The sequence below is a fragment of the Curtobacterium sp. 314Chir4.1 genome (genome assembly GCF_900215175.1).
Classification (GTDB): domain Bacteria; phylum Actinomycetota; class Actinomycetes; order Actinomycetales; family Microbacteriaceae; genus Curtobacterium; species Curtobacterium pusillum_A.
In genome coordinates this window covers 345,301-402,971 of sequence record NZ_OCMI01000001.1, presented here as the reverse complement: position 1 = coordinate 402,971, position 57,671 = coordinate 345,301, and the positions used below count along the sequence as shown (strand labels likewise).

50 protein-coding genes and 1 pseudogene (2 of these 51 only partly in view) are annotated in these 57,671 nt (G+C 70.2%); 20 read left to right on the top strand and 31 right to left on the bottom strand.

Features of this window, described 5'->3' with window-relative positions; genetic code table 11:
• Positions 1–542 carry the 3' end of an AtzH-like domain-containing protein gene (locus tag CRP27_RS01800; RefSeq protein ID WP_097179052.1) on the top strand. Its footprint begins 1,018 nt before the window's first position, so the window shows 542 of its 1,560 coding nt (coding positions 1,019–1,560); its start codon lies off the left edge, out of view; its stop codon occupies positions 540–542.
• Here CRP27_RS01800 and CRP27_RS01795 read toward each other — a convergent pair.
• A complete protein-coding gene (locus CRP27_RS01795; RefSeq protein ID WP_097179051.1) occupies positions 539–1,354 on the bottom strand; it encodes an RNA methyltransferase in 816 nt (271 codons plus the stop codon). The genes CRP27_RS01800 and CRP27_RS01795 overlap by 4 nt on opposite strands.
• Positions 1,355–1,425: 71 nt before the next feature.
• On the opposite strand from CRP27_RS01795, the gene CRP27_RS01790 reads away from it, so the two are divergent.
• The 3 genes from CRP27_RS01790 to CRP27_RS01780 are packed head-to-tail and all read left to right on the top strand — an operon-like array spanning position 1,426 to position 3,734.
• Positions 1,426–2,307, top strand: coding sequence for a Sir2 family NAD-dependent protein deacetylase (locus CRP27_RS01790; RefSeq protein WP_097179050.1), 882 nt, complete (start codon positions 1,426–1,428; stop codon positions 2,305–2,307).
• Positions 2,304–2,945, top strand: coding sequence for a histidine phosphatase family protein (locus CRP27_RS01785; protein WP_097179049.1), 642 nt, complete (start codon positions 2,304–2,306; stop codon positions 2,943–2,945). Before CRP27_RS01790 ends, CRP27_RS01785 begins: the two co-directional genes overlap by 4 nt.
• A gap of 42 nt (positions 2,946–2,987) precedes the next feature.
• Positions 2,988–3,734, top strand: coding sequence for a hypothetical protein (locus CRP27_RS01780; RefSeq protein WP_141399651.1), 747 nt, complete (start codon positions 2,988–2,990; stop codon positions 3,732–3,734).
• A gap of 339 nt (positions 3,735–4,073) precedes the next feature.
• On the opposite strand, the gene CRP27_RS01775 is transcribed toward CRP27_RS01780, so the two are convergent.
• Together CRP27_RS01775 and CRP27_RS01770 are read right to left on the bottom strand one after the other, a co-directional pair.
• The gene (locus CRP27_RS01775) at positions 4,074–5,147 is read right to left on the bottom strand and encodes a glycosyltransferase family 1 protein (RefSeq protein WP_097179595.1); all 1,074 of its coding nucleotides are present in this window, start codon (positions 5,145–5,147) and stop codon (positions 4,074–4,076) included.
• Between the two features lie 5 nt (positions 5,148–5,152).
• Complete coding sequence (locus tag CRP27_RS01770; RefSeq protein WP_097179047.1) at positions 5,153–6,115, bottom strand: alpha/beta fold hydrolase; 963 nt, start codon at positions 6,113–6,115, stop codon at positions 5,153–5,155.
• 154 nt (positions 6,116–6,269) lie between these two features.
• On the opposite strand from CRP27_RS01770, the gene treS reads away from it, so the two are divergent.
• The gene (treS, locus tag CRP27_RS01765) at positions 6,270–7,979 is read left to right on the top strand and encodes a maltose alpha-D-glucosyltransferase (RefSeq protein ID WP_097179046.1); all 1,710 of its coding nucleotides are present in this window, start codon (positions 6,270–6,272) and stop codon (positions 7,977–7,979) included.
• Between the two features lie 247 nt (positions 7,980–8,226).
• Positions 8,227–8,973, top strand: a complete 747-nt coding sequence (locus CRP27_RS01760) for a 3'-5' exonuclease (RefSeq protein ID WP_217990676.1) — start codon at positions 8,227–8,229, stop codon at positions 8,971–8,973.
• Positions 8,974–9,296: 323 nt separating this feature from the next.
• Here CRP27_RS01760 and CRP27_RS01755 read toward each other — a convergent pair whose 3' ends face one another.
• The 3 genes from CRP27_RS01755 to glgA form a co-directional block, all read right to left on the bottom strand.
• Positions 9,297–9,545: a type B 50S ribosomal protein L31 gene (locus CRP27_RS01755; protein WP_022905887.1), complete on the bottom strand. Its 249-nt coding sequence runs from the start codon at positions 9,543–9,545 to the stop codon at positions 9,297–9,299.
• A gap of 125 nt (positions 9,546–9,670) precedes the next feature.
• On the bottom strand, positions 9,671–10,453 hold the full coding sequence (locus tag CRP27_RS01750; RefSeq protein WP_079236093.1) for an ABC transporter ATP-binding protein: 783 nt from the start codon (positions 10,451–10,453) through the stop codon (positions 9,671–9,673).
• A gap of 9 nt (positions 10,454–10,462) precedes the next feature.
• Positions 10,463–11,662, bottom strand: a complete 1,200-nt coding sequence (gene glgA, locus CRP27_RS01745) for a glycogen synthase (protein ID WP_097179045.1) — start codon at positions 11,660–11,662, stop codon at positions 10,463–10,465.
• Positions 11,663–11,709: 47 nt separating this feature from the next.
• Between glgA and CRP27_RS01740 the strand changes: the two genes are divergently transcribed.
• Both CRP27_RS01740 and serB read left to right on the top strand, forming a co-directional pair.
• On the top strand, positions 11,710–12,951 hold the full coding sequence (locus CRP27_RS01740) for a glucose-1-phosphate adenylyltransferase (protein WP_079236095.1): 1,242 nt from the start codon (positions 11,710–11,712) through the stop codon (positions 12,949–12,951).
• Positions 12,952–13,034: 83 nt separating this feature from the next.
• Positions 13,035–13,673 carry a phosphoserine phosphatase SerB gene (gene serB, locus CRP27_RS01735; RefSeq protein ID WP_097179044.1) on the top strand — a complete coding sequence of 213 codons (639 nt, stop codon included), beginning with the start codon at positions 13,035–13,037 and terminating at the stop codon, positions 13,671–13,673.
• Positions 13,674–13,809: 136 nt separating this feature from the next.
• On the opposite strand, the gene fabG is transcribed toward serB, so the two are convergent.
• Positions 13,810–14,523, bottom strand: a complete 714-nt coding sequence (fabG, locus tag CRP27_RS01730) for a 3-oxoacyl-ACP reductase FabG (protein WP_097179043.1) — start codon at positions 14,521–14,523, stop codon at positions 13,810–13,812.
• A 167-nt stretch (positions 14,524–14,690) separates the two neighbouring features.
• Between fabG and CRP27_RS01725 the strand changes: the two genes are divergently transcribed.
• The 3 genes and pseudogenes from CRP27_RS01725 to CRP27_RS01715 all read left to right on the top strand — a co-directional run bounded on the left by CRP27_RS01725 (position 14,691) and on the right by CRP27_RS01715 (position 16,389).
• Positions 14,691–15,110: a DUF3099 domain-containing protein gene (locus tag CRP27_RS01725; RefSeq protein WP_097179042.1), complete on the top strand. Its 420-nt coding sequence runs from the start codon at positions 14,691–14,693 to the stop codon at positions 15,108–15,110.
• Positions 15,110–15,316 (top strand): annotated as a pseudogene (locus CRP27_RS01720) (hypothetical protein); the annotation flags it as partial. The gene CRP27_RS01725 and the pseudogene CRP27_RS01720, both read left to right, overlap by 1 nt.
• Positions 15,317–15,414: 98 nt before the next feature.
• Positions 15,415–16,389, top strand: coding sequence for an SURF1 family protein (locus CRP27_RS01715; protein WP_097179041.1), 975 nt, complete (start codon positions 15,415–15,417; stop codon positions 16,387–16,389).
• Between the two features lie 462 nt (positions 16,390–16,851).
• Here the strand turns inward: CRP27_RS01715 and CRP27_RS01710 are convergent, their stop codons facing one another.
• Positions 16,852–18,450 carry an ABC-F family ATP-binding cassette domain-containing protein gene (locus CRP27_RS01710; protein ID WP_097179040.1) on the bottom strand — a complete coding sequence of 533 codons (1,599 nt, stop codon included), beginning with the start codon at positions 18,448–18,450 and terminating at the stop codon, positions 16,852–16,854.
• Positions 18,451–18,565: 115 nt separating this feature from the next.
• Here CRP27_RS01710 and CRP27_RS01705 point away from each other — a divergent pair, with 115 nt between their 5' ends.
• Positions 18,566–19,165: a biotin transporter BioY gene (locus CRP27_RS01705; RefSeq protein WP_097179039.1), complete on the top strand. Its 600-nt coding sequence runs from the start codon at positions 18,566–18,568 to the stop codon at positions 19,163–19,165.
• Positions 19,166–19,472: 307 nt separating this feature from the next.
• Here CRP27_RS01705 and CRP27_RS01700 read toward each other — a convergent pair whose 3' ends face one another.
• From CRP27_RS01700 to sufB, 5 genes are read right to left on the bottom strand one after another with little or no spacing between them, the layout of a single operon-like run.
• The gene (locus CRP27_RS01700) at positions 19,473–19,802 is read right to left on the bottom strand and encodes a metal-sulfur cluster assembly factor (RefSeq protein ID WP_079236104.1); all 330 of its coding nucleotides are present in this window, start codon (positions 19,800–19,802) and stop codon (positions 19,473–19,475) included.
• Positions 19,802–20,575, bottom strand: a complete 774-nt coding sequence (sufC, locus tag CRP27_RS01695; protein WP_097179038.1) for a Fe-S cluster assembly ATPase SufC — start codon at positions 20,573–20,575, stop codon at positions 19,802–19,804. The genes CRP27_RS01700 and sufC overlap by 1 nt, the downstream gene beginning before the upstream one ends.
• Positions 20,576–20,635: 60 nt before the next feature.
• On the bottom strand, positions 20,636–20,962 hold the full coding sequence (locus tag CRP27_RS01690; protein ID WP_079236105.1) for a non-heme iron oxygenase ferredoxin subunit: 327 nt from the start codon (positions 20,960–20,962) through the stop codon (positions 20,636–20,638).
• The gene (gene sufD, locus CRP27_RS01685) at positions 20,962–22,233 is read right to left on the bottom strand and encodes a Fe-S cluster assembly protein SufD (protein ID WP_217990675.1); all 1,272 of its coding nucleotides are present in this window, start codon (positions 22,231–22,233) and stop codon (positions 20,962–20,964) included. Before sufD ends, CRP27_RS01690 begins: the two co-directional genes overlap by 1 nt.
• Positions 22,234–23,652: a Fe-S cluster assembly protein SufB gene (gene sufB / locus CRP27_RS01680; RefSeq protein ID WP_070419047.1), complete on the bottom strand. Its 1,419-nt coding sequence runs from the start codon at positions 23,650–23,652 to the stop codon at positions 22,234–22,236.
• Positions 23,653–23,901: 249 nt separating this feature from the next.
• On the opposite strand from sufB, the gene CRP27_RS01675 reads away from it, so the two are divergent.
• A complete protein-coding gene (locus CRP27_RS01675; RefSeq protein WP_097179037.1) occupies positions 23,902–24,876 on the top strand; it encodes a heme A synthase in 975 nt (324 codons plus the stop codon).
• A gap of 301 nt (positions 24,877–25,177) precedes the next feature.
• Here the strand turns inward: CRP27_RS01675 and CRP27_RS01670 are convergent, their stop codons facing one another.
• Positions 25,178–26,104: a heme o synthase gene (locus CRP27_RS01670; RefSeq protein WP_097179036.1), complete on the bottom strand. Its 927-nt coding sequence runs from the start codon at positions 26,102–26,104 to the stop codon at positions 25,178–25,180.
• A 424-nt stretch (positions 26,105–26,528) separates the two neighbouring features.
• Here CRP27_RS01670 and tkt point away from each other — a divergent pair, with 424 nt between their 5' ends.
• The 6 genes from tkt (at position 26,529) to pgl (ending at position 34,861) form a co-directional block, all read left to right on the top strand.
• Positions 26,529–28,622, top strand: coding sequence for a transketolase (gene tkt, locus CRP27_RS01665; protein WP_097179035.1), 2,094 nt, complete (start codon positions 26,529–26,531; stop codon positions 28,620–28,622).
• A 156-nt stretch (positions 28,623–28,778) separates the two neighbouring features.
• Entirely contained in the window at positions 28,779–29,891 is a 1,113-nt protein-coding gene (gene tal / locus CRP27_RS01660) for a transaldolase (protein ID WP_097179034.1), read from the top strand.
• Positions 29,891–31,489, top strand: a complete 1,599-nt coding sequence (locus tag CRP27_RS01655) for a glucose-6-phosphate isomerase (RefSeq protein ID WP_097179033.1) — start codon at positions 29,891–29,893, stop codon at positions 31,487–31,489. Before tal ends, CRP27_RS01655 begins: the two co-directional genes overlap by 1 nt.
• Positions 31,490–31,512: 23 nt before the next feature.
• A complete protein-coding gene (gene zwf / locus CRP27_RS01650) occupies positions 31,513–33,051 on the top strand; it encodes a glucose-6-phosphate dehydrogenase (RefSeq protein ID WP_079236112.1) in 1,539 nt (512 codons plus the stop codon).
• Positions 33,048–33,992, top strand: coding sequence for a glucose-6-phosphate dehydrogenase assembly protein OpcA (locus CRP27_RS01645; protein ID WP_079236114.1), 945 nt, complete (start codon positions 33,048–33,050; stop codon positions 33,990–33,992). The genes zwf and CRP27_RS01645 overlap by 4 nt, the downstream gene beginning before the upstream one ends.
• Positions 33,993–34,090: 98 nt before the next feature.
• Positions 34,091–34,861 (top strand): 6-phosphogluconolactonase, encoded by a 771-nt coding sequence (gene pgl / locus CRP27_RS01640; protein ID WP_097179032.1) that lies wholly within the window; start codon positions 34,091–34,093, stop codon positions 34,859–34,861.
• 235 nt (positions 34,862–35,096) lie between these two features.
• Here the strand turns inward: pgl and CRP27_RS01635 are convergent, their stop codons facing one another.
• The 11 genes from CRP27_RS01635 to uvrB all read right to left on the bottom strand — a co-directional run bounded on the left by CRP27_RS01635 (position 35,097) and on the right by uvrB (position 49,289).
• Positions 35,097–35,462 (bottom strand): RNA polymerase-binding protein RbpA, encoded by a 366-nt coding sequence (locus CRP27_RS01635; protein ID WP_079236116.1) that lies wholly within the window; start codon positions 35,460–35,462, stop codon positions 35,097–35,099.
• Between the two features lie 3 nt (positions 35,463–35,465).
• Positions 35,466–35,717 (bottom strand): preprotein translocase subunit SecG, encoded by a 252-nt coding sequence (secG, locus tag CRP27_RS01630; RefSeq protein WP_058727797.1) that lies wholly within the window; start codon positions 35,715–35,717, stop codon positions 35,466–35,468.
• Between the two features lie 119 nt (positions 35,718–35,836).
• Entirely contained in the window at positions 35,837–36,616 is a 780-nt protein-coding gene (gene tpiA, locus CRP27_RS01625) for a triose-phosphate isomerase (protein WP_097179592.1), read from the bottom strand.
• Positions 36,613–37,830, bottom strand: a complete 1,218-nt coding sequence (gene pgk / locus CRP27_RS01620) for a phosphoglycerate kinase (protein ID WP_097179031.1) — start codon at positions 37,828–37,830, stop codon at positions 36,613–36,615. The genes tpiA and pgk overlap by 4 nt, the downstream gene beginning before the upstream one ends.
• Positions 37,831–37,832: 2 nt before the next feature.
• Positions 37,833–38,837 carry a type I glyceraldehyde-3-phosphate dehydrogenase gene (gap, locus tag CRP27_RS01615; RefSeq protein WP_070416209.1) on the bottom strand — a complete coding sequence of 335 codons (1,005 nt, stop codon included), beginning with the start codon at positions 38,835–38,837 and terminating at the stop codon, positions 37,833–37,835.
• A 256-nt stretch (positions 38,838–39,093) separates the two neighbouring features.
• Positions 39,094–40,074: a DNA-binding protein WhiA gene (whiA, locus tag CRP27_RS01610; protein WP_079236119.1), complete on the bottom strand. Its 981-nt coding sequence runs from the start codon at positions 40,072–40,074 to the stop codon at positions 39,094–39,096.
• 75 nt (positions 40,075–40,149) lie between these two features.
• Positions 40,150–41,052: an RNase adapter RapZ gene (gene rapZ, locus CRP27_RS01605; RefSeq protein WP_097179030.1), complete on the bottom strand. Its 903-nt coding sequence runs from the start codon at positions 41,050–41,052 to the stop codon at positions 40,150–40,152.
• A 112-nt stretch (positions 41,053–41,164) separates the two neighbouring features.
• On the bottom strand, positions 41,165–43,234 hold the full coding sequence (gene uvrC, locus CRP27_RS01600) for an excinuclease ABC subunit UvrC (protein ID WP_097179029.1): 2,070 nt from the start codon (positions 43,232–43,234) through the stop codon (positions 41,165–41,167).
• Positions 43,235–46,264: an excinuclease ABC subunit UvrA gene (uvrA, locus tag CRP27_RS01595; RefSeq protein ID WP_217990674.1), complete on the bottom strand. Its 3,030-nt coding sequence runs from the start codon at positions 46,262–46,264 to the stop codon at positions 43,235–43,237.
• A gap of 48 nt (positions 46,265–46,312) precedes the next feature.
• Positions 46,313–47,227 carry an SDR family NAD(P)-dependent oxidoreductase gene (locus tag CRP27_RS01590; protein WP_097179028.1) on the bottom strand — a complete coding sequence of 305 codons (915 nt, stop codon included), beginning with the start codon at positions 47,225–47,227 and terminating at the stop codon, positions 46,313–46,315.
• Positions 47,217–49,289 carry an excinuclease ABC subunit UvrB gene (gene uvrB / locus CRP27_RS01585; protein WP_097179590.1) on the bottom strand — a complete coding sequence of 691 codons (2,073 nt, stop codon included), beginning with the start codon at positions 49,287–49,289 and terminating at the stop codon, positions 47,217–47,219. Before uvrB ends, CRP27_RS01590 begins: the two co-directional genes overlap by 11 nt.
• Positions 49,290–49,458: 169 nt before the next feature.
• Here uvrB and CRP27_RS01580 point away from each other — a divergent pair, with 169 nt between their 5' ends.
• Entirely contained in the window at positions 49,459–50,787 is a 1,329-nt protein-coding gene (locus CRP27_RS01580; RefSeq protein WP_097179027.1) for an MFS transporter, read from the top strand.
• A gap of 334 nt (positions 50,788–51,121) precedes the next feature.
• Here CRP27_RS01580 and CRP27_RS01575 read toward each other — a convergent pair whose 3' ends face one another.
• The 6 genes from CRP27_RS01575 to CRP27_RS01550 all read right to left on the bottom strand — a co-directional run.
• Positions 51,122–52,429: an acyltransferase gene (locus tag CRP27_RS01575; RefSeq protein WP_097179026.1), complete on the bottom strand. Its 1,308-nt coding sequence runs from the start codon at positions 52,427–52,429 to the stop codon at positions 51,122–51,124.
• The gene (locus tag CRP27_RS01570; RefSeq protein WP_097179025.1) at positions 52,426–53,922 is read right to left on the bottom strand and encodes a class I adenylate-forming enzyme family protein; all 1,497 of its coding nucleotides are present in this window, start codon (positions 53,920–53,922) and stop codon (positions 52,426–52,428) included. Before CRP27_RS01570 ends, CRP27_RS01575 begins: the two co-directional genes overlap by 4 nt.
• Before the next feature lie 51 nt (positions 53,923–53,973).
• Positions 53,974–55,020, bottom strand: coding sequence for a hypothetical protein (locus CRP27_RS01565; protein WP_097179024.1), 1,047 nt, complete (start codon positions 55,018–55,020; stop codon positions 53,974–53,976).
• Entirely contained in the window at positions 55,017–55,619 is a 603-nt protein-coding gene (gene coaE / locus CRP27_RS01560) for a dephospho-CoA kinase (protein ID WP_097179023.1), read from the bottom strand. Before coaE ends, CRP27_RS01565 begins: the two co-directional genes overlap by 4 nt.
• Before the next feature lie 94 nt (positions 55,620–55,713).
• On the bottom strand, positions 55,714–57,177 hold the full coding sequence (gene rpsA / locus CRP27_RS01555) for a 30S ribosomal protein S1 (protein ID WP_097179022.1): 1,464 nt from the start codon (positions 57,175–57,177) through the stop codon (positions 55,714–55,716).
• A 202-nt stretch (positions 57,178–57,379) separates the two neighbouring features.
• On the bottom strand, positions 57,380–57,671 hold the 3' portion of the coding sequence (locus tag CRP27_RS01550; RefSeq protein ID WP_097179021.1) for a DUF885 domain-containing protein. Its footprint extends 1,388 nt past the window's final position; 292 of the gene's 1,680 nt are visible here — the last part of the coding sequence; its start codon lies off the right edge, out of view; the stop codon is at positions 57,380–57,382.

Here is a 57,671-nt window from a genome sequence, read left to right as displayed (position 1 = left end):
TCGTCGGCGAGGACCTCCCGGTGGTGACGCTCGCCGAGCTCGGGATCCCGCCCCTCGAGGACCTGCGCGAGACGATGCGCCTCGTGCAGGCCGCCGAGGCCACCGCCGCGCACGGCCCCTGGATCGCCGCGCACCCGGGAGCGCTCAGCACCGTCGTCGGCGACCGGTTCGCCGCAGCCGCCGCCAACCCGCCCGACCTCGTCGCCGATGCCGTCGACCGGCTCGACGCCCTGCGGCAGACCATCCGGCAGGCTCTCGACGGCCGCGTCCTGGTGTTCCCGACCGCGCCCGGCCCCGCTCCAGCGCTGACCGCCGACACCGCAGAACTCGAACGGACCCGGACCGCCACCACGGCGATGACGGCCCTCGCGAGCGTCGGTGGCCTCCCGGCGGTGAGTGCACCGGGACTCACCGTCGGCGGCGCCCCCGTCGGGATCAGCCTCGTCGGGGCACCGGGAACCGACCGTGCCCTGGTGCGCACCGCGGAACGGTTGCTGCGGGACGGAGCCGACCCGCGCCTCCCGACAGTCGCAGCCGACTAACGCGACCGCTGTGCGTGCGCGACCGCCCACAGCCCCACGGCGCTCGCCGCGGCCACGTTGAGCGAGTCGACGCCGTGCGACATCGGGATGCGGACCGTCGTGTCGGCGGACGCGACGGCCGCGTCGGTCAGCCCCTGCCCCTCGGTGCCCATCACCAGCGCGACCTTCCCGGGGACGTCCGCGACGAACGCGTCCAGGTCGACCGAGCGGTCGGTGAGCGCCATCGCGGCGAGGTGGAAGCCCTGCGCGCGGAGTTCCTCGCCCGCGGCCGGCCACTCGCCGATGCGCGTCCACGGGACCTGCAGGACGGTGCCCATGCTGACCCGGACACTCCGGCGGTACAGAGGGTCGGCGCAGCGCGGACTGACGAGGACGGCGTCGGCACCGAGCCCGGCGACGCTCCGGAAGACGGCCCCGACGTTGGTGTGGTCGACGATGTCCTCGAGCACGACGACGAGCGTCGCGTCCCGGACGACGTCGGCGACGTCCGGCAGCACGGGGCGCTGCATCGCCGCCAGGGCACCGCGGTGCATGCGGAAGCCCGTGAGCTCCTCGAGCAGGGCGTCCGGGCCGACGAACACCGGGCCGGCGTGGTCGGCGACGAGCGGCAGGACGCTGTCGAGCCACTTCTCCTGCACCAGGATGCTGCGGGGCACGTGACCGGCGCGCACCGCCCGCTCGATGACGGTGTTCGACTCGGCGATGTACAGCCCGCCCTCGACCTCGGAGACCCGGCGGAGTGCGACGTCCGTCAACCGGGCGAAGTCGTCGAGGCGGGCGTCGTCGAGGGAGTCGATGCGGACGGCGTGCACGGGGCTCGTTTCGGTGTGGAGCGGGTGGGAAGTGACCGGGACGGTCGGCTGTTGAGGGTACCGTGAACACGATGGTGACGAGCGAACCGACCAGCCCCGCGGCCTCCGACGCGGCCTCCAGCGCGGTCGACCTCGACCGCGCCGTCGAACTGCTCGCCGGCAAGCGCATCGCCGTGCTGTCCGGTGCTGGGCTGAGCACCGACTCCGGCATCCCCGACTACCGCGGCGAGGGGCGCGTGGTCCGGAAGCCGATGACCTTCCAGGAGTTCCGCGCAGACCCCGCGAAGCGTCAGCGCTACTGGGCCGGCTCGCACCTCGGCTGGCGGACCTTCGCCGCCGCCCGCCCGAACGCCGGCCACCGCGCGCTCGCCGCACTCGAGCGGGACGGCATCGTCACCGGGATCGTCACGCAGAACGTCGACGGCCTGCACCTGCGCTCCGGGTCGCGTCGGGTCGTCGAGATCCACGGGTCGATGGACCGCGCCGTGTGCCTCACGTGCGGGCAGGTGTTCTCCCGCGCCGACCTCGCCGCCGTGCTCGACCGCGACAACCCCTGGATCGACGAACCCGGCTCCGTGCAGCTCCAGCCGGACGGCGACGTCGAGATCACCGACGTCGAGCGCTTCCGGGTGCCCGACTGCTCGGTGTGCGGCGGCGTCCTCAAGCCCGACGTGGTGTTCTTCGGCGAGTTCGTGCCGGCCGAGAAGTTCCGCGAGGCCGTGTCCATCGTCGCCGAAGCCGAGGCACTCGTCGTCGTCGGCTCCTCGCTCACCGTGAACTCCGGCGTCCGACTCGTCGACCACGCCGCGCGCCGCAAGCACCCCGTCGTGATCATCAACCGCGGCGAGACGCGCAGCGACCGCCGGGCTGCGGTCAAGCTCGACGCCGGCACCACCGAGACGCTCGAGGCCCTGGCGGCGCGTCTCGACCCGTCTGCGATGATCGAGCGGTGACGACGCTCCTCTACCTGGTCCGGCACGGCGAGACCGACTGGAACGCCGAACGGCGCATCCAGGGCTCCACCGACATCCCGCTCAACGACACCGGACGACGGCAGGCGGCCTCGACCGCGACGCTGCTCGACCGACGGTCGTTCGACGCCGTCGTCGCCTCACCGCTGTCGCGTGCGTTCGAGACCGGGTCGATCATCGCCGAGCACCTCGGACTCGCCACGCCCGTCGCCTACCCGGGACTGGCGGAGCGCTCGTACGGCGAGGCCGAGGGCCTGACGAACGACGAGGTCCTGGCCCGCTACCCGCACGACGACGTCCCCGGTCGCGAGTCGCGGAGCGCCCTGCTCGCCCGGGTCACCGAGACCCTCGGCGAGATCGCCGTGCGGTACGACGCCGGCAGCGTGGTCGTCGCGACCCACGGCGCCGTGATCCGCAGCGTCGTGAACGCGGCTGCCCCCGGGACCGCCGACCGGCACAGCACCCCGATCCGCAACGGCTCCGTGCACTCGTTCCGGTGGGACCCCGAGCGGTTCCACGCCGAGCTCGTCCGGTTCGACGACCCCATCGACGGCGTGTCCGACGGGCCGGGCCGGTACACGTTCGAGTACCAGAACCCGCTCGAGCGCCGGGGGTACTAGGCTCCGATGCACTCGCAGACCTGAGCGCGTGAGGGGGCTGACATGACGTCCGACGGACCAGGCGGTGTGCGGCCGGGGTGGACGCAGTCCGACCCCACCGACGATGACGACGACCTCGACCGCGCGTTCGGCCACGGCACCGCGTCGATGGCCGTCCGGACCCCGCGGCAGCGTGTGCGTCGCAGTGCGCTCGTCGGTGTCGGCGTGGTCATCGCCGCCGGGGTGCTCGCCGTGGTGCTCATCACGATCATCAGCAGCGTCCAGAACGGCGTCGGTGGGGTCTTCCCCCGTCCGGACGCCGCCCTCGACCGCTTCGGCAGCGCAGCCCGCGACGTCAGCGGCGTCCAGCGCGTCACGGACGAGAAGCCGAAGAAGACCTCGTTCGCGAGCTACGACGTCGAGAGCACCGTCACGGTGTCGCCCGGCCTGCCCGAGGCCGAGCAGACCGCGGCCGTCGACGCCCTCGCCGCCGCGGCCGACGACGTCAGCGGGAACGGCGTGCGCGTGTTCGCGGTCGCCGACCTCGGCGAGGTGCAGGTCGGGGTCTCCGCCGACGTCGTCGTCACCGAGAAGCGCCTCGACCTCGCGCGGCAGCTGGCGGCGATCGGCGGGGTGTCGGGCGTCCGCTGCTCGTGGGGCGACGCCGGACCCTCGGACGACCCCGCGGACCAGACGATCACGGTGGTGACGCACGGCACCGGGAACGCCCTCGGGGCGATCGTGGCGAAGGCGACCCAGGAGACCCGCGCGGTGTTCCCCGGCGCGACGGTGGAGTCCGCGCTGCCCTGACGCCGGCAGCCGAGCCGTGCTGCCTGGTGCTGCTGCGGGTTCCGGCCCGTCCCTTCCGCTGAAGCGACAGTCTGGCGCCGTACTCCCGCGGCAGTCTGTCGCTCTGACGGACCAATCTCGAGCCCTTGACGGGCAGGAGTCACTTTCGCGCCGCGAAGCACTGATGGGGATGCTGAACTCGAAAGCGACAGTCTGGCGCCGTACTCCCGCGGCATTCTGTCGCTCCGGCGTGGCCGAGTCGAGCGCTCGGTGGCAGAAAGTCGCCTTCGCGCGAGAAACGGCGCTGCCAGTGGCGTCAGCGCACCAGAGACGTCAGCCCCCAAGCGACGTCAGGGGATGTCAGCGCGCCGCTCGGTCTGCGACCGCGCGCTCGACAGCCCGCACGACCTGCTCGGCGGACTCGTCCCACCGGAACCAGGCGGCCTGCGCGAGCGATGCCTGCGAGGCGGCGTCCCACCGGGCCTCGAGCCGACGCACCGCAGCGGCGACCGCCGACGGCGACGAGGGGTCGAAGTACTCCGCAGCGTCGCCGCCGATCTCCCGGAAGATCGGGACGTCACTGACGACGACCGGCGTGCCGACACCCATCGCCTCGACCAGCGGGATCCCGAAGCCCTCGTCGTACGAAGCCGTCGCCAGTGCGGTCGCCGATCGCAGCACCGACAGGTACTCGTCGTCGGAGGCCCCGTCGTGGAACACGATCGCACCATCGGGAGCGAGCCGCTCCAGCCGAGCTCGGTCGGTGTCGGACACCCGGGACATGCAGTGCAGCACCCAGTCGGCACCGAGCAGCGGGAGCGCGGCGGCCAGTGTCTCGACGTTCTTGTAGGGCATGAACGACCCCATGTAGACCAGGGTCTTCTCCCGCGCACCACCAGCTGGCCGGGGTGCAGCGGGGTCGGCGGCGTTGTAGGCCACGGTGACGGGGCGCTTCGTCAGGCGGTGGGCTTCGATCAGCCCGGCGGTGGTCTCCGACACGGTCACGACCCCGTCCGCGCCGTTCAGCAGGAACCGCTGTGGCGCCCAGCTCAGGTGGAACGCACGCCAGCCGAGGCGGATCGGCCACGAGAACTCTCGCGGGGGCGTGCGGTTCCGGTAGTAGATGAGGTCGTGCAGGGTCAGCACGAGGGCGTAGTCGCGCCCCCGGGAGCCCATCGTCTGCATCGGTGAGAACACCGCGTCGAGCCCGAGCCGGTTGACCTTCCGGGCGACGAGGGGTTCCCCGGCGTCGGTCGGCGCCGGCAGGAGCTCCCACGACAGCCCCTCGGGCAGGGACTCGAGCTGTCGTTCGTCGTTGACCAGCAGGACGTAGTCGTGCCGGTCGGGCAGGTTGGCGACCACACCGGCGGTGAACCGGCTGATGCCGTCGTGCCGTCCGATCCGGACGTAACGGCAGTCGATGCCGATGCGCAGGCGGCTCACGAGGCGGCTCCGGACGGCTTCGCAGCCTTCGACGCACGAGTGGCCTTCGCCTTCCCGCCACGCCCGACCGGCGTGTCCGCCATCCGGCGCAGGACCGCGGCGGCGGCGACGTCCGGGGTCTCGTAGTGCACGAGGTGCCCGACCTGCGGGATGACGACGAGTTCGGCGTCACGGAGCCGTGCGGCCAACGCCTGCTGCTCCGGGACGGCCGTGATGTCGTCGTGCTCCGCCGCGATCATGAGCACGGGCACCCCGATCCGGTCGGCGTACTCGGACACGTCGTGGGTGACCGAGGTCCGGAAGGCCTCGAGCACGCTCGTACGGTTCGCGAACGCCGAGAAGTACCGGTCGTGCTGGTCGTGCACCCACCGCCGGAGGTCACGGTCGTGCGACTTGAGCATCGCGACGCTCATCGCCCGGACGATGACCGGGTTCCGGAGCAGTCCGAGGCCGAGGGGCTTCGGCAGCAGCGCGCCGGCACGGTAGTACCCGATGGCGATCCCGGTGCCGACGGCGCGCGGGCCCTGCAGCGCGGGCGCGGCGATCGGGTTCACCAGGACGAGCAACCGGGTGTCGAGTCCGGCCGCGACGGTGGCGGCGACGACGATCGACCCGAAGGAGTGCCCCAGCACCACGGTGTCCCTGCCGAGGCCCAGCGCCGCGTGGAACCCGCGCAGCCACCCGACGTAGGAGTCGATGTCCGAGACCGGCAACGGGTCCGACACGCCAAACCCGGGCAGGTCGGGCACGATGACCCGGACGCCTCGCAGGTGCGCCGCGATCGTCTCGAGCCCGTGGTGGTCGCCGCGGAAACCGTGCACGGCCAGCACGGTCTGCTCGGCGTCGGCCGGCCCGTAGACCCAGTAGTGGGTGGTGCGGCCGTCGACCTGGACGGAGCGGTGCACCACCGGGGTGGCGGCCATCAGCGACTGGTACGGGGAGAGGACGGGTGGTTGCATCCCGGCCAGTCTACGAACGACCCCCGCGCACCCACGTCGCCGCACGGCGAAGGTGGAGGACCCGCCACGGCGACCCGCCTGTGGAGGACGACCCGCGCCTCCCGTCCGCCCTTTCTCCGGACAACCGGAGCACCGGCGGCCTAGCGTGTCCAGGGTGACGTTCACCGCCCCGATCCAGCTCCCAGGCCTGACACTGGACCCGCAGTGGTACAAGCGCTCGGTCTTCTACGAGTGCATGATCCGCTCGTTCGTCGACTCGAACGGTGACGGGATCGGTGACCTGCAAGGGGTCATCGGCAAGCTCGACTACCTGCAGTGGCTCGGGGTCGACGCGCTGTGGCTCCCGCCGTTCTTCAAGTCGCCGATGCGCGACGGCGGCTACGACATCGCCGACTACAAGGCGATCCTGCCCGAGTTCGGCACGCTCGACGACTTCCGCGAACTCGTCACCAAGTCGCACGAGCGCAACATGCGCATCGTCATCGACATGGTGATCAACCACACGAGCGACCAGCACGAGTGGTTCCAGCAGTCGCGCGAGGACCCGGACGGGCCCTACGGCGACTTCTACGTCTGGCGGGACACCGACGAGGACTACTCGAACATCCGCATCATCTTCGTCGACACCGAGGAGTCGAACTGGACGTTCGACCCGGTCCGCCGCCAGTTCTTCTTCCACCGCTTCTTCTCGCACCAGCCCGACCTGAACTTCGAGAACCCGGCCGTCGTCGAGGCCGTCTACGACGTCGTCCGACACTGGCTCGACCTCGGCGTGGACGGCCTCCGGCTCGACGCGATCCCGTACCTGTTCGAGTCCGAGGAGGGCAACGGCGAGGGCGAGCCGGAGACGCACGAGTTCATCAAGAAGCTCCGCGCGATGGTCGACGACGAGTACCCGGGGCGCGTCCTCCTCGCCGAGGCGAACCAGTGGCCGCGCGAGACCGCCGCGTTCTTCGGCACCGACGAGGAGCCCGAGTGCCACATGGCGTTCGACTTCCCGGTGATGCCCCGGATCTTCTACTCCCTCCGCGCGCAGCACGCCGCCGAGCTGAAGGCGATCCTGTCCGAGACCCTCGACGTGCCGGCGAGTGCCGCGTGGGGCGTCTTCCTCCGCAACCACGACGAGCTCACGCTCGAGATGGTCAGCGAGGAGTACCGGCAGGCCATGTACGGCTGGTACGGCTACGACCCGCGGATGCGGTCCAACATCGGCATCCGCCGACGGCTCGCCCCCCTGCTGGACAACTCCCGCGCGGAGCTCGAGCTCATCCACGCGCTGCTGTTCTCGCTGCCCGGATCCCCGTTCCTCTACTACGGGGACGAGATCGGGATGGGCGACAACATCTGGCTGCCGGACCGCGACTCGTCGCGCACGCCGATGCAGTGGACGCCGGACCGCAACGCCGGGTTCTCCACCGCCGACCCCGGCAAGCTGTACCTGCCCGTCGTGCAGTCGCTCGTCTACAACTACGCGCAGGTGAACGTCGAGGCGCAGCTCGCCCAGTCGCGATCCCTGCTGCACTGGGTCCGCAACGTCATCCACGTGCGGAAGGCGCACCCGGTGTTCGGCCTCGGGACGCTCGACGTGCAGGAGACCTCGAACGACTCGGTGCTCGCGTTCGTCCGCTCGTGGGAGGGTTCCGGCGCCCAGTTCGGTCCCTCGGCGGAGGACGTCCTCTGCGTGTTCTCGTTCGCGACGAACCCGACGTCGGTGACGGTGTCCGCCCCGGAGTTCGCGGGGCGGCCGCTGTACGACCTGTTCGGCGGCGGGACGTTCCCGTCGTTCGACGAGTCGGGGTCGGTCACGTTGACGATGGGGACGCAGTCGTTCTACTGGCTGCACGTCGGCGCGCCGGTCGCGTAGACGGCGGCACGGACGCGCGCGTCGGCTCGCGTCCGCGCGCGTCGGCTTGCTCACGCCTGTGTCGGCTTGCGTCGGCACGTGTCGGCTCGCGCCCGCCCGTGACGGCTCGCGTCGGCAAGTGTCGGCACGTGTCGGCACGTTTCGGCTCGCGCCCGCGCGTGTCGGCAGACACCGGCCTGGAGGCACGGCTCGGCCCCGCCAGGCGGGTCGCGGTGGTCGTGTCGGTGCGTCCGGTTAGCCTGTGGCCGTGACGATCCCCACAGCACAGCTCGACACGCCCGCCCCGGCGCAGGACCTCACCGGCCGCCCATGGTGGCACGCGCTCGGCGTGTTCGACCTCGAGACCACCGGTGTGGACGTCGAGACCGCCCGCATCGTCACCGCGCACGTCGGCCTGATCGACATGACCGGCCGGTCGATCGTCGAGGGTGCGTGGATCGCCGACCCCGGCATCGAGATCCCCGAGGGTGCCGCCGCCGTGCACGGCATCACCACCGAGCGTGCCCGGGCGGAGGGGCGTCCCGCCGGTGAGGTCGTCGCCGAGATCATCGCCGCGGTCGAGGCCGTGTTCGCGCGCGGCATCCCCCTCGTGATCTACAACGCTCCGTACGACCTCACCGTCCTCGACCGCGAGGCCAAGCGCCACGGCATCGCCTCCCCCGTCGTGGGCAACGTCGTGGACCCGCTCGTCATCGACAAGGCGCTGGACACCTACCGGAAGGGCAAGCGCACGCTCGAGGCCGCGTCGGAGCTCTACGGCGTGACCCTGGACGATGCGCACGACGCCGGCGCCGACGCCATCGCTGCCGGGCGTGTCGCGCAGGCCATCGCCGCCAGGTACCCGGAGGAGCTCGGTGTCTCCGCCGAAGAGCTCCACCGCAAGCAGGTCGGCTGGTGCGCCGAGCAGGCGACCTCGTTCCAGGACTACATGCGGAAGAAGCGCGACCCGTCCTTCACCGCCGACGGCCGCTGGCCCCACCGCAACGGCGACTGACCCGCGCCCCCGCGGTCCAGTTCTGCGCCCCGTGCCGAACACGGCGCCCCTGCACAACGGGGCGCACTGTCCGTCACGGGGCGCAGTCGCGAGCCGCGCCCGAGCCGGCGCGGGGCGGCCGCACAACCAAAGTCGTGCCGAACCGCGGCATCCCGCGGCGCGAACGCACTTGCGTTGTGCGCAGGCGCCCCGCACCGCCCCGCCCCGCCCCGCTCCGCCCCGCCCCACGCGCCCGCACCGGTCCCGGCGACCAGCACGCCCCCGGGCGCACGAAACGGGCGGCCCTCCCGAAGGAGAGCCGCCCGTCGGCGTGCAGCGCCTGCTTACTTGCCGAAGCCCTTGAAGCGCTGGTTGAACTTCTCGACGCGACCGGCCGAGTCGAGGATGCGCTGCTTGCCCGTGTAGAACGGGTGCGACGCGGAGGAGATCTCGACGTCGATGACCGGGTAGGTCGCACCGTCGAGCTCGATGGTCTTGTCGCTGTTCGCGGTCGAACGCGTCAGGAACGTCTCACCGGAGGCCAGGTCACGGAAGACGATGGCGCGGTACTCGGGGTGGATGTCGGTCTTCATGGAGATTCCTCGGATAGCGGTGATGGGTCGGACTGCGCGAATGCTCGAACAAGCACCACGCCGGAAGTCGTCGGCTTGCGCCAGCCGTCTACGTTACCAGACGATGGGCGGGATGTGGAGCAGGATCAGGCCGCGCGTGCCGTGTACCGGCCGGCGTCCTTCGACACCGTGAGCTCGATGCCGAACGCCTCGGTGAGCGTCGCCGCCGTGAGCACCTCGTCGATGGGACCGGCTGCCTGCACGTGGCCGTCGGACAGCACCAGCGCGTGGGTGAACCCGGCCGGGATCTCCTCGACGTGGTGGGTGACGATGACGATCGCAGGCGAGTCCTCGCTCTGGGCGTAGCCGCCGAGGGTGCGCACGAGGCTCTCGCGGGCGCCGAGGTCGAGTGACGCCGCGGGCTCGTCCAGGAACAGGATCTCGGGGTCCGTCATCACGGCGCGGGCGATCTGGACGCGCTTCTGCTCGCCGTCACTCAGCTCGCCGAACGTGCGGTCGGTGAAGGCGCCGAGGCCCCACTCCTCGAGCACGCGCTGGGCCCGGCGGACGTCGAGCTCCTCGTACTCCTCGTTCCAGCGGCCGGTGACCGAGTACGCCGCCGTGAGCACCACGTCGATGACCTTCTCGGTCACCGGGATGCGTCGGGCGAGGGCGGTCGACGCGAAGCCGATGCGGGGCCGCAGCTCGAAGAGGTCGGCACCGCCGAGTTCCGTGCCGAGCACCTCGACGTCACCCGAGGTCGGGAAGGTCTGCGCACCCGCGACCTGCAGCAGCGTGGTCTTGCCGGCACCGTTGGCACCGAGCACGACCCAGCGTTCGTCGTCCTGCACCTCCCACGAGATCCCGTCGAGGATGGTGGCCCCGTTGCGGACCACGGAGACGTCTGACAAGCGCACGACCGAGGGCATGCGACCAGCCTAGAGGTTCCGGCCGAGCACCTCGTCGTAGACCTGCCGTGTCCGCTCCGCGATCGCGCCCCAGGTGAACTCCGTCTCGACGCGGAGCCGTCCGGCGCGGCCCATCAGCTTCGCCAGCCCCTCGTCCGCGAGCACCTCGTTGAGCGTCGCCGCGAGGTCGGCCACGTAGCGATCGGGATCCGTCGGGGTGCCGGTGCCGTCCTGTGCCTGGTCGATCGGCACGATGCGACCGGTCAGCCCGTCCGCGACGACCTCGGGGATGCCCCCGGTGCCGGTGCCGACGACGGGGATGCCACAGGCCATGGCCTCGAGGTTGACGATCCCGAGCGGCTCGTAGATGGACGGGCACACGAACACGGTGCCCGAGGACAGCACGTTGACGATCTCCTGGTGGGCGAGCATCCTGTCGATCCAGACGACGCCGTCACGATCGGCGCGCAACGCGTCGACGAGACCCGTGACCTCGGCCATGATCTCCGGCGTGTCCGGGGCGCCCGCGCAGAGCACGATCTGGACCTCCGGCGGCAGCGACGCCACGGCACGGAGCAGGTAGGGCAGGCCCTTCTGCCGGGTGATCCGCCCGACGAACACCACGCTGGGCCGGGACGGGTCGATCCCGAGGGCCCGGACGGCGTCCTCGTCGACGGTGGGCTTCCACTCGTCGATGTCGATGCCGTTGTAGACGACGTGCACCTTCGCCGGGTCGATCGACGGGTACGAGCGGAGGATGTCCGCGCGCATGGCCTTCGACACCGCGATGACGCCGTCGGCGTGCTCGAACGCCTCGCGCTCCATCCAGCTCGACAGCCGGTAGCCGCCGCCGAGCTGCTCGGCCTTCCACGGCCGCAGCGGCTCGAGGCTGTGCGCCGTGACGACGTGCGGGATCCCGTAGGTCAACTGCGCGATCCGGCCCGCCGAGTTCGCGTACCAGGTGTGCGAGTGCACGACGTCTGCACCCTCGACGTCAGCCGCGATGGCGACGTCGGTCCCGAGCGCCTGGAGCGCGCCGTTCGCCTGCTCGAGGCCGTCGGGCGTGCGGTACGCCCACACGTCGGCCTCGTCGCGGAACGCACCGAAGGCGCGGACGCGCACCTCGGTGTCGGTCCCGGAGCGGAGCGCCGCGGTCAGTTCGGCCACGTGGACACCCGCACCGCCGTAGACCTCCGGCGGATACTCCCTGGTCAGCAGATCGACTCGCACGCGTTCACGGTAACCGGTTCCCAGTGCTGACGCCTACTGTGAACGGCATGGCTCCAAAGAAGGTCTTCGGCATCGTGCTCGCCGGCGGTGAGGGCAAACGGCTCATGCCGCTCACGGCCGACCGGGCGAAGCCCGCTGTCCCGTTCGGCGGGAACTTCCGTCTCATCGACTTCGCGCTCTCGAACCTGGTGAACTCCGGGCTGCAGAAGATCGTCGTCCTGACGCAGTACAAGTCGCACAGTCTCGACCGTCACGTCGCGGAGACCTGGCGCATGGAGGGGCTGCTCGGCTCCTACGTCGCGTCCGTGCCCGCGCAGCAGCGACTCGGCAAGCGCTGGTTCGCCGGGTCGGCCGACGCGATCCTGCAGTCGCTCAACCTGCTCCGCGACGAGCGCCCCGACATCGTCGTCGTGGTCGGCGCGGACCACGTGTACCGGATGGACTTCCACCAGATGGTCGAGGCGCACATCGCCTCCGGCCGCAGCGCGACCGTCGCAGCGATCCGGCAGCCGATCGGCCTGGCCGACCAGTTCGGCGTGATCCAGGTCGCCGACGACGACCCGACGAAGATCGAGGCGTTCCTCGAGAAGCCGACGGACGCCGTGGGCCTGTCCGACTCCCCCGGCGAGATCCTCGCGTCGATGGGCAACTACGTCTTCGACGCCGATGCCCTCGTCGACGCGGTCCTCCGCGACGGCCAGATCGAGACGTCGAACCACGACATGGGCGGCGACATCGTCCCGGACTTCGTGAACCGCGGCGACGCCGGCGTCTACGACCTCAAGCGCAACGAGGTCCCCGGCTCGAACGAGCGCGACCGGTACTACTGGCGCGACGTGGGGACGATCGACTCGTTCTTCGACGCCCACATGGACCTCATCGCGCCCGTGCCGGTGTTCAACCTGTACAACCAGGACTGGCCGATCTTCAACCAGCAGACGAACCTGCCGCCGGCGAAGTTCGTGCGCGACGCCAACGGGAACACCGGCTCGACGGTCGACTCGCTCGTGTCGCTCGGCTGCCTGGTCTCGGGTGCGCAGGTCGAACGCAGCATGATCGGCCCGTGGTGCGGGATCGACTCCGGCGCGAAGGTCCTGGACTCGATCGTCTTCGAGCGCGCGTCGATCGGCGCGGGCGCGATCGTGAACCGCGCGATCCTCGACAAGGACGTCGTGATCGCTCCTGGTGCGCAGGTCGGCGTCGACCGGGAGGCGGACGAGGCACGCGGCTTCACGGTCACCGAGTCCGGCATCACCGTGGTCGGCAAGGGCGTCCGCGTCGACGCGTAGACGCGAACCACCAGGACCGGCCTGGAGGCGCGGCTGACGTAACGCACGTCAGCCGCGCCTCCGACAGTCGGTACCGTTGGTGCGTGCCACGCTTCCTCGTCGTCCTCGATGCCGATTCCACGCTCCTCGAGGACGAGGTCATCGAACTCCTGGCGGACACCGCCGGGACCCGGCCACAGGTCGCGGCGATCACGGAGCGCGCCATGCGCGGCGAGATCGACTTCGCCGAGAGCCTCCGGGAGCGTGTCGCGACCTTGGCGGGCCTCCAGGTCGACGTCTTCCGTCGTGCACAGGACGCGGTCCGCGTGACGCGGGGCGCCGACCAGCTGGTCCGCGGCGTGCACGCCGCCGGCGGCACGGTCGGTGTGGTCTCCGGAGGCTTCCACGAGGTCCTCGACCCGTTCGCGGAGCGCCTCGGACTCGACCACTGCCGCGCCAACCGGCTCGAGGTGACCGACGGCGTCCTGACCGGGCGGGTGCTCGGCGACGTCGTCGACGCGCACGCCAAGGCCGTCGCGCTCCGGGAGTGGGCCGGCGCCGACGGCGTGGACCTCGTCCGGACGGTCGCGGTCGGCGACGGCGCGAACGACCTCGAGATGATGCGCGTCGCCGCCCTGTCGGTGGCATTCGACGCGAAGCCGCGCGTGCGCGAGCAGGCGGACGTCGCCGTCGTCGACCGCGACCTGTCGAGCGTGCTCGCGACGCTGGGCCTGCGCGGCTGAGTCGCACTCGCCGACCCACGTCGGTGCCGTGCCGAGTCTCGGCCTCAGCGACGTTTCTCGCGCACCAGGCCGCGAATTCTGTCGCGCAGGCCGAGTCTCGGGCCCGGCGAGACGAGACTCGCGCCGGTTTCGCGCCCTAGTGGCCCATCCCGAGGCCGCCGTCGACCGGGACGACCGCGCCGGAGATGTAGCCCGCGCCGTCGCCCGCGAGGAACAGCGTGGCGTCCGCGACGTCGTCGACGGTGCCGTAGCGCGCCGCCGGGATCTGCTTCTTGAACTCGGCCTGCAGCTCCTCGGGAAGCGCCGCCGTCATGTCGGTCTGGATGAAGCCGGGCGCGACGACGTTCGCCGTGATGCCGCGGGACCCGAGCTCGCGCGTGATCGACCGGGCCATCCCGACGAGGGCGGCCTTCGACGACGCGTAGTTGACCTGGCCGACCTGGCCGTAGGCGCCGACGACGCTCGACATGAGCACGATGCGGCCGAACTTCGCCTTCATCATGCCCTTGGTGGCGCGCTTGACGACGCGGAAGGTCCCGGTGAGGTTCGTGTCGATGACGCTCGTGAAGTCCTCCTCGGACATCCGGAGCAGCAGCTGGTCGTTGGTGATCCCGGCGTTCGCGACGAGGACCTCGACCGGGCCGAGCTCCGCCTCGACCTGCGTGTAGGCGGCATCGACCGACGCGGTGTCGGTGATGTCGGCCTGCACCGTCAGCGCACCCTCGGGGCCGCCCTGACCGCTGCGCGACGTGACCGCGACGCGGTGGCCGGCGGTGACGAAGCGCTCCGCGAGGGCACGGCCGATGCCGCGGTTGCCGCCGGTGATGAGGACGGTACGGGGGGTGCTCATGGTCGCTCCGTTCGGTGTGGGGTGCTCGGCGCGCCGGTCCGGTCACGGCTCGGACACGCCCGGACGAGCGTACCCGAGCAGAAACCCGACATCCGGCACCCGCGCGCTGCACCCATGTCCGGCCATACGGGCTTAGGCTTGACCGTGGGCAGAGGAAAGAACACCGTATGAAGACGACGCACAGCATCACCACCCTTCCGGACTCTCCGGAGCAGGACCGTGCGCACCGCCTGTCCCGCTACGTGTGGCAGATGGCACTGCGCGTCGTGTTCTTCATCGGTGCCGTGCTCGTCTGGTCGATCTGGCACACCTGGCTCGCGGTCATCCCGATCGTCCTCGCCGGCGTCATCCCCTGGGTCGCGGTCATCATCGCGAACGCGGGCAGCCGCGCCGAGAGCGACATCGTGCGCCCGGCCGGAGCGATCGAGCTCTACGACGCCGTCGACCCGCGACTCCGCGAACAGCAGGAGGACGCCCGGGCCGAGGCCTACCGCGCCGAGCAGGACCGTCTGCGTGAGGAAGCCCACCACGCGCAGGAGGAATGGCAGCGCCACGGCGACCGCTCCAAGGTGTGGGGCCGTCGCTGATGGGCGCCACGTTCGACCTCTTCACGGAGCCCGGCTCGACGCCCGTGTGCTCCCGCGCCGGCTGCAGCTCCACCGCAGCGTGGCGCGTCAACTGGCGCAACCCGCGCATCCACGCGACCGACCGGGTGAAGATCTGGGCCGCGTGCGAAGAACACCGTGACTTCCTCGCCGACTACCTGCGCTCCCGGTCCTTCCCGGTGCGCGTGACCGGCATGCACGAGGACGTGGACCGCCTCGACGACGAGCGCGACCCGGCCGACGCCCCGAAGAACGACGTCGGAGCGCGCGCAGCCGGGGAGCGTCGGTGAGCGACCGCTTCGACCCGAGTTCGCGCTACGGCCGACGGCACGCGCAGAAGATCGCGCGCGCCGCAGCGGCAGCCGACACGAGCGCGGCGACCGTCGAACGCGACCCGGACGAGCCCTTCGTCGGCTGGCGCTTCGTGCAGAGCCGCCGCTGGCTCGGGTACTTCGCGATCGCCGTCGCCTTCGCGATCGTCTGCGCCCTGTTCGGCATGTGGCAGTGGGACCGCCGGAACGAGGCCGTCCGCCAGAACGAGCAGGTCGCGCAGAACTACGAGCACACCCCGGTGCCGCTCGAGCAGGCGCTCCCGAAGGCCTCCAGCTGGGACGACTCGCAGACCTGGCTCCGGGTGAGCGTCACCGGACGGTACGACACCGACGACCAGTTGCTCGTCCGGAACCGCGTGCACAACGGTCAACCCGGGTTCGAGGTCCTCACCCCCCTCGTCACCAGCGACGGCCGCGCGTTCGTCGTCGACCGCGGCTGGGTCCCCACCGGCAACGCGCAGGACGCCCCCGACCACGTCCCCGCTCCCCCGTCCGGCGAGGTCACGGCGATCGTCCGACTGCAGGAGAGCGAGCCGCGTATCCCCGGCCGAACGGACCCGGCACACACCGACCAGGTGCAGTCCGTCACGCTCTCCGACGTCGCGAAGAAGGTCGACACGCCGATCTACACCGGCGCCTACGGCCAGCTCGCGTCCGAGTCGCCAGCCCCGACCGAGGCCCGTCCGCTCGGGTGGGAACGCCCGACCGCCGACACCGGGCTGCACCTGAGCTACTTCATCCAGTGGTTCATGTTCGCGGCCGGCGGGTTCGGGTTCCTGGCGTACCTCATGGTGCAGGAGTACCGGAACCTCAACCAGGACGACCCGGAAGAGCGCGAGCGCGCCCAGGAGCGGCAGCGCCGTAAGGACGCCCGGCCGAAGACCGACGCCGAGATCGAGGACGAGCTGCTCGCCTCCCGTCGCAGCTGACGACGCCGCCGCGGCATCCTGTCTCGCGTCGTCGCGTCGCGTCTCGTCTCAGCGAGACGAGACGCCGTCCCGGCCGCGAGACGCCGTCTCCCCCGCGAGACGCCGCCGGATCGGGCCGCGTCTCGCGACACACGCGGCGTCTCGAGACGCACGCGGCGTCTGGGACGCGCGACACGGTCTGACACCCGACCGACGCGGCCTGGAGGTGCGTGGCGGGGCCGCCCCGCGCCTCCAGGCCGCCTGTGGCGCACCATCTCGGGCCCGACGAGCGACGTACTCCGGCTCACGAGCGAGACACCGCGCCAGGCGCGAGACGCCGCCCGATTCGGCGGCGCCTCGCGACGAGCGCAGCGTCTCGCGACGAGCGCGGCGTCTCGCGACGAGCGCGGCGTCTCGCGACGAGCGCGGCGTCTCGCGACGAGCGCGGCGCCTCGCCGACGCGAGACGCCGCGCCAGCGCGCGCTACGCGAGCTCGATGAGCTCCGCGTAGTCCTTGTTCCAGTGGTCCTCGGTGCCGTCCGGCAGGAGCAGCACGCGCTCGGGGTTGAGCGCCTCGACCGCACCGGCGTCGTGCGACACGAGCACGACCGCGCCCTCGTACCCGGCCAGGGCGCCGAGGATCTCCTCACGCGACGCCGGGTCGAGGTTGTTCGTCGGCTCGTCGAGGAGCAGCACGTTCGCGCCCGAGACCACGATCATCGCGAGTGACAGTCGGGTCTTCTCACCGCCTGACAGCACGCCGGCCTTCTTGTAGCCGTCGTCGCCCGTGAAGAGGAACGATCCGAGGACACGACGGGCCTCGGTCTCGTTGAGCTCCGTCGACGCCGACACCATGTTCTCGATGACGGTGCGGTTGACGTCGATGTTCTCGTGCTCCTGGGCGTAGTAGCCGATGCGCAGGCCGTGCCCGGGCAGGATCTCGCCCGTGTCCGGCTTGTCGGCGCCCGCGAGGATGCGGAGCAGTGTCGTCTTGCCGGCACCGTTGAAGCCGAGGATGACCACACGCGAACCGCGGTCGATCGCCAGGTCCACACCCGCGAAGATCTCGAGCGACCCGTACGACTTGGAGAGCCCCTCGGCCATGAGCGGCGTGCGACCGCAGGACACCGGGGTCGGGAACCGGAGCTTGGCGACGCGGTCGGCGACGCGCTCGTCCTCGAGGCCGGCGAGCAGCTTGTCCGCACGCGCCACCATCTGGTGCGCCGCGGCGGCCTTCGAGGCCTTCGCACCGAAACGGGCGGCCTGGTCCTTGAGCGTGGCGGCCTTCTTCTCGGCGTTCGCGCGCTCCTTGCGGCGGCGCTCCTCGTCAGCTGCACGCTGGCGCTGGTAGAGCTTCCAGCCCATGTTGTAGACGTCGATGCTCTGCCGGTTGGCGTCGAGGTAGAAGACGCGGTTGACGACCTCGTCCACGAGCTCGACGTCGTGGGAGATGATGATGACGCCGCCGGAGTACGTCTTGAGGTGCTCGCGCAGCCAGACGACCGAGTCGGCGTCGAGGTGGTTCGTCGGCTCGTCGAGGATCATCGTCTCGGCGTCCGAGAACAGGATGCGCGCGAGCTCGATGCGGCGGCGCTGACCACCCGACAGCGTCTTGAGCTGCTGGTCGAGGATGCGGTCCGGCAGCTTGAGGTTCGAGGCGATCGACGCCGCCTCGGCCTCGGCCGCGTACCCGCCGAGCGCGTTGAACTGGTCGTCGAGCCGGCTGTACCGACGCATCGCCTTCTCGGCGACGGCGGGGTCGTCGCTGGCCATGTCGAGCGTCGCGAGGCGGATGCCCTCGACGAGCTCGCCGAGGCCGCGGGCGTCCAGGATGCGCTTGCGCGCGGTCTCCTCCGGGTCGCCCGAACGCGGGTCCTGCGGCAGGTAGCCGATCTCGCCGCCGCGCTCGATCTTGCCGCCGGTCGGCTGCGTCTCCCCCGCGAGGGCCTTCGTCATCGTCGTCTTGCCCGCGCCGTTGCGGCCGACGAGTCCGATCTTGTCGCCCTTCTCGACACGGAAGGACACGTCCTCCATGAGGAGGCGAGCTCCGACGCGGATCTCGAGTTCGTGCACGGCAAGCACAGAGGACGTCCAATCAGTTGGTGGTTTTGCACAACGACGTGTGCGGGAGGTGCACCGCTACGCTGACGGGACCGATGGTTCCGAACGGGACCAGCAGTCCATTCTAGGAGAATCCATGACGAACGCCACCGGGTTCGCTCCCCGCGCAGTCCTCGCAGACCGTCTGCGCACCCAGGGAGTGGCCACCGACGCCGCGCTGATCGCCGGCGGCGCGCTGTTCACCGCCGCCATGGCCCAGCTCGAGGTGCCGATGTGGCCGGTGCCGATCACGGGGCAGACCCTGGCGGTCGTGCTCGTCGGCGCGACGCTCGGAGCCCGCCGCGGCATGCTCTCGCTGCTGGTCTACGCGGTCGCCGGGCTCGCCGGTGCGCCGTTCTTCGCCGGCTTCACGGGTGGCCTGCACGCCCTCGCCGTCCCGAGCTTCGGCTACGTCATCGGCTTCATCCCGGCGGCCGGCGTCATCGGCTGGCTCGCTCGCCGCAACTGGGACCGCCAGGTGGGCCGTGCCGCCGCAGCCATGCTCCTCGCGAGTGCGATCCCGTTCGTGACGGGCCTGCCCTACCTGGCGGTCGCGCTCGGGACGCTCGGCGCCCCGAACGACCTGCAGTCGGTGCTCGCCGCCGGCCTCTACCCGTTCATCGTGGGCGGCATCGCCAAGGCGCTCATCGCCGCGGGCATCGTGCCGCTGGCGTGGAAGCTGCTCGGCCGCCGCTGACGCGCGCCTGCACGGAGAGGGGCCCCGCACCGACCGGTGCGGGGCCCCTCGTCGTCGCGGCGTGCGCGCGGGGTCCAGCGGCAGCCCGGCCGCGGCCGCCGAGGTCGCACGACATGCCGCGCGCGTGACGCCGTGGTCGCACGACGTGTCGCCCCGCGGCGCCGAAGGCGACATCTTCTGCGACTTGGCCGGGCCGGACCGGACCGAGCCAGGCCCGACGGGGCGCACCGCGCACTGCCCGACCCACAGACGGACGGGAGGCGCGGTGCCAGCTGGCACCGCGCCTCCCGTCCGGGTGTGGTCGCGACTAGATCGAGAAGCCGAGCGCGCGCATCATCTCGCGCCCGTCATCGGTGATCCGCTCCGGACCCCACGGCGGCATCCAGACCCAGTTGATCCGGAACGCGTCGACGATGCCGTCGAGCGCGTTGGCGGTGTCACCCTCGATGACGTCGGTCAGCGGGCAGCCCGCGCTCGTCAGCGTCATGCTGATCACGAGCGCGTTCGCCTCATCGTCCATGGCGAGGTCGTAGATGAGCCCGAGGTCGACGATGTTCACGCCGAGTTCCGGGTCCTGGACCTCCTTGAGGCCCTCGACGACCTCGTCGAACTTCTCCGGTGCGAGTGCGGTGATCATCAGTTCCCCGCCGCTGCGGCTGCGGCCTGCACGTAACGGTCGTAGCCCTCGTTCTCGAGGCGCTCGGCGAGCTCCGGGCCGCCCTGCTCGGCGACCTTGCCCGCGACGAACACGTGCACGAAGTTCGGCTTGATGTAGCGGAGAATGCGCGTGTAGTGGGTGATGAGCAGCACACCGAGGCCGGTGGCGGCCTTCGCGCGGTTGACGCCCTCGGACACGATCTTCAGCGCGTCGACGTCGAGGCCGGAGTCGGTCTCGTCGAGCACGGCGAACTTCGGCTTGAGGAGCTCGAGCTGCATGATCTCGTGGCGCTTCTTCTCGCCACCGGAGAAGCCCTCGTTGACGTTGCGCTCGGCGAAGGCCGAGTCCATCTTGAGGTCGGCCATCGACTGGCGGAGGTCCTTCACCCAGCTGCGGAGCGCCGGGGCCTCGCCGTCGATCGCGGTCTTCGCGGTGCGGAGGAAGTTCGAGACGGTCACGCCGGGGATCTCCACCGGGTACTGCATGGCGAGGAACATGCCGGCGCGGGCACGCTCGTCGACGCTCATCGCGAGGACGTCTTCGCCGTCGAGGGTGATCGAGCCACCGACGACGTTGTAGCGCGGGTGACCGGCGATCGTGTAGGCGAGGGTGGACTTGCCCGAGCCGTTCGGCCCCATGATCGCGTGGATCTCGCCCTCGTTGATGGTGAGGTCGACGCCCTTGAGGATCTCCTTGACACCCTGGTCGGTGTCGATCGAGACCTGGAGGTCACGGATTTCGAGAGTGGACATTGCGTTCCTTCGGTTGCAGCTGGTGTGCGGCGTCAGCCGCGGGAAGAGTGGGAGGCGGTCTCAGTCGACCGGGACGGGGTCGTGCACGTCGACGTAGACCTCGCCGTCGCGGACCTCGACCCGGAAGACCGGGACGGGTTCGTACGCCGGGAAGTTCTGCGGCTTGCCGGTGGCCAGCGAGAACCGGGACCCGTGGGCCCAGCACTCGAGCGTGTCACCCTCGACGAACCCCTCCGCCAGGGAGATGTCCCCGTGGGTGCAGGTGTCGCCGATGGCGTGCACGGTCCCGGCGGAGTCCTTCACGATGGCGACCGCGGTGCCGTCGACCACGGCGCGCATCGGGCTGTCCACCGCGATGTCCGCCTCGGCACAGACCTTTGTCGACATCAGGCGTCGGCTGCTTCCGTCTCGGGCGCGACCAGCACGGTCCGCCCTTCCTGGAGCTCCTGCTCGACCGCGGCGATGAGGCGTTCCTCGAGCTCGGGGGCACCGATCTTCTGGATGACCTCGACGAGGAAGCCGAGCACGACGAGGCGACGTGCTTCCTCTTCCGGGATGCCACGGGACTGCAGGTAGAACAGTTGCTCGTCGTCGAAGCGGCCGGTCGCACTCGCGTGGCCGGCACCCTCGATGTTGCCCGTCTCGATCTCGAGGTTCGGGATGCTGTCCGCGCGCGTGCCGTCCGTGAGGACGAGGTTGCGGTTCTGCTCGTAGGAGTCCGTGCCGTCGCCGGCGCGCCCGATGAGCACGTCGCCGATCCACACCGTGTGCGCGCCCTTGCCCTGCAGCGCGCCCTTGTAGTTGACCCGACCGCGCGTGTTCGGCGCGTCGTGGTTCACGTAGACCTGCTGCTCGATGTACTGCCCGGCGTCGGCGAAGTACACGCCGTACATCTCGGTGTCGGCACCCTGCGCACCGAGGTGCGTCGAGGGGTTGACCCGGATGACGTCGCCGCCGAGCGAGACCACGACGTGCTTCAGGAAGGCGTCGCGGCCGACCTCGGCGAAGTGCGTCGACACGTGTACGGCGTCGTCGTCCCAGTCCTGCAGGCTGACCACCGTGAGGCGGGCGCCGTCCTGGACGACGATCTCGACGTTCTCGCTGAGGAGTGCCGAGCCGCGGTTGTCGAGCACGACGATGCCCTGGGCGTGCGCCTCGGCCGTGATGACCGTGTGCGCCGCGCGGGGCTGGGTGCCGAAGTCGGACCGGGTGATCGTGATGAACTCGTGCGCCTCGGTTGCCTTCACCGTGACGGCCAGCACGGCGTCACGGGCAGTCCACGCCGCGGCGGCGGCGCGGTCCTCGGGGAGCCCGGCGGAGCCGACGCGGGGGTCGTCGCTGCGACCCCACTCGACGTCGGCGCCGTCCGACTGGCGGGCGAGGAACGGGTAGGCGGATCCGTCGAGGCCGCCGTCGAGCAGCGGCTGGAGCTTCGCGAGGGGCGCGAACTTCCAGTTGACCTCGCGCCCCGTGACGGTCGGGAACGCCTCGACGTCACCCGACTGGAACCGCTCGGAGCGGGTCTGGACCGGGATGGACTTGTCGGGGGCGTCCCAGCCGCCGTCGGAGTGCGCCTTCGCGCCGTGCTGTGCCGTGCCCGTCGCGGCGGTGGCCGGCTCGATCGGCTGGTCGATGTGGGGAGGGGTGGAGCTGGACATCTAGCCGACGGATCCTTCCATGCTCATCTCGATGAGCTTGTTGAGTTCGAGTGCGTACTCCATCGGGAGCTCGCGGGCGATCGGCTCGATGAAGCCGCGGACGATCATCGCCATCGCCTCGTCCTCGGGCATGCCGCGGGACATCAAGTAGAACAGCTGCTCCTCGCTCACGCGGGAGACCGTGGCCTCGTGCCCGAGCTGGACGTCGTCGACACGGATGTCGATCGCCGGGTACGTGTCCGAACGGCTGATCGTGTCCACCAACAGCGCGTCGCACCGCACGGTGTTCGCCGCGTGGTGGGCTGCCGGATCCACCCGGACCTCACCGCGGTACCCGGCACGACCGCCGCCACGGGCGATCGACTTCGAGACGATCGAGGACGTCGTGTACGGCGCCATGTGGATCATCTTCGCGCCGGCGTCCTGGTGCTGACCCGGACCGGCGAAGGCCACGGAGAGCGTCTCGCCCTTGGCGTGCTCACCGGCGAGGTAGATCGACGGGTACTTCATCGTCACCTTCGAGCCGATGTTGCCGTCGATCCACTCCATCGTCGCGCCCTCGTGCGCGATCGCACGCTTGGTGACGAGGTTGTAGACGTTGTTCGACCAGTTCTGGATCGTCGTGTACCGGACGCGGGCGTTCTTCTTCACGATGATCTCGACGACGGCCGAGTGCAGCGAGTCCGACTTGTAGATCGGCGCGGTGCAGCCCTCGATGTAGTGGACGTAGGAGTCCTCGTCCGCGATGATCAGCGTCCGCTCGAACTGGCCCATGTTCTCGGTGTTGATGCGGAAGTAGGCCTGCAGCGGGATCTCGACGTGGACGCCCTTCGGGACGTAGACGAACGAGCCGCCGGACCACACGGCCGTGTTCAGCGCGGCGAACTTGTTGTCGCCGGCCGGGATCACGGTGCCGAAGTACTCCTCGAAGATCTCGGGGTGCTCGCGGAGCGCGGTGTCGGTGTCCATGAAGATGACGCCCTGCTGCTCCAGGTCCTCACGGATCTGGTGGTACACGACCTCGGACTCGTACTGGGCGGCGACGCCGGCGACGAGGCGCTGGCGCTCGGCCTCGGGGATGCCGAGCTTCTCGTAGGTCGCGCGGATGTCCTCGGGGAGGTCCTCCCACGACTGCGCCTGCTTCTCGGTGGAGCGGACGAAGTACTTGATGTTGTCGAAGTCGATGCCGGTCAGGTCGGCGCCCCACGTCGGCATGGGCTTGCGGCCGAAGAGCTGGAGGCCCTTGAGGCGGTTCTTGAGCATCCACTCGGGCTCGGACTTGAGGTTCGAGATGTCGGTCACGACCTCTTCCGAGATGCCGCGGCGCGCAGAGGCGCCGGCGGAGTCGGAGTCGGACCAGCCGAACTCGTATTGGCCGAGCCCTTCGAGCTCGGGACGGTCGATGAGCACGTCGGACATGGTCTCCTCGTTTCCTTCTCGCGGCAGCGTTCTGGGTGTCAACCCGTGGCGTCTGGACGCCATTCCACCGCACACCGCCGACAGGCGGACACGGTGTTGCTCCCTCGCAACGTCGATGGTTCCACGCAGTCCTGGGCGTGAGCGGCGATCTCGGACCTTTCGGAGCCGGCGCCTGCCTAGACTTGACTGCTGCTGAACCCTCGAATCCTACAGGTTCGCTGCACGGAACAACAGGAAGGCACCACCCTCGTGACTCGCGTCGGATCCCCCGTCGACCAGGACGTCCGCTCCCAGCCCTGGTGGTCGCTCCCCCGCGTCGTCGACCAGCGCGTCGTCGTGCTGGCCTGGGCGTCCTTCGTGGTCGAGGTCGTCCTCATCGGCACCGGCGGCCTCGTGCGCCTCACGGCGTCGGGGCTCGGGTGCCCGACCTGGCCCAAGTGCACCGCCGATTCACTGGTCTCGACGCCGGAGATGGGCATCCACGGCGTCATCGAGTTCGGCAACCGACTGCTCACCTTCGTGCTCGTCGTCGTGGCGATCGCGATGTTCCTGCTCGTCGTCCGGATGCGCCGGACCCGCCCCGAGCTGTTCTGGCTGGCGTTCGCCCAGGGCGCAGCGATCCCGGTGCAGGCCGTCATCGGCGGCATGAGCGTCTGGACGAACCTGAACCCCTTCGTCGTCGGGCTGCACTTCGTCGTCTCCGCTGCGCTCACGTCGGTGACCGCGGCACTCGTCTACCGGGCGATGCGCGGCCCGCGCACGGCGGACAGGACCGTCCCCCGCTGGTACCGCGGCGTCGTCGGCGGCACCATCGCCGCGGTCGTCGTGACCGTCCTCGTCGGCATCCTCACCACCGGGAGCGGCCCGCACGCCGGCGCGGACGAGGCCGTCGACGGCGGACGCCTGCACCGCACCGGGTTCGACCCGGCCGTCATGGAGCACCTGCACGCCGTGCCCGCCTACGTCCTCTTCGCGCTGACCCTGGTGCTCGTCGTCGGTGCGGTCCGCCTGCGCCTGTCGAGCAAGTGGGCGCTGCTGCTCCTGGTCGTCGAGTTCGTCCAGATCGCGGTCGGCCTCACGCAGGCGCGCACCGGGTTGCCGGTCGGACTGGTCGGCACCCACATGGTCCTGGCCGGACTCCTGGTCGGCGCGACGACCGTGGTGGCGCTCTCCACGCGCGGTACGGCCGGCCGCCAGGCCGTCCGTGAGCCGATCGCGGGCTGACGCCCCGCTCCGCACGCGGTCTCCGACGTCCCACCTGTCGATCGACAGGTGGGACGTCGTTCTTCGTGCGCGACGCGACCAGACGGCGGCCTGGAGGCACGGTGCGGGCCCGCCACGTGCCTCCAGGCCGGTGGGTGGTCGCGTCGAGACCCCGCGGACCGCACGAGACGCCGCCGCACGCGCGAGGCCCCGCCGCGCGCACGAGACGCCGCCGCACGCGCGAGACGCCGCCGGATCCGGCGGCGTCTCGTCGAGGAGGCGGTGTCCCGCCCGGAGGGCGGTGTCCCGCCCCGGGGGCCGACTAGAAGGTGAAGACCTGCGGCAGCAGCGGGTCGATGCCCACGGCGATGAACAGCAGCGTCAGGTACGTGATCGAGCTGTGGAAGACGCGCATCGGCTGCACGTGCTCCACGTGCTGGATCGCCCGCGAGTACAGGCGGTGCGACTCGACGACGAACCAGATGCCGCCGGCCAGCGCGACGACCGTGTAGAGCGGGCCCATGTGGGCGACGGGGATGAGCAGCAGCGAGCAGACGAGCGTCGCCCACGCGTAGAGGACGACCTGCAGGCCGACGACCGTGCGACCGCGGACCACGGCGAGCATCGGGACGTCGGCGGCGTCGTAGTCGTCGCGGTACTTCATCGACAGCGGCCAGTAGTGCGGCGGCGTCCAGAGGAAGATCACCATGAAGAGGATGACCGGTGCCCAGGACAGCGAGCCGGTGACACCGGCCCAGCCGATGAGCACGGGCATGCAGCCGGCAGACCCGCCCCAGACGATGTTCTGCGGCGTGCGGCGCTTGAGCCACAGCGTGTAGACGAACACGTAGATGAGGATCGCGATGACGCTCAGGGCCGCGGCGAGCCAGTTCACGAGGAAGCCGAGCACCGCGGTGGACGCGACCCCGAGGACCCACGAGAACACCAGGGCCTCGCGGTCGGACAGCTCGCCGGTGACCAGCGGACGCGTGCTCGTGCGCTTCATCAGCCGGTCGATGTCGCGGTCGATGTAGCAGTTGAACGCCGAGGCGGACCCGGCCGACATCGCGCCGCCGAGCATCGTCCAGAAGACCAGCCACAGGTCCGGCACCCCGCGCTCGGCGAGGAACATCGTCGGCGCCGTGGTGACGAGCAGCAGCTCCATGACCCGCGGCTTCGTCAGCGAGACGTAGGCACGCACCTTGCGCGACAGCGTCGAGCGGGGTCGATCGGTGTCGGGCCGGGTCACGGTGGCAGTCGGCAAGGGAACCTCAGTCTGTTCGCGTCAGCTCACACGCTCGGTGGACGGCTCCGTCGTCGTCGGGGCGTGCGTCGACCCGGAATGCTCACGGGTCCCGGACAGTTTACGTGATGGAGGCGCTGCGATGATGCCCCGCCCCGCCATCCGGACCGAAGTCACCCACCGACACGCCCGGCCGACGGCGGGTCCTCCTGACGACGAGTGAACAACCGGCGTCACCTGAACACCCTCTGAGTGCATGGTCACTATGCTGGAGTCGCCCTCCCGCAGTGCGTGCCCCGATGACGTCGGCCGCGAAGAGCCGGTCGGCCGCCGCGAGACGGCGACCCGACGAAGGCCCCGGGATGGCGATCATGTCCGTGCGATGGCACGAGCCCTCGCACATGTCGCATCAAGAAGGGTCAACATCCAAGTGGCTGAATTCACCTGGGACGCCATCGACAGGAAGGCCGTCGACACGGCCCGCGTACTCGCCGCCGACTCGGTCGAGGCCGCCGGCAACGGTCACCCCGGCACCGCGATGAGCCTCGCGCCGGTCGCCCACCTGCTCTTCCAGAAGGTGATGCGTCGCGACCCCAGCGACTCCACCTGGATCGGCCGCGACCGCTTCATCCTCTCCGCCGGTCACGCCTCGATCCTCCAGTACGTGCAGTTCTACCTGCACGGCTACGGCCTCGAGCTCGAGGACCTCCAGCACCTCCGCAAGTGGGGCTCGAAGACCCCGGGTCACCCGGAGTACGGCCACACCGACGGTGTCGAGATCACCACGGGCCCGCTCGGCCAGGGCCTCGCCTCGGCCGTGGGCTTCGGTTACGCGCAGCGCTTCGAGCGCGGCCTGTTCGACCCGGAGACCGCCGACGGCGAATCGCCGTTCGACCACTTCACCTACGTGATCGCCGGTGACGGCGACATGCAGGAGGGCGTCACGAACGAGGCCGCGAGCCTCGCCGGCCGCCAGCAGCTCGGTCGCCTGGTCGTCTTCTACGACTCGAACCAGATCTCGATCGAGGACGACACCGACATCTCCTTTTCGGAGAGCGTCCCGGACCGCTACGAGGCGCTCGGCTGGCACGTCCAGACCGTCGACTGGAAGAAGACGGGCGAGTACTCGGAGGACGTCGAGTCCCTCTTCGCCGCGGTCGAGGCCGCCAAGGCCGTCACCGACAAGCCGTCGCTCATCGTCCTCAAGACGATCATCGGTTGGCCGTCGCCGACCAAGCAGAACTCCGGCAAGATCCACGGCTCCGCCCTCGGCGGCGAGGAACTGAAGGGCCTCAAGGAGGTCCTCGGCTTCGACCCCGAGCAGACCTTCCACGTCGACCCCGAGGTGCTCGAGTACACCCGTGGCGCCGTCGCCAAGGGCCAGGCGGAGCACGCCGAGTGGCAGAAGACCTTCGACGCGTGGGCCGCGGCCAACCCCGAGAAGAAGACGCTCCTCGACCGCATCAACGCCGGCGAGCTGCCCGAGGGCCTCGAGGAAGCGCTCCCGGTCTTCCCGACCGAGAAGGCCGTCTCGACCCGTGCCGCCTCCGGCAAGGTCATCAACGCCATCGCGCCGCTCATGCCCGAGTTCTGGGGCGGTTCGGCCGACCTCGCTGAGTCGAATCTCACCACGATCGAGGGCGCCAAGTCCTTCGGTCCGGTCGAGGCCTCGACCAAGGCGTGGAGCACCGACCCGTACGGCCGCGTGCTGCACTTCGGCATCCGCGAGCACGCGATGGGCTCGATCCTCTCCGGCATCGTCCTGCACGGGAACACCCGCCCCTTCGGCGGCACGTTCCTCATCTTCAGCGACTACATGCGCCCGGCGGTCCGTCTCGCCGCGCTCATGCAGGCGCCGGCGATCTACGTCTGGACGCACGACTCCGTCGCCCTCGGCGAGGACGGCCCGACGCACCAGCCGATCGAGCAGCTCAGTGCCCTCCGCGCGATCCCGGGTCTGGACGTCGTCCGCCCCGCCGACGCCAATGAGGTCGCGTACGCCTGGCTCGAGATGCTCAAGCACAAGGACCGCCCGGCCGGCATCGCGCTGAGCCGCCAGAACCTCCCCGTCTTCGAGCGCGGCGAGGGCGACGCCTCTGGTGAGGTCCTCGCCTCGGCGAAGAACGTCGCCAAGGGTGCGTACATCCTGGCCGAGGCGCCGAACGGCACCCCGGACGTGATCCTCATCGCGACCGGTTCCGAGGTCCAGATCGCCGTCGAGGCCCGCGAGCAGCTCAAGGCCGAGGGCATCAACGCCCGCGTCGTGAGCGCCCCGTCCCTTGAGTGGTTCCGCGCCCAGTCCGAGAACTACCAGGACCAGGTGCTCCCGAAGGACGTCACCGCCCGCGTGTCGGTCGAGGCCGGCATCGCCATGAGCTGGCGCGACATCGTCGGCGACAAGGGCCGCAGCGTCTCGATCGAGCACTTCGGTGCCTCGGCCGACTACCAGACGCTGTTCAAGGAGTTCGGTTTCACGACGGAGCACGTCGTGGCCGCCGCGAAGGAATCCCTCGCGGCTTCCTGACCCACCGAGGGCCGGGTCCGGTTCGCCGGATCCGGCCCTTCCTCCGGGAGGCGCGGCTCGGCCCCGCCACGCGTCTCCCGGTCCCCCAGACCCCGACTTCACGGCCTCCGTCACCTCCACGACGTCGGCCAGTCGATGAAAGAAGAAGAGAAACACATGGCTGAGAACACCCCCACCGCCGCCCTCTCCGCGGTCGGCGTGAGCATCTGGCTCGACGACCTCTCGCGCGAACTGCTCGAGACGGGCAAGCTCGAGCAGCTCATCGCCGAGAAGAACGTCGTTGGCGTCACGACCAACCCGACGATCTTCGCGTCGGCCCTCGCCAAGGGCGAGCGCTACGACGCGCAGGTCAAGGAGCTGGCCGCCGCCGGCACCGACGTGACCGACGCGATCTTCGAGATCACGACGCAGGACGTCGCGAACGCCTCCGACGTGTTCGCCGGCATCTACGCCGACACCAAGGGCTTCGACGGCCGCGTGTCGATCGAGGTCGAGCCGGGCCTCGCGCACGACACCGCCAAGACCATCGAGCAGGCCAAGTTCCTGTTCGACAAGGTCGGCAAGGAGAACGTCCTCATCAAGATCCCGGCGACGCTCGAGGGCCTCGAGGCCATCACCGAGGTCATCGGTGCCGGCATCTCGGTCAACGTCACCCTGATCTTCTCGCTCGAGCGCTACCGCGCCGTGATCGACGCCTACCTCGGTGGGCTCGAGAAGGCGAAGGCCGCGGGCCACGACCTCTCGAAGATCCACTCCGTCGCGTCCTTCTTCGTGTCGCGCGTCGACTCCGAGATCGACAAGCGTCTCGACGCCGTCGGCACCGACGAGGCCAAGGCCCTCAAGTCGAAGGCCGGCATCGCCAACGCGCAGCTCGCCTACCAGGTCTGGACCGAGGCGTTCGCCTCCGAGCGCGCCCTCGGCCTGCTCGAGGCCGGCGCGAACACGCAGCGTCCGCTCTGGGCTTCGACCGGTGTCAAGGACCCGTCCCTCCCCGACACGCTCTACGTGACCGAGCTGGCCGCGCCGAGCACCGTCAACACCATGCCGGGCAAGACGCTCGACGCCACGTTCGACCACGGTGAGATCCACGGCGACGCGATCGCCGGGTCGTTCGACGCCGCGCAGCAGGTCCTCGACCAGATCGCCGCCCAGGGCATCAGCTACGACGACGTCGTGGCGCTGCTCGAGAAGGAGGGCGTGGACAAGTTCAACGTCTCGTGGGGCGAGCTCGTCGACACCGTCAAGACGGCACTCGAGGGCGCCAAGTAGTGACGGTCTCCATCGCCGCCAGCGGTGACGCGGCGCGGGCCATCGACACGGTGGTCCCGCGCCTCGTCGCTGACCTGGTGGCCTCGGGCATCACCGCCCAGGACCCGGAGCTGTGGGGCCCGGACGCCGAGGCCGAGGCATCGAAGCGCCTCGGCTGGGTGGAGGCCGTCTCGGTCTCCCGCCCGCTCGTCGCCGAGGTCGTCGCCCTGCGCGAGTCGCTCCACGCCGACGGGATCGACCACGTCGTCCTCGCCGGCATGGGCGGCTCGTCGCTCGCACCAGAGGTCATCACCCGCACTGCCGGCGTCCCGCTGACCGTGCTCGACTCGACCGACCCGGCGCAGGTCCGTGCGGCGCTCGCGCACCAGCTCGACCGCACCGTGCTCGTCGTGTCCTCGAAGTCGGGTTCGACCCTCGAGACCGACTCGCAGCGCCGTGCGTACGAGCAGGCCTTCCGCGACGCCGGCATCGACCCGGCGCAGCGCATCGTCGTCGTCACCGACCCGGGCTCCCCGCTCGAGGCCGAGGCGACCGACGCCGGCTACCGGGTCTTCACCGCCGACCCGAACGTCGGCGGCCGCTACTCCGCGCTGACCGCCTTCGGCCTCGTGCCGTCCGGTCTGGCCGGTGCGGACATCGAGGAGCTCCTCGACGAGGCCGACGCAATCTCCGCACTGCTGTCGGTCGACATCGACGAGAACCCGGGCCTCGTGCTCGGCGCCGTCCTCGGTGGCACCGACCCGCTGCGCGACAAGATCGCGATCGTCCCGGACGGCACGCACATCGTGGGGTTCGGCGACTGGGTGGAGCAGCTGATCGCCGAGTCCACGGGCAAGAGCGGCCGCGGCCTGCTCCCCGTCGTGCTCGGCGTCGACTCCCCCGAGGTCACCGCGGGCCTGCCCGACGTGCAGGTCATCCGCCTCGTCGGATCCCGTGACGACGAGCGGCACGTCGCCGATGGCGAGGTCGAGATCACCGGCACGCTCGGTGGCCAGCTCCTCGTCTGGGAGTACGCCGTCGCGGTCGCCGGGCGTCTGCTCGGCATCGACCCGTTCGACCAGCCCGACGTCGAGGCCGCCAAGGTCGCGGCCCGCGCGCTGCTCGACGACCGCCCTGCGCCGACCGAACCCGCGTTCACCGAGGGCGGCATCGCCGTCCGCGCAACGCCGGACCTGACGGTCGGGACGACACTCGCCGACGCCGTGACGAGCCTCCTGGCCCGGATCGACGGCACCCGCTACCTGGCCGTGCAGGCCTACGTGGACCGCACCGCGAACCGCGACCTCGAGTCGCTGCGCGACGCCCTGGCGGCGCGCACCGGCCGCCCGGTCACGTTCGGCTACGGTCCGCGCTTCCTGCACTCCACCGGCCAGTACCACAAGGGCGGCCCGGCGAACGGCGTCTTCCTGCAGATCGTGGCCGCCGAGACGGACGACCTGGCGATCCCCGGTCGGCCGTTCACGTTCGGCCAGCTCATCCAGGCCCAGGCCTCCGGCGACGCGAGCGTCCTCGCGCAGCACGGCCGCCCGGTCCTGACCCTCACGACGACGGACGTCGCCGCTGCCACAGCAGCACTGGCATCCGCCGTCACCCTCTGACTCTCGAAGGAGTTCACCGACTCATGTCACCGGTGGCAATCACCCCGGAGCACAACCCGCTCCGGCTGCCGACGGATCGTCGACTGAACCGGATCGCGGGACCCAGCACCCTCATCATCTTCGGCGTGACGGGCGACCTGTCCCGCAAGAAGCTGATGCCCGCGGTCTACGACCTGGCGAACCGAGGGCTGCTGCCCCCGGGGTTCGCCCTCGTCGGGTTCGCTCGGCGTGACTGGGAGGACCAAGACTTCTCCCAGCTCGTCCACGACGCGGTCAAGGAGCACTCGCGCACCCCGTTCGACGAGGACGTCTGGCGTCAGCTCGAACAGGGCATCCGCTTCGTCCAGGGGTCGTTCGACGACCCGGAGGCGTTCCGCGAGCTCAAGCGCACCGTCGACACGCTGGACGCGGAGCGCGGGACGCTCGGCAACCACGCGTTCTACCTGTCCATCCCGCCGAAGATGTTCCCGGTCGTCACCGAGCAGCTCAAGCTGTCCGGGCTGACCGAGAAGCAGGACGGGTCGTGGAGCCGTGTGGTCGTCGAGAAGCCGTTCGGCTCCGACCTCCGCACCGCGCGCGAGCTGAACGCGATCGTGGAGAGCGTCTTCGCTCCCGACGACGTGTTCCGCATCGACCACTACCTCGGAAAGGAGACCGTCCAGAACCTGCTGACGCTGCGGTTCGCGAACCAGATGTACGAACCCATCTGGAACTCGAACTACGTGGACCACGTGCAGATCACGATGGCCGAGGACATCGGCGTCGCCGGACGTGCCGCGTACTACGACGGCATCGGTGCGGCGCGCGACGTCATCCAGAACCACCTGCTGCAGCTCCTCGCGCTCACCGCGATGGAGGAACCCGTCTCGTTCAAGGCCGCGGACCTCCGCGCCGAGAAGGAGAAGGTGCTCTCCGCGGTGCGGCTGCCCGAGGACCTGTCGACCTCCACGGCCCGCGGGCAGTACGCCGGCGGCTGGCAGGGCGGCGAGAAGGTGCTCGGCTTCCTCGAGGAAGCCGGCATGGACCCCGAGTCCGGCACCGAGACCTACGCCGCGATCAAGCTCGACATCGCGACCCGTCGCTGGCAGGGCGTCCCGTTCTACCTCCGCGCCGGCAAGCGTCTCGGTCGCCGTGTGACCGAGATCGCGATCGTGTTCAAGCGCGTCCCCGAGGACGTCTACGGCAACTCGCAGTCGCCGCTCGGTCAGAACGCGCTCGTCATCCGCGTGCAGCCGGACGAGGGCGTCACGCTCCGTTTCGGCTCGAAGGTCCCCGGCGTCGGCACCCAGGTGCGCGACGTGACGATGGACTTCGGCTACGGGCACGCGTTCACCGAGGCCTCGCCCGAGGCGTACGAGCGACTCATCCTCGACGTGCTCCTCGGCGACCCGCCCCTGTTCCCCCGTCACCAAGAGGTGGAACTGTCGTGGAAGATCCTCGACCCGATCGAGGAGTTCTGGGCCACGCAGGGCCAGCCCGAGCAGTACCGTCCCGGCACGTGGGGTCCGGCGTCCGCCGACGCCCTGCTCGCCCGCGACGGCCGGACCTGGAGGCGTCCATGAAGATCGACCTGCCGAACACCACGGTCTCGAAGATCCAGAAGAAGCTCGTCCACATCCGCGAGGAGGGCGGCGCCGTCGCCCTCGGTCGTGTCCTGACCCTCATCATCTCGACGGCCCTCGGCCACGAGGAAGAGGCGATCGAGGCCGCGAACGAGGCCTCGCGCGAGCACCCGATGCGCGTCATCATCGTGTCGAAGAACGACGGCGACACGAAGTCGCCTGGGCGCCTCGACGCGCAGATCCGCGTCGGGAGCGACGCGGGTGCGAGTGAGGTGATCGTCCTCCGTGCCTACGGCGAGACCGCGACCGACGAGGAGAGCCTGGTCACGGGCCTCCTGCTGCCGGACGCCCCCGTCGTGGCCTGGTGGCCGCAGACCGCTCCCGAGCGGCCGTCGGCCTCGGCACTGGGCCGCATCGCCCAGCGCCGCATCACCGACGCGGCCGCGCAGAAGGACCCGAACGGTGCGATCGAGGCCCTCGGCGCCTCGTACGTCCCGGGCGACACGGACTTCGCGTGGACCCGGCTCACCCTCTGGCGGAACCAGCTCGCCGCGGCGCTCGACCAGCCGCCGTACGAGCCGATCACCGCCGTCGAGGTCTCCGGCGCGTACGACAGCCCGTCGACGATCCTCCTCGCCGCGTGGCTGCAGCTGCAGCTCGAGGTGCCGGTGGCCGTCGTCACGTCGCCCCGTGCGACCGGGTCGAGCGGCATCCACGGCGTGAAGCTCGTGCGCGAGTCCGGCACCATCGAGCTCGAGCGGTCCCTGGTGGACGTCGCGACGCTCTCGATGCCCGGACAGCCGACGCACGACCTGTCGCTGCCGCGCCGCAACCTGCGCGACTGCCTGGCCGAGGAACTCCGTAGACTCGACCCGGACGTCCTCTTCGGAGACGTCGTCAAGCACGGGGTCCCCCAGCTGCGCGAGTCCATCGCCGGCTGAGCAAGCCCCACACGGCCGGGCCCCCTGCATCCGCACGGGGCCCGGTCGGACCGAAGGCGGTCGTACGACCGGTCGACCGCCACGAACACGGGAGTCACGTGACCAACGAACGGCGGGTGCTGGTGCACCCGGACAAGCAGGCCCTCGGCGCTTCGGTCGCCGCACGCTTCATCACGAAGATCATCGACGTGCTCGACGAGCAGGAGCGCGCGGACATCGCGATCAGTGGTGGCTCCGTGTCGTCCCTCGTCCTCGCCGCGATCGGCCAGTCGCCGGCGCGCGAGAGCGTCGACTGGTCGAAGGTGCACGTGTGGTGGGTCGACGAGCGCTGGGTGCCCGCGGGCGACGCCGATCGCAACATCACCGGCACGCAGACGGACTTCTTCGACCACGTCGACATCCCCGAGTCGAACATCCACCCGATCGCCGCGTCCGACGAGGGCATCTCCATCGAGGACGCCGCGACCCGCTACGAGCAGGAGCTGCACGCCGCCGCACCGGACGACGCCATCGCGCCCCGGTTCGACATCACGCTCCTCGGCGTCGGCCCGGACGGTCACACCGCCTCGCTCTTCCCCGAGTTCCCGCAGCTGTCCGTCACCGACCGCGTGGTCCTCGCGGTGGACGACTCCCCCAAGCCGCCGCCGCAGCGCCTGACGCTCACGTACCCGGCCATCAACGCCTCGCAGCGGGTCTGGGTCATCTTGTCCGGTGCCGAGAAGGCGTCGGTCCTCGGGCTCGCCCTCGCCGGTGCCTCCGTGGACGAGGTCCCCGTCGGTGGCGTCCAGGGCCGCAAGCGCACGGTGTTCTTCGTGGACCAGGACGCCGCGCGCGACGTCCCCGAGAACCTGATCGCGTCGACGTACTAGACGCGACCCCCTGACGGACGGGAGGCACGGTGCCAGCTGGCACCGCGCCTCCCGTCCGTTCGTGGTCCCGTCCAGGACCCGAGGTTCCGAAATCTCGGCATCCCGGCGCGCGAACGGGCCCGGATCGGAACCGCGGCGTCCCGCAGACGGCGAGTCGCGGAACCTCGCGACCGCTCCCGCGGACCACGAAGGCCCCCGCACCTGACGGTGCGGGGGCCTTCGGGCGCTTGGAGCGCTAGTCCTTCTTCGCGGTACCGCGACGCTCGCGCAGCTGCTGCAGCGCGTCCTCGAGGAGCTGCGCTGCCTCTTCCTCGGTGCGGCGCTCCTTCACGTACGCGAGGTGCGTCTTGTACGGCTCCGTCTTGGAGACCACGGGCGGGTTCTCCTTGTCGCGGCCGGCCGGGAGCCCGGTCGACGGCGAGTCCACCGTCTCGGGGATCTCCTCGTCCGGGAGACCGGCGGCGAAGTACCGCACGACCTCGTTGCCGAGGGCGTCCCAGTACGAGATCGCCACACGCTCGGCCTGGACCCCGCGGTCCTGCTCCCCCATCGGGCCCGCGCCGACGCGAGACCCTCGGATTGCACTGCCTCCGCTTGCCATGGATCAGCTCCCCGCCGTGAACTTGTTGATGAGACCGAGCACGATGATGGACACGATCCAGACCAGACCGAGGATCACCGTGATGCGGTTGAGGTTGCGCTCGGCGACGCCGGACGCCCCGAGGTTGCTCGTCACGCCGCCGCCGAACATGTCGGAGAGGCCGCCACCGCGGCCCTTGTGCAGCAGGATGAGGAGCGTGAGCAGGAGGCTCGTGATAGCGAGCAGGACCTGCAGCACGACGGAGAGAATCGCCACGACGTACCTTTCGTGTCAGTCAGCCATGCGAGTATACCGGCCCGGCGGACCGGACCGGGCCCGCAGGCCGGGCGTGGCTCAGGCCGGCCGTGCGGACACGGCCGGCCAGAGCGCGGTTGTCAGAGTCCGACGTGCTGCCGGAAGCGCGCGATCGCCGCGAACTCCTGCACGTCGAGCGAAGCGCCACCGACGAGCGCGCCGTCGATGTCGGGCTCGCGGAGGAAGCCGGCGATGTTGCCGGACTTCACCGAACCGCCGTAGAGCACACGGGTCTCGGCGGCAGACTCGTCGCCCCAGGCCGCAGCGATCCCGCGACGCAGTGCGGCGCAGTCCTCCTGGGCCTGCTCGGCGGTCGCGGCCTGGCCGGAACCGATCGCCCACACGGGCTCGTACGCGACGACGATCTCGGACGGCTTCACGGCGTCGAGGACGACCTTGAGCTGCTCGACCGGCACGACACCGGCGCCGCGCTCCTCGCGCTGCTCGCCCGTCTCGCCGACGCAGACGACCGGCACGAGTCCGTGCTTGACGGCCGCAGCAGTCTTCGCCGCGACGACCTCGTCGGTCTCCCCGTGCAGCGTGCGCCGCTCGGAGTGCCCGACGATGACGTACTGCGCGTCGAGGGCCGACAGGAACGCACCCGACACGTCACCCGTGAAGGCACCAGAGTCGTGCTGCGACAGGTCCTGCGCGCCGAAGCGGATCGGGAGCTTGTCGGCCGAGATGAGCGTCTGCACGCTCCGGAGGTCGGTGAAGGGCGGGAACACCGCGACCTCGACGTCGTCGAAGTCGTGGCGCGCGTCCTTCAGCGTCCACGCGAGCTTCTGCACCGTGGCGATGGCCTGGAGGTGGTCCAGGTTCATCTTCCAATTGCCGGCGATCAGCGGCGTACGGGTCATCGGGTCCACCCCAGGGCTTCGAGACCGGGGAGCGACTTGCCCTCGAGGAACTCGAGGCTCGCCCCGCCGCCGGTCGAGATGTGTCCGAACTGGTCGTCCGAGAACCCGAGGGACCGGACGGCGGCAGCGGAGTCGCCACCGCCGACGACACCGAGGCCGTCGACCTCGGTGAGCGCCTGCGCGACGGTCTTCGTGCCGGCGGCGAACGCCGGGAACTCGAACACGCCCATCGGGCCGTTCCAGAACACCGTCTTCGAACCGGACACGGCCGAGGCGAAGCGCGCCGCCGTCTCCGGGCCGATGTCGAGACCGATGCCGTCGGTGCCGAACGAGGACGACTCGATGGCGTCCGCGGAGACCGTCTCGTGCTGTGCGTCGGCCGCGAACCCGGAGGCCACCACGACGTCGGTCGGCAGGTCGATGGTGACACCGAGCTCCTCCGCCCGCGAGAGGTACTCGCGGACCACGTCGAGCTGATCGGCCTCGAGCAGCGACTTCGCGACCCCGTGGCCCTGGGCCGCGAGGAACGTGAAGAGCATCCCGCCGCCGATGCACAGGGTGTCCACCTGCGGCAGGAGGTAGTCGATGACGCCGAGCTTGTCGCTGACCTTCGACCCGCCGAGCACGACCGTGTACGGCCGTTCCGGGGTCGTCGTCAGTCGCTCGAGCACGCCGAGCTCGGTCTCGATGAGCGACCCCGCTGCACTGGGCAGCGCGGACGCGAGCTCGTAGACCGAGGCCTGCTTGCGGTGCACGACACCGAAGCCGTCCGACACGAAGGCGTCCCCGAGGGCCGCGATGCGGTCCGCGAAGCCGCCGCGCACGGCGGCGTCCTTCGAGGTCTCCTCCGGGTTGAAGCGGAGGTTCTCGAGCAGCAGGACGTCGCCGTCCTCGAGGGCCCCGGCGGCCGCGGTCGCCTCGTCACCGACGGTCTCGCCGACGAACGTGACCTCCTTCCCGAGCAGCTCGGAGAGCCGCTGACCGACCGGCGCGAGCGAGAACTCCGGCTTGGGCTCACCGTCGGGGCGGCCCAGGTGGGAGATCACGATGACGCGCGCGCCGGCGGTGATGAGGGTGTTCAGGGTGCCCAGCGACGCCCGGACACGCCCGTCGTCCGTGATCACGCCGTCCTTGAGCGGGACGTTGAGATCGCAACGGACGACGACGCGCTTGCCGGAGAGGTCGCCGAGGTCCTCGAGGGTGCGGAGAGTCATGCTCAGAGTCGCTCGCCCACGTACTCGGTCAGGTCGACGAGGCGGTTCGAGTAGCCCCACTCGTTGTCGTACCACGAGGTGATCTTCACGAGGCCGCCGATGACCTTGGTCAGGCCGGAGTCGTAGATCGAGGAGTGCGGGTCCGTGGTGATGTCGGTCGACACCAGCGGGTCCTCGCTGTAGAGCAGGATGCCCTTGAGGGGGCCCTCAGCGGCCTCCTTGTAGGCGGCGTTGATCTCGTCGACCGTGACCTCGGACTTGGTCTCGAGCGTGAGGTCCGTGATCGAGCCGGTGGGGACCGGGACGCGGAGCGCGAAGCCGTCGAGCTTGCCCGCGAGCTCCGGGAGGACGAGGCCGATGGCCTTCGCCGCACCCGTGGAGGTCGGGACGATGTTCAGGGCAGCGGCGCGGGCACGACGCGGGTCCTTGTGCGGACCGTCCTGGAGGTTCTGGTCGGCGGTGTAGGCGTGGACCGTGGTCATGAGGCCACGCTCGATGCCGAACTTGTCGTGGAACACCTTGGCGAGCGGCGCGAGGCTGTTCGTGGTGCAGGACGCGTTCGAGATGATGTTGTGGTTCGCCGGGTCGTACTGGTCCTCGTTCACGCCGAGCACGATGGTGACGTCGTCACCCGTGGCCGGAGCGGAGATGATGACCTTCTTGGCGCCGGCGTCGATGTGCTTCTGCGCGTCGGCGGCCTTGGTGAAGAACCCGGTCGACTCGATGACGATGTCGACACCCAGCTCGCCCCAGGGGAGGTTGGCGGGGTCGCGCTCCGCGAGGACCTTGATCGCCTTGCCGTCGACGACGATGTTGTCGCCGTCGAGCTCGACCGTTGCCGGGAGCTTGCCGGTGATGGAGTCGAACTTCAGCAGGTTCGCGAGCGACGCGTTGTCGGTGAGGTCGTTCACCGCCACGATCTCGAGGTCGCTGCCCTTGGCCAGTGCGGCCCGGAAGAAGTTACGGCCGATGCGGCCGAAGCCGTTGATACCGATCTTGACGGTCAATGGATCTCCTGGTGGGTGTGGAGCGCCCAGGGGGCGCTGCTTTCGGAGTCACAGGCCCTTCGGGCCCGCGTGTGGTGGACGATACGCCCCGTAACGTCGCCGTAACGACCCTAGCAGTCGGACACTGCCAGACCGTGCGGGATGACGGTCCGTCCGGACGGTCGCGAGCGGTGCCCTGGACGCACCCCACGAACGGACGGGAGGCGCGGTGCCAGCTGGCACCGCGCCTCCCGTCCGGTGGTCGGAACGTGACCGATCAGGCCCCCTCGAGCTCCTCGGGAACGCTCGCCTCGGTCCCGGGGATGCCGAGGTCCGACGCCTTCTTGTCGGCCATCGCGAGCAGTCGGCGGATGCGACCGGCGATGGCGTCCTTCGTCATCGGCGGATCGGCGTGCTGCCCGAGCTCGTCGAGCGAGGCGTCGCGGTGCTGCAGCCGAAGGGATCCGGCGTACTTGAGGTGGTCCGGGACCTCGTCGTCGAGGATCTCGAGCGCGCGCTCGACCCGGGCACAGGCGGCGACGGCGGCTTGTGCGGAACGGCGGAGGTTCGCGTCGTCGAAGTTGACCAGGCGGTTCGCGGTGGCGCGGACCTCGCGGCGCTGGCGCATCTCCTCCCACTCGGCGGTGGTGCGCGCGGCACCCATCACGGTGAGCATCTGACCGATGGCCTCGCCGTCGCGGATCACGACGCGGTGCACCCCGCGGACCTCACGGCCCTTGGCGGCGATGCCGAGTCGCGAGGCGGCACCCACGAGCGCCATCGCTGCCTCGTTGCCGGGGCAGGTGACCTCGAGCGCGGCGGCCCGACCCGGGTCGGTGAGCGTGCCGGCGGCGAGGAACGCACCGCGCCAGATCGCGGCGAGGTCCTCGCGGTTGCCGGTGGTCAGCCGGTTCGGCAGGCCGCGGACCGGACGGCGGCGGGCGTCCATGAGCCCCGTCTGCCGGGCGAGGGTCTCCCCCGCCTCGAGCACGCGCACGAGGTACCGGGTGCCACGACGGGCGGACGCGGACGACCCCACCGACGCCTCGCTCCGCACGCCGTACAGCTCGGCGAGGTCCTTGCGCACACGGTGCACGATGATCCGGGTGTCGAGTTCGACCTCGACCGCGATCCGGCCCGAGATGACGTGCAGGCCGCCCGCGAACCGCAGGATGGTCGCGAGTTCGGCGGCGCGGACCGTGTTGCGGTTCACGACGACCCGGGCCAGTTCGTCCTTGACCTCGGCAGTCAACGGCACAGCATCATTCCTAACGTTTCTTCTGGTGGGGTCCGCGTGCCCGGCGCACGTCGTGTGGAGCGGCCGGAGGGACGGTCACTCCCGGCCGAGATCTCGGTTCTTCACACGCACGGCGACGTCGGGCATCCCGCGGAGGATGTTCGCCAACTCGGCGACGATGGCGACCGAGCGGTGCTTCCCGCCGGTACAGCCGATGGCGATCGTAGCGTGTCTTTTGTTCTCGCGCTGGTACCCCTCGAACACCGGCTCGAGGACGGAGGCGTAGCGGTCGACGAACGGACGGGCCCCCGGCTGGGCGAGCACGTAGTCCGAGACCGGTCGGTCCAGGCCCGTGTGCGGCCGGAGTTCCGGGACCCAGTAGGGGTTCGGCAGGAACCGGACGTCCGCCACCATGTCGGCGTCGGCGGGCAGCCCGTACTTGAAGCCGAAGCTCATCAGCGTCACCTGAACACCCACGAAGTGGTCGTCGGCGAACTGTTCGGTGACCGCGTTCGCGAGCTGGTGGATGTTGAGGTCGGACGTGTCGATCACGACGTCGGCGGCCTCACGCAGTGCCGCCAGCCGAGCGCGCTCTCGGGAGATCCCGTCGAGCAGGGTGTCCTCGCCCTGCAGGGGGTGCGGTCGGCGGACCTGCTCGAAGCGTCGGACGAGGACGGCGTCCGTGGCCTCGAGGAAGAGCACGCGGACCCGCGCCGTCGCCGACTTCCGGACCTGTTCGACGGCCTGTTCCGGCTCCGTGAAGAACCGCCCGCCGCGCACGTCGACGACGGTCGCGATCTTCGGGATCTTCTCGCCGGCGCGGTCGGCGAGCTCGGTCAGCGGCGCGAGCATCTGGGTCGGCAGGTTGTCGACCACGTACCAGCCGAGGTCCTCGAGGGCCTTGCCGACCGTGGACCGACCGGCGCCGGACATGCCGGTGACGATGAGGATGTCGTGCTGCTGCGGCGATCGTGTCGCTGCCTGGGCGCTGTCGGTCATCTGGGAGTGGGCTCCGTCGTGGCGGCCCGGGCGCGGCGCGTGTGTCGTTCCGGCTCGGGGAGGTCTCGGCTGCAGACCAGGCTATCGCCCGGACGGGAGGCGCGGGGCGGCGTCACGACGGAAGGTGCGGTCCGTCGTGGGTCACCTCGGGGACCCGCACCGGGCCCCCTGGGAGCGGCTGGCCGTCCGGTTCGGGTGCGCTGGGCGACTCCGGAGCGCTGCCTGGTTCCGGAGCGCTGCCCGGCTCCGGGGCGCTGCCCGGCTCGGGGGCGCTCGTCGCGGGTGCGCTCGTCGGGGTCTGCGCCAGTTTCGTGACGACCGCTGCGGCCGTCGCCGGCCCCACGCCGTTCACCGCACTGATCTCGTCGGCGGTGGCCTCACGCAACCTGGCGACCGACCCGAAGTGCTTCAGCAGGGCGTTGACGCGCGTCGGACCGAGCCCGGGGATCTCCGACAGCCGCGACCGGACGTCGCGCTTCCGACGCGTCCGCTGGTGCGTGATGGCGAACCGGTGCGCTTCGTCACGGATGCGCTGGATGAGGAACAGCGCTTCGGAGTTGCGCGGCAGGATCACCGGGAAGTCGTCGTCGGGCAGCCAGAGCTCCTCGAGCCGCTTCGCGATCCCGACGAGCGCGATGTCGTGCACGCCGGCATCGTCCATCGCGCGCTTCGCGGCCTGCACCTGCGGCTGACCGCCGTCGACGATGAGCAGCTGCGGACGGTACGCGAAGCGCTTGGTGGGCTTCGACCCCTCGATCACCTCGTCGCTCGTGACGTCCGGGACGTCGGGCAGTTCGGCGTCCTCGTCCAGGCGCGCGAGGCGCCGGCTGAGGACCTGGTACATGCTGTCGGTGTCGTCGGTCGTCTCGGCGATCGAGTAGCGCCGGTACTGGTCCTTGCGGGGCAGACCGTCCTCGAACACGACCATCGAGGCGACGACGTTCGTGCCCTGCAGGTGCGAGATGTCGTAGCACTCCATGCGGAGCGGCGCCTCGGTCATGCCGAGGGCGTCCTGGATGTCCGCCAGCGCGGCGGAACGGGTCGTGTAGTCGGCCGAGCGCTTCGTCTTGTAGAGCATGAGCGCCTGCGCCGCGTTCTGCGCCGCGGTCCGTGCGAGACCCGCTCGGTCACCGCGCTGGGCCGTGCTGAGCTTCGTGCCGCGCCCACCACGGCGTTCGCTGAGCCACTGTTGCAGGGCGTCGGCGTCCTCCGGCAGCTCGGGAACGACGACCTCGCGCGGGGGTTCCTCGTTCGCGTACTGTCCCTGCACGATCTGCTCGATGAGGTCGCCCGTCGAGATGTCGAGCTCCTTGTCGACCACCCACCCGCGGACACCACGGATGCGGCCACCCCGGACGGAGAACAGCTGCACAGCGGCCGCGAGTTCGTCCTCGGAGATGCCGAAGAGGTCGAGGTCCACCGAGTCCCGGAGCACCACGGCGGACTTCTCGAGCACGGCCTCGAGGGCCTCGACCTGGTCGCGGAACTTCGCTGCCTGCTCGTACTGCATCGCGTCGGCCGACGCGGCCATGCGCTGCCGGAGCTGCGTGATCACCCGCCGGTCGTAGCTGCCCATGAAGCGGACGAACTCCTCGACCATCGCCCGGTGCTCGGCGATCGTGACCTTCTGCGAGCACGGACCGCCGCACTTGCCGATCTGGCCCGGGAAGCACGGCTTGCCGGTCTGCATCGCCTTCTTGTACGACGAGTCCGAGCAGGTCCGGATCGGGAAGACCTTGATCATCAGGTCGATCGTGTCGTGCACGGCCCAGATCTTCGGGTAGGGCCCGAAGTACTTCGCGCCCTTGATCTTCCGGTTCCGCGTGACCATCACCCGCGGGGACTCCTCGCCCAGGGTGATCGCCATGTACGGGTAGGACTTGTCGTCGCGGAACTTGACGTTGAACGGCGGATCGAACTCCTTGATCCAGGTGTACTCGAGCTGCAGCGCCTCGATCTCGGAGCCGACGGTGGTCCACTCGACACTGCGCGCCGTGAGGACCATCCGCCGCGTCCGCTCGTGCAGCGTGGGCAGCGGCGCGAAGTAGTTGCTCAGCCGCGCACGGAGGTTCTTCGCCTTGCCGACGTAGAGCACCCGGCCGGCTTCGTCGCGCCAGCGGTAGACGCCCGGGTCGGTCGGGATCTCACCGGCCTTCGGGCGCCACGGGACGGTGTCCGCCACCTACCGCGCACCCGCCTTCTGCTTGCTCGTCTTCGGCGCCTTCTGCGTGGCCGTTCGTGCGCCGACCGCCTGCTGCTTGCCCACGCGGGCGTCCTGCGCGTCGAAGATCTCCTTGAGGAAGACCCCCGTGTGGCTCTCGGGCACGTTCGCGACGTGCTCCGGGGTGCCGGTCGCCAGGACCGTCCCGCCACCGGAACCGCCCTCTGGACCCATGTCGATGAGCCAGTCCGCCGACTTGATGACGTCGAGGTTGTGCTCGATCGTGATGACGGTGTTGCCCTTGTCGACCAGGCTCTGCAGCACCAGGAGGAGCTTCCGGACGTCCTCGAAGTGTAGACCCGTCGTCGGCTCGTCGAGCACGTAGACGGTCCGGCCGTTCGAGCGCCGCTGCAGCTCGGTCGCGAGCTTCACGCGCTGCGCCTCGCCACCGGAGAGGGTCGTCGCGCTCTGCCCGAGCCGCACGTACCCGAGCCCGACGTCGACCAGGGTCGCCATGTAGCGGTGGATCGCGGAGATCGGTTCGAAGAACTCGGCTGCCTCGCTGATCGGCATGTCGAGGACCTCGGAGATGTCCTTGCCCTTGTAGTGCACCTGCAGCGTCTCGCGGTTGTAGCGCGCACCGCCGCAGACCTCGCACGCGACGTAGACGTCGGGCAGGAAGTTCATCTCGATCTTGATCGTGCCGTCGCCGGAGCAGTTCTCGCAGCGACCGCCCTTGACGTTGAAGCTGAAGCGACCGGGCTGGTACCCGCGCGCCTTCGCCTCTGGTGTCTCAGCGAACAGCTGTCGGATCCGGTCGAACACGCCCGTGTACGTCGCCGGGTTCGACCGCGGCGTGCGACCGATCGGCGCCTGGTCGACGTGCACGACCTTGTCGAGCTGGTCGAGGCCCTTCACCCGCGTGTGCTTGCCGGCGATGTGCCGAGCGCCGTTGAGCTGGTTGGCGAGCACCTTGTAGAGGATGTCGTTGACGAGCGTCGACTTGCCCGAGCCACTCACCCCGGTGACCGCGGTGAAGACGCCGAGCGGGAAGTCCGCGTCGATCGACTTGAGGTTGTTCGCCCGCGCTCCCTGCACACTGATCGTGCGCTTCAGGTTGACCGTGCGGCGCTCCGCGGGGACCTCGATCGCGCGTCGGCCGGCGAGGTAGTCCCCCGTGATCGACTCGCGGTTCTCGATGATCCCCTCGTACGATCCGGAGTGCACGACGTTGCCGCCGTTGACGCCCGCGCCGGGGCCGATGTCGACGACCCAGTCCGCCGTGCGGATGGTGTCCTCGTCGTGCTCGACGACGATCAGGGTGTTCCCGAGGTCCTTGAGCTTCACCAGGGTGTCGATGAGTCGACGGTTGTCGCGCTGGTGCAGCCCGATGCTCGGCTCGTCGAGGACGTACAGGACGCCGGTCAGGCCGGAGCCGATCTGCGTCGCGAGACGGATGCGCTGGGCCTCGCCGCCGGACAGGCCACCGGCGCCGCGGGCGAGCGTGAGGTAGTTCAGACCGACCTCGAGCAGGAACTCGAGACGGGCCCGGATCTCACGCAGGACCGCTGCGGCGATGTGCGCTTCGCGGTCCGTCAGGGTCAGGCTGTCCATGAACGCGTACGCGTTGTCGAGGGACATCTCGGTGACGTCGGCGATGCTCCGACCGTCGACCGAGACCGCCAGGACCTCGGGCTTGAGTCGTGTGCCCTCGCAGACCGGGCACGGGACCTCGCGCAGGTAGCCCTGGAAGCGCTGCCGCTGCGAGTCCGACTCGGCCTCGGCGAACTTCCGCTCGATGTAGGGCATGACGCCCTCGAACCCGCTCGTGTACCGCATCTCGCGGCCGAAGCGGTTCCGCCAGGACACCGACACCTGGAAGTCCTTGCCGGTGAGGATCGCTGCCTGCACCGACGCGTCGAGCTTGTTCCACGGGGTGTCCAGGTCGAAGCCGAGCTCCTTGCCGAGACCGGCCAGGAGCTTCTCGAAGTACGAGTAGAGCCCGCTCGTGCCGGTCCAGGGCAGCAGCACGCCGTCCCGCAGGGATGCCTCGGGGTCGCCCAGCACGAGGTCCGGGTCGACGGACATGCGCGTGCCGAGGCCGGAGCACTCCGGGCAGGCGCCGAACGGTGCGTTGAACGAGAAGGTCCGGGGCTCGATCTCGGTGAGCGCCAACGGGTGGTTGTTCGGGCACGACAGGTTCTCGGAGTAGGTCCGGACCGCACCGGGGCCCTCGGCGTCGACGAGGTCGATCGCCACCGTGCCGTCGGTCAGGCGCAGCGCCGTCTCGAGGGAGTCGGTGAGGCGGCCGAGGATGTCCTCGTTGGCGACCAGGCGATCGACGATCACCGAGATGTCGTGCTTGACCTGCTTCTTGAGCTTCGGCGGGTCACTGAGCTGGATGCGCTCCCCGTCGACGATCGCGCGGGCGTACCCGGACGCCGCGAGCTCCTGGAAGAGGTCGACGAACTCGCCCTTCTTCTTGGAGATGACGGGCGCGAGGACCTGGAAGCGCGTGCCGGACTCGAACTCCATGAGCTGGTCGGCGATCTGCTGCACGCTCTGCTTGCTGATCACCTCGCCACAGACGGGGCAGTGCGGGATGCCGATGCGCGCCCACAGCAGACGCATGTAGTCGTACACCTCGGTGATGGTGCCGACGGTCGAGCGCGGGTTGCGGTTCGTCGACTTCTGGTCGATCGACACCGCGGGCGACAGCCCCTCGATGAAGTCGACGTCGGGCCGGTCGACCTGTCCGAGGAACTGGCGCGCGTACGCCGAGAGTGACTCCACGTAGCGGCGTTGCCCCTCGGCGAAGATCGTGTCGAACGCGAGCGAGGACTTGCCGGATCCGGACAGGCCGGTGAACACGACGAGCGAGTCCCGCGGGATCTCGAGGTCGACGTCACGCAGGTTGTGCACGCGAGCACCGCGCACGCTGAGCGTGGAGGTGCTGTGGGGTGCCGTCCCGCCGGGGAGGTGGAGGTCAACGGGCTCGCCGAAGGCGTTCCGGCCCGAGGTCGAGGTACCGCGGTCAGAGGTGATGGTCATCGTCGTCGATTCTACGAAGCGGCACCGACATTCGGCCGCGATGGACGGTCAGACGAGTGCGTCGAGAGCGAACGCGACCCCGGAGGCCCGCTCGCTCGCTGCCCAGAGGCGGGCTGCCTCGGTGCGGTCGTGGGCCTTCGGTTCGGCTCGGACGACGGCCGCCGGCCCGCGCAACTGCATCCAGCCGGCGGGCCCCCAGTACTGCCCGGAACGGACTCCGGCGCCCACCGCGGCGTGCACCAGCGGGTCGGCGCCGCCGTCCTTGCCCTGGGCGTACAGCCGCTGCGCCGGGCGGGTCCACGCCGGCTCCGACCGCGATGCCGCGATGTCCGGTCGTTCCGGGGCGAGGACGTCGAGCGAGAACCCCGGGTGCGCGACGACGCTGGCGACGGTCGATCCGGCGTCCGCCAACCGTTCGGCGAGCTCGAAGCCGAAGAGCATCACCGCGAGCTTGCTGCGGCCGTACTGCCGGTAGCTCGAGTAACGGCCGGCCCCGAGCGGGTCCACGCGGTCGAGTCGAGCCCACCGGTGGGCGATCGACCCGAGGTGCACCACCCGCCCCGACCGTGCCTCGAGCAGCGGGAGCGTCAGCGCCGTCCACGCGAAGTGTCCCAGGTGGTTCGTGCCGATCTGCAGCTCGGTGCCCTGCGGCGTGGTCTGCATCGTGCCGGAGCCGACGACGCCGGCGTTGTTCAGGATCGCGTCCACCCCGGCGGGCTCGAGCCGCCCGAGCTCGTCGGCGCCCGCCCGGACGCTGTCCAGGTCGGCCAGATCGAGGTGCACCTGCCCGAGGTCGGCGTCCGGCACGTGGCGGCGGATGCTCCGCTCGGCCGCTGCGGCACGGGAGGCGCTGCGCGTCGCGAGCACCACCCGGTGCCCAGCTGCTGCGAGCTGCTCGGCCGCGAAGTACCCGAGGCCGGCGCTCGCCCCCGTGACGACGACCGTTCGGCGGTCAGCTGACATGGCCGGCGGACTCCATCTGCCGCAGCGCCTTCTTGAGGTCCTGCACCTCGTCGCGCAGCCGGGCGGCCAGCTCGAACTTCAGCTCGGCCGCGGCCTGGAGCATCTGGCCGTTGAGGTCGCCGATGGTCGCCTCGAGCTGGGTCGCGCCCTCGCCCGCGATGCCGCCGCGCTTCAGGTTCGGCGTGGGCGAGCGGCGACCGTCGGCACCGGGACGACCTTCGAGTAGCGCCTTCGTGTCGTCGTTCTCGCGCGCCAGCACCTCGGTGATGTCGGCGATCTTCTTGCGGAGCGGCTGGGGATCGATGCCGTGCTCGGTGTTGTACGCGACCTGCTTCTCGCGGCGACGGTCCGTCTCCTCGATCGCCTGCTGCATCGAGTCGGTCATCTTGTCGGCGTACATGAGCACCTGGCCCGACACGTTCCGGGCGGCGCGACCGATGGTCTGGATGAGCGACGTCGACGACCGCAGGAAGCCCTCCTTGTCGGCGTCGAGGATGGCGACGAGGGAGACCTCGGGCAGGTCGAGGCCCTCGCGCAGCAGGTTGATGCCGACGAGCACGTCGTAGACGCCCTGGCGGAGCTCGGTCAGGAGCTCCACGCGCTTGAGGGTGTCGACGTCGGAGTGCAGGTACCGGACCCGCACGCCGGCGTTCCCGAGGAAGTCGGTGAGTTCCTCGGCCATCCGCTTCGTCAGCGTCGTCACGAGCACACGCTCGTCCTTGTCGACGCGCTGCTTGATCTCCTCGAGCAGGTCGTCGATCTGGCCGTCGCTCGGCTTCACGACGATCTCGGGGTCGATGAGGCCCGTCGGGCGGATGATCTGCTCCACCACGCTGTCGGTCACACCGAGCTCGTAGCGCCCAGGCGTCGCCGACAGGTACACCTTCTGCCCGGCGCGGTCGAGGAACTCCTCCCACGTCAGCGGGCGGTTGTCGAGCGCGCTCGGCAGGCGGAACCCGTGCTCGACGAGGGTGCGCTTGCGGGAGGCGTCGCCCTCGTACATCGCGCCGATCTGCGGCACCGTGACGTGCGATTCGTCGATCACGATGAGGAAGTCGTCGGGGAAGAAGTCGAGCAGGCAGTGCGGTGCCTCACCCGCGGAACGGCCGTCCATGTGCCGCGAGTAGTTCTCGATGCCCGAGCAGAAACCGATCTGCTCCATCATCTCGATGTCGAACGTGGTGCGCATCCGCAGCCGCTGGGCCTCGAGCAGCTTTCCCTGGCCCTCGAGCTCGGCGAGCCGTTCGGCGAGTTCTTCCTTGATGGTCCCGATGGCGCGGTGCATGACCTCGGTGTCGGCGACGTAGTGCGACGCCGGGAAGATCGACACCGCGGGCATGTCCTCGATCACGTTGCCGGTGAGCGGGTGCAGGTACGACAGCGCTTCGACCTCGTCACCGAACATCTCGATGCGGATCGCGTGCTCCTCGTACATCGGGATGATCTCGAGGGTGTCGCCACGGACCCGGAACGTGCCGCGGGCGAAGTCGACGTCGTTGCGCTGGTACTGCATCGCGACGAACTTGCGGACGAGCTGGTCGCGCGAGATCGTCTGGCCGACGTGCAGCGCGACCGAGGCGTTCATGTACTGCTCCGGCGTCCCGAGGCCGTAGATGCAGGACACGGTCGAGACCACGACGACGTCACGCCGGCTCAGCAGCGAGTTCGTCGTCGAGTGCCGGAGGCGCTCGACCTCGGCGTTGACCGAGGAGTCCTTCTCGATGAAGGTGTCCGTCTGCGGGACGTACGCCTCGGGCTGGTAGTAGTCGTAGTAGGAGACGAAGTACTCGACCGCGTTCTCGGGCAGCAGGCTGCGGAACTCGTTGGCGAGCTGGGCCGCCAGCGTCTTGTTGTGCGCGAGGACGAGCGTCGGCCGCTGCACCTGCTCGATGAGCCAGGCGGTGGTCGCGGACTTGCCGGTACCGGTCGCGCCGAGCAGCACCACGTCGGTCTCACCGGCGTTGATGCGCCCCGCGAGTTCGGCGATCGCCGCGGGCTGGTCGCCGCTCGGCGAGTACTCGCTGATGACCTCGAACGGGCGGACCGCGCGCGTGGGCTCGATTGACACTGCCATGGGTTCAACGGTAGTCGGGACCCCTGACACCGGAGCCGTCTGCTCGCCCTCGGCGTATCGTCCGTCCCAGGCAGGCTCCAAGACGGCTGATAGCGAACGGGCATAGCCTCCGATCCGTTCAGCAACCCGACACGTTCTCACTCCCCGAAGAGGCCCCATGACGACGGCGACCCCCGCCGCACCGACGAAGGGCACCCCGATCCGCGGACGCATCCGCGGGCGGGTGCTCATCCTCCTGTGCTGCATGTACGCGATCTCGTACATCGACCGCACCAACATCTCCACCGCGCTCCCCCACATCACCGAGGACTTCGGCTTCAACGAGACGACCGCCGGCCTCATCGTCTCCGCCTTCGCCCTGCCCTACGCCCTGCTCCAGGTCTTCGGCGGCACCATCGCCGAGAAGTTCGGGCCCCGGAAGGCCCTCTTCGTCATCACGGTGCTCTGGGGCGTCGCCACGCTGTGGACCGGGTTCTCGGTGGGCTTCTGGACCCTCTTCGCCGCCCGCGCGCTCCTCGGACTCAGCGAAGCGGCGGCGTTCCCCGCAGCCACCCAGGCGATGAGCCGCTGGATCCCCCGCGACCGGAACGGCTTCGCGCAGGGCGTCGTGCACTCGGCCGCCCGGCTCGGCAACGCACTCGCACCGCTCCTCGTCGCCTGGGTGATCGGCGCCACCGGCAGCTGGCGCTGGGCGTTCTTCGCGACCGCCGTGCTGTCGATCGCGTGGGCCGTCGTCTGGTTCTTCTGGTTCCGCGACAAGCCCGAGGACACCGCCGGGATCAAGCAGGTCGAACTCGACGAGCTCCCGCCCGTCGAGACCCGCGCGACCCGCCCGCCCGTCCCGTGGCGCACGCTCGCCCGCCAGATCCTGCCGGTCACCTTCGTCGACTTCGGCTACGGCTGGGTGCTCTGGGTCTTCCTGACCTGGATCCCGACGTTCCTGAGCAGCACGTACGGCCTGCCGATCAGCCAGTTCGCACTGTTCACGACCCTGGTCCTGCTCGCGGGCGTCGTCGGGGACACCGTCGGCGGCATGCTGAGCGACCGCATCATCCACCGCGGCGGCAACACCCGGAACGCCCGCCGGATCGTCCTCGTCATCGGGCTGGGTGGCTCGCTCGTCTGCCTGCTCCCCCTCGTCATCGGGCAGGGGCTCGTCGTCGCGACGATCTCCCTCGCCCTGTCGTTCTTCTTCCTCGAGCTCTGCAACGCGAACCTCTGGGCGATCCCCATGGACGTCGCTCCCCAGTGGTCGGGCACCGCGTCCGGGTTCATGAACACCGGCTTCGGCATCGCCGGCGTCATCTCGCCGATCGTGTTCGGCGCGCTCATCGACGCCTCCGGCTGGCAGCTGCCGTTCGCGCTGTCGTGCGCACTGCTCGCGGGGGCCGCGGTCGTCGCGTGGGTCATGAAGCCGCAGCGCCTCACGATGACCGACGGCGTGCTCGAGATCGGCACCCCGAAGGCCGAGCAGCCCAGCGCCTGACCGGGCCCCTCCCGCGCCTCCAGACCGACACCCACTCGCCGAAGCGACGGATCCCGCCGACCGAACGCCGTGACTGCCGCCACCGCGACAGGATGCGTCGAACCGTCCGCGGCACACTGTCGCTTTCGCGACGACGGCCCGAGAGCCGGAACCCACCGGACGGGAGGCGCGGTGCCAGCCCGCCCCGCGCCTCCGGACCGACACCCACTCGCCGAAGCGACAGATCCCGCCGACCGCGCCACGTCGCTGCCGCCACCGCGACAGGATGCGCCCGAGCGCCCGCAGCACACTGTCGCTTTCGCGACGACGCGACGACCCGAGGGCCGAAAACGCGTCAGCGCGCGGAACCGCGCCCCACGTCGTCCGTCTCGCCCACGAGCGCGTCGTCGGGCTCGACCGGCTCCGCCGGACGCGTCGGCGCCGCCGACACCGCGGGCGTGCCGGCAGCCGCCGCACGCTTCCGCGCCCGCGCCTTCCGCTGCCCACGGGACGCCAGCGACGGCCGCCCGGTCAGCGGCACGCTCAACGGCGTCCACCGGAAGAACTCCGTCACCGCGACGGACAGCACCAGCACGAGCAGGTACGTCACGAGCGTCAGCCAGGGTTTCGGGACGACCCGCTCGAGCCAACTGTCGCCGTACAGCAGGATCCAGATCATGAACGGGTGGCTCAGGAAGATCCCGAACGACCGGTCCGAGCCGTAGTCGATGAAGCGCGCCAGCGGGCTGCCGGGTCGGCGGCGGTCCGCCCAACGGGCGCCGATCGCCAGGAACCCGACGAACACGGCGCCGCTCCAGACCGCCTGGATCGGCTGCAGCGGTGTGCCGGCGGCGTAGAGCGACTGGCCGAGCCCGACCTGCAGCGCCCAGACGCCGAGCGTGAGGACGCCGACGCCGGCGAAGCCCCAGAGCACGGCACGGCGGTGGACGCGGATGAACCGGAGGAAGCGGTCGGCGTGGTCCGCAGCGATCGCACCGGAGACGATGAAGAACACGTACGAGAAGAAGAACTGCTTCTGGTAGCCGTGCAGCCACGCGTCACTGGCGGGGAAGTACTTGTACCCGGCGAACACGACCAGCTGGACGACCAGCGAGACGACGAGCAGGGTGACGTGGTGGCCGCGGGTCCTCCGCACGAGCCAGACGATCACCGGCAGCAGGAGGTACACCTGCATGGTCACGAGCAGGAAGTACAGGTGGTACCAGGACACGCCGGTGACGATGCCCTCGGCGTACGTGCGGACGAGGTCGGGGACGTCGCCGCGCCGCGTGCTGCTGAGCAACCACGACGACGCAACGTAGACGAACGACCACGCCAGGTACGGGACGCCGACGAGCAGGAAGCGCTTCGGCCAGAACTGCGCCATCGGCCGCGGTCGGAGCGTGTAGCTGTACACGAGCACGAACGCCGTGAGCGAGAAGAACACCAGGCGGGTGAAGTGCAGCAGCCCGAGCAGGGCGTTGAGGGGCACGTCGTCCGTGGCGACCGTGTGGCTCGTGGTGTGCACGCCGATCACGCACGCGAAGGTGAGGATCCGGAGGACGTCCACCTCGTACAGGTGTCGGGGCTTCCCCTCCGCGGTCCGCGTGGGCGTCTGCGAACCACCCGACGCGGTGCCCGGCACCGCGGACACGGCGCTCACGGGTGCGCGGCCATCGTGCGCACCTTCGCCCGCTGCACCTTGCCGGTCGGCGCGCGGGGCAGGTCGGGCACGACGACGATCTCGACGGGGCGCCGGAACCGGGTGAGCCGGGCCTCGGCACGTGCCGTCAGGTCGGCGACCAGGGCCTCGGCGTCGACGGGCTCGTCGGGCTGCGGGATGACGTACGCGATCGGCACGGCACCGAGGACGTCGTGCGGACGTCCGACGACGACGGCCTCGAGGACGCGTTCGTCCCCGAGCAGGACGTCCTCGACCTCGGAGGGGTAGACCTTCTCGCCACCGCGGTTGATGACGTCGTCGGAGCGCCCGGCGAGGGACACCCAGCCGTCCGCCGACACCGAGCCGACGTCGCCCGTGCTCAGCCAGCCGTCGGCGTCGAATCGTTCGGCGGCGCGGCCGAAGAGGTAGCGGTGGACGATGCCCTCGCCGCGGATCCAGAGCGCACCGACCTCGTCGGCGGGCAGGACGGAGCCGTCCTCACCCCGGACCTGCACCTCGGAACCGACGGGCACCCCGACGGTGCCGACCCGTGCCGGCGCGCCGAGCGGAGTCGCGGTGATCTGCGAGGCGCCCTCGGTCATCCCCCAGCTCACGACGAGCGGGACGTCGCCGAGCGCCTGGCGCACCGGGTCGGGCAGCGGGGCCGACGCACTGCGGACGAAGCGCAGGCCCTCCGGGAAGTCCAGTGGGCCGGTCTTCGCGAGCACCGCGAGGATCGCCGGCACCGCGTTCAGCCAGGTGATCCCCCGCTCGGCGAGCAGCTCCCAGAACCCGGTGCGACGGAATCGTCGGTCGAGCACGAGCGTCGCGCCGGACACCAGGGTCGCCAGGAGTCCGACGACCTCGGCGTTCACGTGGAAGAGCGGCAGGGAGTTGAACCCGCGGTCCTCCGGCGTGAGGGCGTTGTGCTGCGCCACGGCACGCGCGACGAAGAGGAGCTGCGACTCGGGCAGCTCGACGCCCTTCGGGGTGCCGGTCGACCCGGACGTGAAGAGCACGACGGATCCCTCGCCCGGTGCGTCCGGGCTCTCCGACGGCAGGTCGCCGTCACGGACGCCGGCCGGGAGGAACGTGGCCGCGTCGATCCCGCTGGCGGGGGCCCCGGGGACGGTCGCGTCCACGGCGCGGTCGGACACCACGATCGACGCGCCGCCGATCAGGTCGGCGAGCCGCCCGGGCTCCGTCGTCGGCTGCCCGGTGTCGACGGGGATCGCCCGGCGTCCGGTCGCGAGGGCGGCGAGGTGCACGACGGCGAACGAGAGCGGGTCACCGAGGTCGACGAGGACCGCTCCGGACGCCGGGACGCCGATCGCGTCGAAGGTCGACGACCACGCGGCCACGGCGTCGTCGAGGGCACGGTAGGTCAGGACGCGGTCGCTCCGCGCGTCCTCGAGGTAGCTGCGCTCGCCGTCCTGCTCCGCACGGGTGCGGATGATCGAGCGCAGGTCGGGTCGTTCGCCTGCTTGCTGCACGGACTCAGAGTATTGCGGGTTCCTATGACGGGTCCGAGGTACTGCGGCGACCTAGGACGGATCCGAGCCGTCGGGTCCGGTGGGGAACCGGTGGAGCAGCCACTGCCAGAGCGCGAGCATCCGCGGGGTGCCGTCCGGGCCGAGCGGGGTCGAGTCCTTGATCGTCCGGGAGTGCGACTCCCCCGGCGACCCGACGCGGATGTCGGTGAGGATCGCGTGCGGATCGGCGTCGGTGCCCGGTGGCGCGGTGTCCGTCCGGAAGGGACCGGTCGGCCCGTCGAGTCCCATGACCTTCCACGACCCACGGATCCGCGGGCCGAACACGTCACGGACGTCGTCGATGGCGTACATCCGGTCGACCGGGGTCTTGCCCGGCCGGTCCATCCACGCCGCGTGCTCGGCGCCGAGCGACTCGACCGGTGACGAGAACATCAGCGCCCCCTGCACGGAGCGGATGTGCGCGATGTAGGCCGCCTCGCCGCCGCCCTGCGAGTGCCCGGCGACGACGATGTCGTTCCACGCGATGTCGTCGTCGCCCTGCACGAACCGACCCCACCCGCCGTCTGGATCGTGGTCGTGGAGGTAGGCGATCGCGTCACGGAACCGGGAGACGATCGAACCGGAAGGTCGTACCGAGCTGAACTCGGACGGACGGCTGCCGTCGAACCGGTTGCGCTGCACCTTCCCGTAGCAGTGCGCGTCGGCCTGGCACGTACCCGAGAGGGTCCTGCCGAGGTTCCAGTAGTCGAGCCCGAGCACGTGGTAGCCGTCCTGCAGCGCGGTGCCGAGGAACAGCTGGTAGTCGGCCGGCTTCGCCCGGGTCGCCGGCAGGAAGAGGAGGAGTGGCCCGTCGGCGTTGGTCCGTGCCGCGAAGTCGTCGCGGTTCGGCTCGAGACGCTGCCCGTTGATCGTGCCGAGCCGGAAGCGGTGGAACTCTCCCTCTGGTCCGTGCTCGTCGCCACGAGGGCGGTCCGCAGCCGAGACCCGCCCGTGCTGCTCCACCCGCTGCCCGCCGAGCACGTTCGCCGCGACGAGCGCCGCACCGCCGATCGCGACGAGCACGACGGCCGCGAGGATCAGGAGCAGCCGGTGCGTCATCGGGCGATGCGCTCCCACACCTCGTCTGCAGAGCGGATGGTGTCCGCGAGGGTCCCTGTCGCGTCGACGACGTGGTCGGCCAGCGCGAGTCGTTCGGCGTCGCTCGCCTGCACGGACACGCGGCGCTCCGCCTCGTCACGGGCCATGCCGCGGTGCTCGACGAGCCGCTCGATCCGCTGGGCTGCCGGAGCATCGACCACGACGACCGCGTCGACGTGCAGCGGTCGGCTGCCTCGGGCCTCGGCCAGGAGCGGGACGTCGTACACGACCACCGCGTCGGGATCGGCTGCCTCGGCGGCGTCGAACGCGAGTTGGGCGAGCCGCCAGACTTCCGGGTGGGTGATCGCCTCGAGGTCCTTCCGTGCCTCCGGGTCGGAGAACACGATCGCGCCGAGCGCCGGACGGTCGAGGGAGCCGTCGGCCGCGATCACGCCGGGCCCGAACCGCTCCGCGACCCGCGCCAGCCCCGGGCTGCCGGGGGCGACCGCGTCTCGTGCGAGCCGGTCGGCGTCGACCACGACCCCGCCGTGCTCCGCCCACCGCCCGGAGACCGTCGACTTGCCCGCGGCGATGCCGCCCGTGAGACCGATGATGCGCACCGGAACAGCGTAGCGAGCACACCTGCCCGAACGGCCGGAAGCCCGGCACCCCTTCTCAGGGATGCCGGGCTTCCGGTACGGGCGAGCGGCTCGATCAGTTGGTCGAGCTGAGCTTCTCGCGGAGCGCTGCGAGCGAGGCGTCGTCGGCCAGGGTGCCCTGACCGTTCGACTCGTTCGCGAACGACGACGACGAGGAAGCCGTGGCGGGGAGGTCGAAGTCGCCCTTCGCCTCGTCGGCGATGGTCTTCGCGACCTGCGCCTTGTGGGCTTCCCAACGCGCCTGGGCGGCCGCGTACTGGCCCTCCCACTCGGTGCGCTGGGTGTCGTAGCCCTCGAGCCACTCGTTCGTCTCCGGGTCGAAGCCGTCCGGGTACTTGTAGTCACCCTTGTCGTCGTACTCGGTCGGCATGCCGTAGAGCGCCGGGTCGAACTCGGTGCCCTCGGGGTCGACACCCTCGTTGGCCTGCTTGAGGCTGAGCGAGATGCGGCGACGGTCGAGGTCGATGTCGATGATCTTGACGAAGACCTCGTCGTTGACCGACACGACCTGCTCGGCGAGCTCGACGTGCTTGTTCGACAGCTCCGAGATGTGCACGAGGCCCTCGATGCCGTCGGCAACGCGGACGAAGGCACCGAACGGCACGAGCTTCGTGACCTTGCCCGGCGCGATCTGACCGATCGCGTGGGTGCGGGCGAAGACCTGCCACGGGTCCTCCTGCGTGGCCTTGAGCGAGAGCGACACGCGCTCGCGGTCCAGGTCCACCTCGAGGATCTCGACGGTGACTTCCTGACCGACCTCGACGACCTCGCTGGCGTGCTCGATGTGCTTCCAGCTGAGCTCGGAGACGTGGACGAGACCGTCGACGCCACCCAGGTCGACGAACGCACCGAAGTTGACGATCGACGACACGATGCCCTTGCGGACCTGGCCCTTGTGGAGGTTGTTGAGGAAGGTGGTGCGCGACTCGGACTGCGTCTGCTCGAGCAGGGCGCGGCGCGAGAGGACCACGTTGTTGCGGTTCTTGTCGAGCTCGAGGATCTTCGCCTCGAGCTCCTGGCCGAGGTACGGCGTGAGGTCGCGGACGCGACGCAGCTCGATGAGCGAGGCCGGGAGGAAGCCGCGGAGGCCGATGTCGACGATGAGACCGCCCTTGACGACCTCGATGACCGTGCCGGTCACGACGCCGTCGGACTCCTTGATCTTCTCGACGTCGCCCCACGCACGCTCGTACTGCGCGCGCTTCTTCGACAGGATGAGGCGACCTTCCTTGTCCTCCTTCTGGAGAACCAGGGCCTCGACCTCGTCGCCGACCTCGACGACCTCGTTGGGATCGACGTCGTGCTTGATCGAGAGTTCGCGCGAGGGGATGACACCCTCGGTCTTGTAACCGACGTCGAGGAGGACCTCGTCGCGGTCGATCTTCACGACGGTGCCGGAGATGAGGTCTCCGTCGTTGAAGAACTTCAGGGTCTTCTCGACCTCGGCCAGGAAGTCATCAGCCGAGCCGATGTCGTTGATGGCGACCTGCTTGGGAGCCTTGGTCGTGGTGGTTGTCATGTAGAGATTGCTCCGAACGGACATGAGTCGGGCCGTGACGGCGAGGGAGCGACCCCCTGGTCCGTACCGGATGCCGGTGCGAGCCGTCGTGGCGATGTGATTGATTGGCGCGGGATGCGCCGCACAAGTCTAACCGCACGCAGCGAAGGCCCACAACCGGGCGTGTCACCCGGTTGCGGGCCTTGTCCTGTCGGTCGGTCGCTCAGTCGAGCAGTGCGCTCCGGAGGGTGTCGAGGCCGATGCTGCCGAGTGCGAGGGCCCGGTGGTGGAACGCCTTGAGGTCGAACGACGCACCCTCACGCGCGGCGACCTCGTCGCGGATCGACTCCCAGACGCGCTGCCCCACCTTGTAGGACGGCGCCTGACCCGGCCAGCCGAAGTAGCGGGCGACCTCGAACTGCACGAAGGCGTCGGACATGTTCACGTTCTCGCGCATGAAGTCGAGCGCGTACTCCCACGTCCACGCTCCGCCGTCCGGGTTGGTCTTCTGCAGG

Coding starts and splice junctions, on each gene's coding strand:
- CRP27_RS01790 (WP_097179050.1), top strand. CDS start 1,426: ATGGTGACGAGCGAACCGACCAGCCCCGCGGCCTCCGACGCGGCCTCC.
- CRP27_RS01780 (WP_141399651.1), top strand. CDS start 2,988: ATGACGTCCGACGGACCAGGCGGTGTGCGGCCGGGGTGGACGCAGTCC.
- CRP27_RS01770 (WP_097179047.1), bottom strand. CDS start 6,115: ATGCAACCACCCGTCCTCTCCCCGTACCAGTCGCTGATGGCCGCCACC.
- CRP27_RS01755 (WP_022905887.1), bottom strand. CDS start 9,545: ATGAAGACCGACATCCACCCCGAGTACCGCGCCATCGTCTTCCGTGAC.
- CRP27_RS01750 (WP_079236093.1), bottom strand. CDS start 10,453: ATGCCCTCGGTCGTGCGCTTGTCAGACGTCTCCGTGGTCCGCAACGGG.
- CRP27_RS01740 (WP_079236095.1), top strand. CDS start 11,710: ATGGCTCCAAAGAAGGTCTTCGGCATCGTGCTCGCCGGCGGTGAGGGC.
- fabG (WP_097179043.1), bottom strand. CDS start 14,523: ATGAGCACCCCCCGTACCGTCCTCATCACCGGCGGCAACCGCGGCATC.
- CRP27_RS01725 (WP_097179042.1), top strand. CDS start 14,691: ATGAAGACGACGCACAGCATCACCACCCTTCCGGACTCTCCGGAGCAG.
- CRP27_RS01705 (WP_097179039.1), top strand. CDS start 18,566: ATGACGAACGCCACCGGGTTCGCTCCCCGCGCAGTCCTCGCAGACCGT.
- CRP27_RS01700 (WP_079236104.1), bottom strand. CDS start 19,802: ATGATCACCGCACTCGCACCGGAGAAGTTCGACGAGGTCGTCGAGGGC.
- sufC (WP_097179038.1), bottom strand. CDS start 20,575: ATGTCCACTCTCGAAATCCGTGACCTCCAGGTCTCGATCGACACCGAC.
- CRP27_RS01690 (WP_079236105.1), bottom strand. CDS start 20,962: ATGTCGACAAAGGTCTGTGCCGAGGCGGACATCGCGGTGGACAGCCCG.
- sufD (WP_217990675.1), bottom strand. CDS start 22,233: ATGTCCAGCTCCACCCCTCCCCACATCGACCAGCCGATCGAGCCGGCC.
- sufB (WP_070419047.1), bottom strand. CDS start 23,652: ATGTCCGACGTGCTCATCGACCGTCCCGAGCTCGAAGGGCTCGGCCAA.
- tal (WP_097179034.1), top strand. CDS start 28,779: ATGGCTGAGAACACCCCCACCGCCGCCCTCTCCGCGGTCGGCGTGAGC.
- zwf (WP_079236112.1), top strand. CDS start 31,513: ATGTCACCGGTGGCAATCACCCCGGAGCACAACCCGCTCCGGCTGCCG.
- CRP27_RS01645 (WP_079236114.1), top strand. CDS start 33,048: ATGAAGATCGACCTGCCGAACACCACGGTCTCGAAGATCCAGAAGAAG.
- CRP27_RS01635 (WP_079236116.1), bottom strand. CDS start 35,462: ATGGCAAGCGGAGGCAGTGCAATCCGAGGGTCTCGCGTCGGCGCGGGC.
- tpiA (WP_097179592.1), bottom strand. CDS start 36,616: ATGACCCGTACGCCGCTGATCGCCGGCAATTGGAAGATGAACCTGGAC.
- pgk (WP_097179031.1), bottom strand. CDS start 37,830: ATGACTCTCCGCACCCTCGAGGACCTCGGCGACCTCTCCGGCAAGCGC.
- rapZ (WP_097179030.1), bottom strand. CDS start 41,052: ATGACCGACAGCGCCCAGGCAGCGACACGATCGCCGCAGCAGCACGAC.
- uvrA (WP_217990674.1), bottom strand. CDS start 46,264: ATGACCATCACCTCTGACCGCGGTACCTCGACCTCGGGCCGGAACGCC.
- CRP27_RS01590 (WP_097179028.1), bottom strand. CDS start 47,227: ATGTCAGCTGACCGCCGAACGGTCGTCGTCACGGGGGCGAGCGCCGGC.
- CRP27_RS01580 (WP_097179027.1), top strand. CDS start 49,459: ATGACGACGGCGACCCCCGCCGCACCGACGAAGGGCACCCCGATCCGC.
- CRP27_RS01565 (WP_097179024.1), bottom strand. CDS start 55,020: ATGACGCACCGGCTGCTCCTGATCCTCGCGGCCGTCGTGCTCGTCGCG.
- rpsA (WP_097179022.1), bottom strand. CDS start 57,177: ATGACAACCACCACGACCAAGGCTCCCAAGCAGGTCGCCATCAACGAC.